Below are 56,068 nucleotides of genomic sequence, written 5' to 3'. Positions count from 1 at the left end.
GCGCCCGTTTCCGGTCCCTTCCAGAAGCCCATGACCAGCACGACAAACACGGCCGGAAAGGCGAAATCGAGACCGATGACCGCGGGATCGCCCAGAAAGGCGCCGAGCAACGCGCCTGCCAGCGAAGAGCCGACCCAGGTGACGTAGAAGGGCGTGACGATACCGGCATACCAGGCGGGCGTCAGCCGTGTGCTGCCAGCGCGGAACTCCGCCATGGCCCAGAGTTCGTCGGCAAGGAACAACATGGCGGCATAGCGCCTGATGGTGGAGAAGGATTGCATCTTCATGCCGATGGAGGCGCTCATCAGCACATGGCGGATGTTGACCAGCAGGGTGGCAAAGCCGACGCCGACCCAGCTTGCCGGATGCGCCCATATATCCATTGCCACGAACTGCGAGCCACCGGCAAAGACCAGCGCGCTCATCAGCGTTGTTTCCAAGACCGAAAGACCCTTGGTGGCCGAAACCGCGCCGAAAACCAGACCGATCGGAGCAACGGCGACGACAAGCGGAAAGATGGCGCGCATTCCGGCAAGAAATTCGCCGGTAAGAAATTCGCTGGATGGCCGGCTTTGCTGCAACATGGCAACCTCCTGATTGAGATCGCGGAGCAGTAGCCCAGCCCGACACAGCCGTATTGAACGAAAGTGATCAGCCAGTACGGAATTGACCGGGTGTTACGCCCGTGCGCGCCTTGAAGTGCCGGGAGAAATGCGCCTGATCTGCAAAACCGCATTCGAGCGCGATATCGGCGGGCATGCGCCCCTGCCGCAGCAGCCTGCGAGCCACCTGCACGCGCCGGTCCGTCAGGAAGGCATGTGGCGTGATGTGGTATTCCTTGCGGAAGGCGCGGATGAGGTGAGCGCGGCTCAACCCTGCCACCCCGGCCAGTTCCTCGAGGCCGACGTCGCTGTCGAAATTCTCGATGAGGTATTCGCGGGCGCGGGCGACGGCGCTTCGCTCCTGCGTATCGACAGGCACGACGATTGTGCTGCCGTGGCGCGCAAAGATCGCCGCCAGCACAGAGAACATGCTTTCATCGGACTCCAATGCACCTGCGCCCCTTTCGAGCGTGCGGTGGGCGGCGTGAAAAGCATTGGCGAGTTGCGGATCGCGTGGAAGCCCGCCGGAAAAAGACGGCGTCGCGTGAAAGGCCTTGCCCGTCACATCCTCCAGAATATCGATGAATAATTTCATGTCCGGATAGATCATGCGATAACGGTAGCCCTCGCCGCCGGGAGCACCGTCATGAATGACGCCCGGATCGATAAGATAAAGGTCGCCCGGGCCGGTTTCCTCCCGCCTGCCGCTCAGCGTGGCGATCTGGCTGCCGCTTTCAATCGCGCCGATACTGAATGTATCGTGCGCATGCGGCGCATATTCATGAGTGAGGAAGGTGGCGCTCAGACACTCCATGTCGCAGAAGCGGCTGTCCCGCCAAAAGCGGGCCGATTCCACGTCGGCGAGCGGCATAGCCTCCGCCGCCTCTTTCTGGGATACGTTCTGCATGCGGGTAGATTAGCGCCGAAGCCGCCATGCGTCTTGAACAAAAGTGATCGTACAGGCGGCAAAGGATGGTATGTGACCGACCGCGCTTTCCCTTGGCCACAATGCTCACTAGACTGGGTGAGGTGATTTTTCCTTCATTTCTTCACGGCGATTCATGACAGATTTTCCCATTCCCTTCGACGACGACGATCTTTTCGCTTCCGCAGGCCTGCGGTTGACCGTCGACTTGACCGCGCTTACGGAGAACTGGCGCGATATGGCGCGCCGCTCCGGTGCAGCGCGCGCCTCGGCCGTCGTCAAGGCGGATGCCTATGGCATGGGCATCGAGGATGCCGGCGAAGCGCTCTATATGGCAGGCGCCCGCGACTTCTTCGTCGCGACCGTCGACGAGGGCGTCACCCTTCGCCTCTATGCGCCGGAGGCGCGCATCTTCGTGCTCTCCGGCATCTGGCCGGGCACCGAGCGGCGCTTCTTCGACAATGATCTGGTGCCGGTGATTTCTTCCGACGAGCAACTCGCCTTCTGGATGGCCGTGCTGGCCGATTACGGCGACTACCCCTGCGCGCTGCATGTCGATACCGGTTTCAATCGGCTCGGACTACATATCGACGATGCGATCGCGCTCGTCGACGATGTTTCGCGGCCGGCGAGTTTCGCGCCGGTGCTTGTCATGAGCCATCTCGCCTGCGGCGACGATCCCAGCCATGCGATGAACCGGCGGCAGCTCGAATCATTCCACAGGGTTAGCGCCGCCTATGAAGGCATCGATTCAAGTCTTGCGGCCTCGGCCGGCATCTTTCTCGGCGAGGATTATCACTTCGACCTGACCCGCCCCGGCATTGCGCTTTATGGCGGCGAAGCGGTCTGCGGCATGACGAACCCGATGCGGCCGGTGGCAACCGCGGAAGCGCGCATCATCCAGGTGCGAAATGTCGAGGCCGGCGAGACCGTCAGCTATGGGCGGGCGCTGCAGCTCAACCGCAAAAGCCGGCTGGCGATCGCCTCGGCCGGTTATGCCGACGGCTATATGCGCAGCCAGTCGAGCGGCGGCGTGCCGCTGCGCCAAGCGGTGCCGCAAGGCGGGCAAGGCTTTATCGCCGGACGCAAGGTGCCGGTTGCCGGCCGGATCACCATGGACCTGACGATCTTCGATATCACCGACCTGCCTGACAATGCCGTGCGCGCCGGGGATTATGTCGAGCTGTTCGGCAAGAATATGCCAGTCGACGACGTGGCGCGGGCAGCAGGCACGATCGGATACGAGATCCTGACCAGCATGGGGCTCCGCCATGAGCGGCGCTATGTCGCCGAGGAGTAGAGTTCGCCCGTCAACGGCTGCTGAGCGCAAGGCGGACGCCGAGCGCCACGAAAAGCGCGCCGAGGCTGCGATCGAGCCATAGCCCGACTTTCTGATTATGCCTGAGCGCATCGGCAAGGCGCCCGCCGAGAAGGACGAGCGGCGGCTCGATGAAGGCAGCGACGACAATGATGAGCCCGCCATGCAGCAGGAGTTGGGCCCATGCCGGTCCTGCCCCTTCGACGACGAATTGCGGCAGGAAGGCCAGGAAGAAGATCGCCACCTTCGGATTGAGCAGCGACACCAGGATTCCCTGCCGGTAGATCCTTGCGACCGGCATTTCTTCACCGGCAGCCTTTATCAGTCCATTGCCGCCGCCGGCGCGCAACGCCTGGATGCCCAGCCAGACGAGATAGGCGGCGCCGATCCATTTGACCGTCGAGAAGGCGGCGGCGGAAGCGGCAAGCACGGCGGAAAGACCGAGTGCCGCCATCAGCACGTGCAGGCAGGCGCCAGACCAGACGCCGAACAACGCGGAAAAACCGGCACGTTTTCCGCCTCTCATCGTGTGACCGAGGATGAAGGCGATGTCGGGGCCGGGCGAGAGGTTGAGCAAAACCGCAGCCGACAGAAATGCAAGCCAGTGCGCGAGCGAATAATCGAACATCTTCCACCGTTCCGGATAAGCAGAGAACAAAGGATAGGCACGGCGCGCGCTGATGGGGAAATCATTAGTTTTGATCCGTCGCGATAGCCATTATCTCAAGCACGACAATGATTCGATGAAGCGGCGCGTCTGCTTGCCTCGGGAATCCGGACTGAAAGAGTAATTGATGGCGAAGGCCAGGACACAATTCATCTGCCAGAATTGCGGCACGGTTCATAACCGCTGGGCCGGCAAATGCGAAAACTGCGGCGAGTGGAACACCATCGTCGAAGAGGACCCGATGGGCGGGATCGGCTCCGGTCCGGGCAAGACGCCGAAAAAGGGCCGCCCGGTGGCGCTGACGGCGCTATCCGGCGAGATCGAGGAGGCGCCGCGCATCCACACCGCCATGTCGGAGCTCGACCGGGCGCTTGGAGGCGGCTTCGTGCGCGGCTCGGCGGTGCTGATCGGCGGCGATCCCGGCATCGGCAAATCGACGCTGCTGATGCAGGCGGCCGCCGCCCTTGCACGGCGCGGCCACAAGATCATCTACGTCTCCGGCGAAGAAGCCGTGGCGCAGGTCCGGCTGCGGGCGCAACGCCTCGCGGCGGCCGATACCGACGTGATGCTGGCGGCCGAAACCAATGTCGAGGATATTCTCGCGACCCTCGCCGAGGGCAAGCGGCCGGACCTCGTCATCATCGATTCCATCCAGACGCTGTGGAGCGAACTGGCCGAATCCGCGCCGGGAACGGTGACGCAGGTGCGCACCGGCGTGCAGGCGATGATCCGTTTCGCCAAGCAGACGGGGGCCGCCATGGTGCTCGTCGGGCATGTGACCAAGGACGGGCAGATCGCCGGCCCGCGCGTCGTCGAGCACATGGTCGATGCCGTGCTCTATTTCGAAGGCGATCGCGGCCATCACTACCGCATCCTGCGCACGGTCAAGAACCGCTTCGGCCCGACCGACGAGATCGGCGTCTTCGAAATGTCCGACAAGGGCTTGCGCGAAGTCGCCAATCCCTCGGAGCTCTTCCTCGGCGAGCGCAACGAAAAATCGCCAGGTGCTGCCGTCTTTGCCGGCATGGAAGGCACACGTCCGGTGCTCGTCGAGGTGCAGGCGCTGGTGGCGCCGACCTCGCTCGGCACGCCGCGGCGCGCCGTGGTCGGCTGGGATTCGGCCCGGCTATCGATGATCCTGGCCGTGCTCGAAGCCCATTGCGGCGTCCGGCTCGGCCAGCACGACGTCTACCTCAACGTTGCCGGCGGTTACCGCATCACCGAACCGGCGGCCGATCTGGCCGTCGCTTCGGCGCTCGTTTCCTCGCTTGCCGGTATTGCCCTTCCTGCCGATTGCGTCTATTTCGGCGAAGTCAGCCTGTCGGGCGCCATCCGGCCGGTTGCGCACACCGCCCAGCGCCTCAAGGAAGCCGAGAAGCTGGGTTTTTCCGCAGCATTGCTTCCATCCGCCTCCGCCGAATTGCCGAAGGGTTCCGGCGGGCGCTGGAGCGAGGTCGAAAGCCTGCCGGATCTGGTCGCGCGCATCGCCGGGTCGAAGGGGGCGTTGCGTGTGGAAGACGAGGTTTGATCCTTTCATTGCCAAGATTGGTGATGATATAGGAGGCACACGATAAGGCACGACACGGCCGCCAAGCGGCAGTCCTGGAGTTGAATTTACATGCCCATTACGATTTTCGACGGTATTGTCATCGGCGTCGTGCTCTTCTCCGCCGTGCTGGCGATGGTCCGCGGCTTTTCGCGCGAGATCCTCTCGATCGCGAGTTGGGGCGGTTCGGCGGCGGCGGCCTATTACCTCTATCCCTACCTGCTGCCCTATGCGAAGAAATACACCGATGACGACCGCATCGCGATCATCGGTTCGGCAGCGGTCGTCTTCCTGATCGCGCTCATCGTCATCTCCTTCATCACGATGAAGATCGCCGATTTCATCATCGACAGCCGCGTCGGCGCGCTTGATCGCACGCTCGGTTTCCTGTTCGGGGCAGCCCGCGGCGTGCTGCTCCTGGTCGTTGCCGTCGCCTTCTGGAACTGGCTGGTCGATGTCGATCACCGCCCGGCCTGGGTCAACGAAGCCAAATCGAAACCCTTCCTGGATTCGATGGTCGTGAAGCTGAAATCGGCTCTGCCGGAGCAATTTGCCCAGATGATACCGGCGAGCATCCGTGATAAGCTTCAGCCGCAGGCACAGGGCACTGAGGGTACCACGCCGCCGACGGGCGACCAGGCTCCAGCGGAAGACGCACCGAATGCGCCTGCAGACGGCGCACAGCAGCCGGCGAATTGACACAGTGTTCAAGAGCTTGACCCGCCTTAAGGCAATTGCCATTTGAGCGGAATGTGAATGAGGGTCCGGTCGGGCATTCCAGCTCCGCCGGGCTTCCGTTATTTCTGGAAATGCCGATCCATTCTTGTGAGAGCAGAGGCCCGCAGAAATGAACCAGTCCCATGCCATCCCGACCGACGATCCGCTCGACGGAGATACGCTGCATGAAGAATGCGGGGTATTCGGAATTTTGGGACATCCCGATGCCGCAGCGCTCACGGCGCTTGGCCTGCATGCGCTTCAGCATCGCGGACAGGAAGCGGCCGGCATCGTCTCCTTCGACGGCAAGCGCTTTTATCAAGAGCGCCATATGGGCCTCGTCGGCGACCACTATACCAATCCGATGACGCTCGCCCGCCTGCCGGGCAGCATGTCGATCGGCCATACGCGCTACTCGACGACAGGCGAAGTGGCCATGCGCAACGTGCAGCCGCTCTTTGCCGAACTGGAAGAAGGCGGCATCGCCATTGCCCATAACGGCAATTTCACCAATGGCCTGACGCTGCGCCGCCAGATCATCGCCACCGGCGCCATCTGTCAGTCGACCTCCGACACGGAAGTCGTCCTCCACCTCATTGCCCGCTCGCGCCATGCGTCCACATCCGACCGCTTCATCGATGCGATCCGCCAGATGGAAGGCGGCTATTCGATGCTCGCCATGACGCGCACGAAGCTGATTGCCGCCCGTGACCCCACAGGCATCCGCCCGCTCGTGCTGGGCGAACTCGACGGCAAGCCGATCTTCTGCTCGGAAACCTGCGCGCTCGATATCATCGGCGCCAAGTTCATCCGCGACGTGGAAAACGGCGAAGTCGTCATCTGCGAAATCCAGCCCGACGGCTCGATCAGCATCGATGCGCGCAAGCCCAGCAAGCCGCAGCCGGAGCGCCTCTGCCTGTTCGAATATGTCTATTTCGCCCGGCCGGATTCGGTCGTCGGCGGCCGCAACGTCTATACGACGCGCAAGAACATGGGCATGAACCTCGCCAAGGAATCGCCCGTCGATGCCGACGTGATCGTGCCGGTGCCGGATGGCGGCACGCCAGCAGCGCTCGGCTATGCCCAGCAGAGCGGCATTCCCTTCGAATACGGTATCATCCGCAACCATTATGTCGGCCGTACCTTCATCGAGCCGACGCAGCAGATCCGCGCCTTCGGCGTGAAGCTGAAGCATTCGGCCAACCGGGCGATGATCGAAGGCAAGCGAGTGGTGCTGGTGGACGATTCCATCGTGCGCGGCACGACCTCTCTCAAGATCGTCCAGATGATCCGCGAAGCCGGCGCGCGCGAAGTCCATGTCCGCGTCGCAAGCCCGATGATCTTCTTCCCGGATTTCTACGGCATCGACACGCCCGATGCCGAAAAGCTGCTGGCAAACCAGTATGCCGATGTCGAAGCCATGGCCAAATATATCGGTGCGGATTCGCTGGCTTTCCTGTCGATCAACGGGCTTTACCGCGCCGTCGGCGGCGAGGATCGCAATCCGGCCCGGCCGCAATTCACCGATCACTATTTCACCGGTGACTACCCGACCCGCCTACTCGACAAGAACGGCGAGTCGATGGGCAACAAGCTTTCGATGCTTGCCAGCAACGGCTGACAAGCAACGGCTGACCGGGGCCGGCTTTCCTATCATCCATCCCGGAGGGGTTCACCGCACCCCTCTCCCTTCGTCGGGGAATACGACATCATGAACATCAATCTTGAGGGCAAGATCGCACTCGTCACCGGCGCGTCGCGCGGCATCGGCTATTTTACGGCGCTGGAACTGGCCAAAGCCGGCGCCCATGTGATTGCCTGCGCCCGCACGGTCGGCGGGCTCGAGGATCTCGACGATGCGATCAAGGCCGTCGGCGGCACGGCGACGCTCGTGCCCTTCGACCTTGCCGACATGAATGCGATCGATGCGCTCGGCGGCTCGATCTTCGAGCGCTGGGGCAAGCTCGACATCCTCGTCGCCAATGCCGGCGTGCTCGGCGTCATTTCGCCGATCGGCCATATCGAAGCGAAAGTGTTCGAGAAGGTGATGAGCATCAACGTCACCGCGACATGGCGGCTGATCCGCTCGGTCGATCCGCTGCTCGCCCGTTCCGATGCCGGCCGAGCGGTCATCCTGTCTTCAGGCGCTGCCCATAAATGCCGCCCCTTCTGGGGCGCCTATTCTGCCTCCAAGGCCGCCGTCGAGGCGCTGGCGCGCACATGGGCGGGCGAAAGTCAAAGCACACCGCTGCGGATCACCAGCGTCGATCCCGGCGCGACACGCACCGCGATGCGGGCGCAGGCGGTCCCCGGCGAAGATCCGCAGACATTGCCGCATCCATCCGAAGTGGCGAAGGCGATCCTGCCGTTGCTCGGTCCCGGAGTAACGGAGACGGGCAAACTGTTTATGGTGCGGGAAAACAAGCTCGTCGATTACCGGCTGCCGGAATAGAAAGACGCGCGGCGCTATAGACGTCTCACTTCGCAGCAACGGCCGGGAACAGATGCGCCAGGCCCGTTTCCGACGGGCATAGGACGTTGAGATCCACCGGTCCCTGAATGCCGTCCAATGTGCCGTTATCGGCAAATTGCCAGATCGACCAACGGCTGCATTCTTCCTGCCTCGGCTCCCTGAACACGCTTCGCAGCCACAGGTAATGATCGGGGAAGCGGGATTCATTGCCTTTCAGATATTGATCGAAGAATTCCTGCGTGACGTAAAAGATAGGCTTTTCGGGAAAGGTGACTTTCAGTTCGGCGAAGAAGGCGCTCACCTCGGCCGCCATTTCCTCGAGCGTCGGGACTCTGTTGCAATTGCCGACAAACTCCAGATCGACGGCGATGGGCAGGGTTCCCTGCTCCTTCGGCACGGTCGCCAGGACATTCTGCGCCTGATCCCTGCCCGGGCGGCAGAAGGTGAAGAAATGATAAGCGCCCCTGACCACGCCGGCATCTCTGGCGCGCTGCCAGTTGTCGGCGAATTTGGAATCCCGATGATCTCCCCCTTCGGTCGCCTTCATGAAGGCGAAGCGGACATTCGCCTGCGTAGCGACCGCCTTCCAATCGATATCACCCTGGTGATGGCTGACATCGATGCCTTGGATCGGATAGCTGTCGAGAGAGGGATTGTTGAAGCGAAGCATCCCGAAATCGTATGCCAGATATGCCGCGAATGCGACCACCAGAATTGCAGTTGCTCCGATCGTCGATCGAGCCAGTTTCCGCATCCCTTCCCCCCAATTTTCGACAGCTTCTCATCTGGCTATGCGAGATTTGCGCCGCGAAAATGGCAGAATCGGATGGATGGATCCTGTTGCCGCCGATCGCTCTTCGTCCCCCTTGACCGGAAGCGCGAACCGGGCCATAAAACCCGCCATGAAAACGGTTATCTGCATTATCTGCCGGAAGATTATTCGCTAGCGCGAGCGCTGGCCCGGCCGTTTTCGTCTCCCAAATAGTCAAGATGCGAAACGCCCCGGTCCGCCGGTCGCATTATTTTTCTGATCGTGCCTTTGGGAGAGTGGAATGGACGCGACGCCGGAACTGAAGCTGTACAACACGCTGACACGGGAAAAATCGGTGTTTTCGCCGATCGATCCCGACGCTGTCCGCATGTATGTCTGCGGGCCGACCGTCTATGACTTCGCTCATATCGGCAATGCCCGGCCGGTCATCGTCTTCGATGTGCTGTTCCGGCTGCTGCGTCATGTCTACGGCAAAGACCACGTCATTTACGCCCGCAACATCACCGACGTCGATGACAAGATCAATGCGCGCGCACTTCGGGACCACCCGGGCCTGCCACTCAATGAGGCGATCCGCGCGGTCACCGAAAAAACCGAAACGCAATTTCACGCCGATGTCGCCGAACTCGGCTGCCTGGAGCCGGATTTCGAACCGCGCGCCACCGACAACATCGCCGAGATGATCGAGATCATCGAGAAGCTGATCGGTAACGGCCATGCCTATGTCGCATCGGGCGAAGTGCTGTTCGACACCAAATCCATGGCGGATTACGGTCAGCTTTCGAAGCGTCCGCTCGACGAGCAGCAGGCAGGTGCGCGCATCGCCGTCGACGCGCATAAGAAGAACCCGGGCGATTTCGTGCTCTGGAAACTGTCGAGCCACAACGAGCCCGGCTGGGAGAGCCCGTGGGGCCGCGGCCGGCCTGGATGGCACATCGAATGCTCTGCGATGAGCAAGCGTTATCTCGGCGATGTCTTCGACATTCACGGCGGCGGGCTGGACCTGATCTTCCCGCACCATGAAAACGAGATCGCCCAGTCGCGCTGCGCCCATGGTACCCAAGTGATGGCGAATGTCTGGATGCATAACGGGTTCCTGCAGGTCGAAGGCCGCAAGATGTCGAAATCCGAAGGCAATTTCGTCACCATCCACGAATTGCTGCACACGGATACTTTCGGCGGCCGCCAATGGCCGGGCCAGGTGCTGCGCCTTGCCATGCTGATGACGCATTACCGCGAGCCGATCGATTTCTCGATCAAGCGACTGGAAGAGGCCGAACGTCTGCTCGCCAAATGGCCGGCCACAGAAGCCGGCGACGCGGCGCCCGATGAAAGCGTGCTGAATGCGCTGGCGGACGATCTCAACACGGTGGCGGCGGTGCAGGCATTGCATGCACTGGCGCAGGCCGCCCATACGGATCCCGCCGTGGGCGCCACCTTTGCGGCAACGGCCGACCTTCTGGGCCTGCTGCCGAAAAAGATGGAGATCGACGAAGCCGTCGCATCGGCGATCGATGCGCTGGTCGCCATGCGTCTCGAAATGCTGAAGGCGAAGAACTTCACCGAGGCCGACAAGATCCGCGACGAACTGACGGCAAAGGGTATCCAGCTGAAAGACGGCAAGGATCCGGTGACAGGCGAGCGCGTGACGACGTGGGAGGTCAAGAGATGACCACCTACACCGGCGGCTGCCAATGCGGGACGATCCGTTTCCGGGTCAGCGGGGACATCAAGGATTCGTCGATCTGTCATTGCCGCATGTGCCAGAAGGCGTTCGGGGCTTATTATGCGCCGCTGGTCTCGGTGCGCGGTGCCGATTTCGAATGGACCCGCGGAGAGCGGAAAAGATTTCGCTCTTCCAATTTCGTCGAGCGCGGCTTCTGCGGCGATTGCGGCACGCCGCTCACCTACGAAGCGCCGGATGGAATGGCGATTGCCGCGGGCGCCTTCGACGATCCTTCGGCGTTTCCGCCGCTGGTCCAATTCGGCGTCGAGGGCAAGATCGGTTTCGTCGATCATCTGCACGAATTGCCGGGGCACAGGACGGAGGAGGATGTGCAAGCCGCTCCCTTCCTGCTCGAGCTTGTCTCCTACCAGCATCCAGATCATGAGACGCAGGCATGCCCCCCCAAGGAGCTCGAATGACGACGGAAACGGACAAAAGCGGCGGGTGCCAATGCGGGGCGGTGCGTTACCGCGCCAAAGGCGAACTCGGCTATCCCCATCTTTGCCATTGCCGCATGTGTCAGAAGGCGGCCGGCAATTATTTCATGCCGCTGGCCGGCGTGAAGCGCAGCGATTTCACCATGACGCGCGGCGCGCCAAAATGGTTCCAGTCCTCGGATCTGGTGCGGCGCGGTTTCTGCGGCGATTGCGGCACGCCGCTGTTCTACGACATTCCGGGCGAAGACTTCATCAACCTCACGCTCGGCTCGCTCGACGAGCCCGACGCGGTCAGGCCGGTGGCGCAATCGAATACCGGCCAGAAGATGTCCTGGTTTCATGCGCTGGACGGCCTGCCGCTCGAACCGGAGCCTGAGACGCCCGACCGCGAGAATGCGATCGCGGCGAGCAATCATCAGCACCCCGACCACGACACGAAAAGCTGGCCTTTCGGAGAGACCTCATGACGGACACGATCAAGACAGGCGGATGCCAGTGCGGCGCCGTGCGCTTCCGCATCTCAGGCAAGTTGGGGCGTCCCTCGATCTGCCATTGCCGCATGTGCCAGAAGCAGTTCGGCGGCTTTTTCTCGGCGCTCGTCACCGCGCCTGAGGAAGGCATGGAGTGGACGCGCGGCGAGCCGAGCTACTTCCAGTCCTCGGTCAATATCGATCGCGGCTTCTGCAGCAATTGCGGCACCCCGATGACCTATCGTCATCCGGGCGGACTGGAGCTTGCGATCGGCACCTTCGACGACCGCAGCGACCTCGCACCGCTGATCCAGGTCAACTACGAGGCCCGCCTGCCCTGGGTCGAGGAAATCTTCAAGGCGCCGGTGCTGAAGGATCAGGATTTCTACGCCCGGCAGGAGGCGATCATCTCCTTCCAGCATCCCGATCACGACACAGAAGTCTGGCCCGCGAAAGGCGTGAAGATATGACCGAGATCCTGCGCACGCTCTATCCGGAAATCGAACCCTATGCGTCCGGCCATCTCGATGTCGGCGATGGCCATGTGATCTATTGGGAGCGCTCCGGTACGCCTGGCGCCAAGCCCGCCGTCTTCCTCCATGGCGGTCCGGGCGGCGGTTTTTCGCCCGCACACCGCCGGCTTTTCGATCCCGCGCTTTACGACGTCATGCTGTTCGACCAGCGCGGTTGCGGCAGGTCGACGCCGCATGCGGATCTCAATGCCAACACGACCTGGCACCTCGTCGCCGATATCGAGCGGCTGCGCGAAATGGCCGGCGTCGACAGCTGGCAGGTGTTCGGCGGCTCCTGGGGTTCTACGCTGGCGCTCGCCTATGCCGAGACGCATCCGCAGCACGTGTCCGAGCTCATCCTGCGCGGTATCTACACGCTGACCAAGGCCGAGCTCGACTGGTACTATCAATTCGGCGTCTCGGAAATGTTCCCGGATAAGTGGGAGCGCTTCATCGCTCCCATTCCGCCGGAAGAGCGGCATGAGATGATGCATGCCTATCATCGCCGCCTGACGCACGAGGATAGGAAGGTGCGCCTCGAGGCCGCGCAGGCCTGGAGTATCTGGGAAGGCGAAACGATCACGCTGCTGCCCGAACCTTCGACGAGCGGCAAGTTCGAGGAGCCGGAATTCGCCTATGCCTTTGCGCGCATCGAGAACCATTTCTTCGTCAATGCCGGCTGGATGGACGAGGGACAGCTGATCCGCGATGCCGGCAGGCTCAAGGATATTCCCGGCGTCATCGTGCATGGCCGCTACGACATGCCCTGCCCGGCTAGATATGCCTGGCAGTTGCACAAGGCCTGGCCGAAGGCGGAGTTCCATCTGATCGAGGGTGCGGGCCATGCCTATTCGGAGCCCGGGATTCTCGATCGGCTGATCCGGGCGACGGATCAGTTTGCCGGGAAGGCATAAGCCACACCGTGAAGCCCCCCTCACCCTAACCCTCTCCCCGAGGGTAGAGGGGACAAGGCGAACGACGTGGCTACCCTTCTCCCCTCGGAGAGAAGGTGCCCGTAGCGCGGATGAGGGGGCATCCGCACGACAGAAACAACACCCGCTTGGCGGGAGGAAACGACATGAAAGAACGCATCTATCTCTTTGACACGACGCTCCGGGACGGGCAGCAGACGCCCGGCATCGATTTCTCCGTCGAGGATAAGATTGCGATCGCCGCCATGCTGGACGAGTTCGGCCTTGATTATGTCGAGGGCGGATATCCCGGCGCCAATCCGACGGATACTGCCTTCTTCGGCGAGAAGCGCACCAGCCGGGCCAGTTTCGTCGCCTTCGGCATGACGAAACGGGCAGGCATTTCGGTGTCCAACGATCCCGGCATTGCGGGGCTCTTGCAGGCCAAGAGCGACGCCATCTGTTTCGTCGCCAAGAGCTGGGACTATCACGTCGCGGTGGCGCTCGGCTGCACCAATGAGGAAAACCTCGAATGCATCGGCGAAAGCGTCAAAGCGGCGGTCGGCGCCGGCAAGGAGGCGATCGTCGATTGCGAGCATTTCTTCGACGGCTTCAAGGCCAATCCGGCCTATGCGCTCGCCTGCGCCAAGACGGCCTATGAGAGCGGCGCACGCTGGGTCGTGCTCTGCGATACCAATGGCGGCACGCAGCCCCCGGAGGTGCGGGCGATCGTCGAGGCGGTGATCGCCTCGGGTGTTCCCGGCCACTGTCTTGGCATCCATGCACATAACGACACCGGCCAGGCGGTCGCCAATTCGCTTGCCGCAGTCGAAGCCGGCGTCCGGCAGATCCAGGGCACGCTGAACGGCATCGGCGAGCGCTGCGGCAATGCCAATCTGGTGACACTGATCCCGACCTTGGCGCTGAAGAGCGCCTACAATACACGTTTCGAAACGGCGATTGACGAGGAGCGGCTGCTCAACCTCACCCGGCTCTCGCATGCCTTCGACGAGTTGCTCAACCGCTCGCCCGATCACCAGATGCCCTATGTCGGCGCTTCCGCCTTCGCCACCAAGGCCGGCATCCACGCCTCGGCGCTGCTCAAGGATCCGCGCACCTATGAACATGTGCCGCCGGAAAGCGTCGGCAATTTCCGCAAGGTCATGGTGTCGGACCAGGGCGGCAAGGCAAACTTCATCAATGCGTTGAAACGGCGCGGCATCGAGGTCGCCAAGGACGATCCGAAGCTCGACCTGCTGATCTCGATCGTCAAGGAACGCGAGGCGACGGGCTATGCCTATGAGGGCGCGGATGCGAGCTTCGAGCTGCTGGCGCGCCGCACGCTCGGCACGATCCCCGAATTCTTCACCATCGACGGCTTCCGCGTCATGATCGAGCGCCGCTTCGACAGTCTTGGCCGTGTGAAGATCGTCTCGGAAGCGGTGGTCAAGATTACCATCGACGGCCAAACGCTGATGTCGGTTGCCGATGCCGAAGGTCCCGTCAACGCGCTCGACCTCGCGCTGCGCAAGGATTTCGGCAAGTACCAGCACGAGATCGACGATCTGGTGCTCGCCGATTTCAAGGTGCGTATCCTCAATGGCGGCACGGAGGCGATCACCCGCGTGCTGATCGAATCCACCGACAGCGACGGCGTGCGCTGGTGGACGGTCGGCGTCTCGGAGAACATCATCGACGCTTCGTTCCAGGCGCTGATGGATTCAGTCATCTATAAGCTGATGAAGAACCGGCAGCTGGCGGGCAAGATCGCGGCGGAATAAGTCTATTCCGCCGGTTCGGCGACAAGACCCATCCAAATACCGTTCGTCCCCTTCGGGCGTCGCCGCGGCCAATGCCGGCCGGCGTCTTGCGCTTCAGATCTTCTCACCCTTCATTCAACGAAATGAATTGGCCTATTCACGGCGCTTAAGCTAGGCCGGATCAGAAGAAGAACAAAGATGGAAACACCGATGTCGACCGATGCATCCCTTCCGTTGGCCAAGAACGAAGACAGTCCGCGCGGGTTCGCCTTCGCGCTGACGGCCTATCTGCTCTGGGGCTTCCTGCCGATCTACATGAAGGCGGTGGCGCATATTTCGCCGGCCGAGGTGATCGCCCATCGCATCGTCTGGTCGCTGCCGCTGGCAGGCCTAGTGCTGGTCGTGCTCGGACGCACCGGGGATATCCGTGCCGCGCTCCGCTCGCCGCGCATGCTGGCGATGGGGGCGCTGACGGCGTCGCTGATCACCGTCAACTGGGGCACCTATGTCTGGGCGATCGGCGCCGGCCATTCGCTCGATGCGGCGCTTGGCTATTTCATCAATCCGCTGTTCAGCATCTGTCTCGGCGCGGTGATCCTCAAGGAAAAGCTGCAGCCGCTGCAGATGGCGGCGATCGGACTGGCAGCCCTCGCCGTCGCCGTTCTCGCGCTGGATAGCGGCGGCATCCCGTGGGTGGCGCTGACGCTGGCAATCAGCTGGGGTTTTTATGCCCTGCTGCGCAAGACGCTGCCGCTCGGGCCGAACCAGGGCTTCTTCCTCGAAGTGCTGATCCTGAGCGGCCCGGCCCTGCTCTATATCCTCTATCTCGAATTCGGCAGCGGCCAGGGTCATCTCTACCGCACCGGCCTCGCCGACACGACCCTGCTGCTCGGCTGCGGCGTCATCACCGCCGTGCCGCTGATGATCTATGCGAACGGCGCCAAGCTCCTGAAGCTCTCGACGATCGGCATCATGCAGTATATCGCGCCGACAATGATCTTCCTGATCGCGGTTTTCGTCTTCCACGAGCCACTCGGCACGGCGCGCATGATCGCCTTCCCGCTGATCTGGGCGGGGCTGTTCCTCTATAGCTGGTCGATGCTGAAGGGGAGCCGCGGACGCTGAAGCGCCAAATGGCGTCGCGTCAAACCGGAGTCACGCGACGCGCTTCAGGTCTTTGTTCTATGCATGCCGTTGTCCCAAAACCGCTGGGGCGACCTGCATTGAAACCCTACATCTTCGAAATCACGTCCTCCTCGCCGTCACGATCGGCGGCGAGCTGGGCTGCCTGGGCCATGATCGCCGGGATGATGCCGGAGATCTCGTCGACGACGAGCGGCTGAACCCGGTGGGCGGTGTGCAGGAAGCCCTCTTCGGTCATATGGCGCATCAGTTCCATCATCGGATCCCAGAAACCGTTGATGTTGGCGAAGACCATCGGCTTCTCGTGGCGGCCGAGCTGCGCCCAGGTCATGATCTCGACGATCTCCTCCAGCGTACCGATGCCGCCGGGCAGTGCGACGAAAGCATCGGAGCGCTCGAACATGGTGTGTTTGCGCGCGTGCATGTCAGGGGTTACAATGAGTTCGTTGAGCTGACCGAGCGAGTGGCGAGTCGCTTCCATATCGATCAGGAATTCGGGAATGATGCCCGTCACCTGACCGCCGCCTGAAAGAACGCCGCTCGCAACCGCGCCCATGATGCCTTTGGTACCCCCGCCATAGACGAGGCGCAGGCCGTATTCGGCGATCTCTCTTCCGAGAGCACGCCCGGCCGCCATGTGGGAAGGATCGCGTCCCGGCCTTGAGCCGCAGTAAACGCAGATGGATCGAATCGATACAGATTGTTCGGTCATAGAGGCAAACAACTATTCCATTTCAATGCAGTCAAGAAAATTGACTGAAAAGCAGCATGCCTAGCTTGCCTAATTGCTTTGAATGCTTGTGAAAAGCAACGGGAATCGCTAGCAATTTTGGTTACTACGGCAAATTGCCGCCTTGGGAGACATAATGATGAAGAACCGTGCCGGCTTGCTGGCTCTTGCAGTCCTCGTAATCGCAATCCTATTGATGGTGTTTTTCGTCATGCCGCGCATCGGCGGCGATGCAACCAAGGTCGGCGACGCCATCAACCAGGCAAGCACGGAGCTCAAGAACACGGTCAACGAGGCGGCAAAGACATCACGCTCCACCATCGCCGACACGGCTGCGGTCGCCGATAAGGTGGGTCGTCTTTCGGCCGATGCCGGCGTGTCGCTCAGCGAGCTCAAGGCGCTGTTCGCCGATGGCAAAGGCCCCGCCATCGATGCCTTCACCGCCGCCAAGACCAAGGCCGTCAACGCATTGACGGCACTTGCCGATTTTGCCATCCCCGAGGGTCTCGATCCCGCGACCCAGACCCTTGCCGCCAAGGCCAAGGACGGCGGCGCAAAGGCGCTCGCCATCGTTCAGTCGCTGCCCGAGAACATCGCCGATGCGTCTGCCGCGGTCGCCAGGGCCGAGGCCGCGCTGACCGGTGCGCCCGAGCCCGCCCCAACTGCGAATAATGCGGCGGCGAATACCGGACCGAAGCTTCCGGCTTTCGACGTCTTGCGCGTCGAACCCGACGGCTCGACGGTGATTGCCGGCTCCGCCGAACCGAACGGCAAACTCGAGGTGCTCGACGGCGAAAAGGTGGTGACGACGGCTAATGTCGATGCGAGCGGCGATTTTGCCGCCGTCCTCGACGATCCGCTTCCAGCCGGCGACCACCAGCTCGTGCTCAAATTCACGGACAAGGACGGCAAGAGCACGCTTTCCGAAGAGGTCGCGACCATATCAGTGCCGAAGGACGGCAATGGCGCCAACCTGCTCGCCATGGTCTCCAAACCCGGCGCGGCGAGCCGGATCATCACCGCGCCGAAGGCCGGAACCGAAGTCGCCGATGCCTCCAATCCGGCGGCGCCGCCTGCGGACAAGCCGGCGGGCGAAACCGCGGCTGCGCCGACCGGCGACCTGGCGCTGCAGACGCCTGGTGTCACCGATACCTCCGGCGGCACGGATACGGCACCGGCCACTCCCGCCACGGCCGCACCTGACAAGACGACTGCGCCCGATGTGATGGTCAATGCCGTCGAGATCGAGGGCAACAAGATCTTCATTGCCGGCACGACGCGCTCCAATGCCAAGGTCATCGGCTATGCAGACGACAACCTCATCGGCCAGGACACGGCCGGCACCGACGGTCATTTCGTCATCGACGGCGTGGTGGCGCTTTCGGTCGGCGACCACAAAATCCGCGTCGATGTCGTCGACCCCACAGGCAAAGTGATCGTGCGCGCGGCGGTGAATTTCAATCGCCCGGCCGGCGATCAGGTGAGGGTCGCGGCGCAATCGGTCCCGGCCGATGCGAGTGGCGCCTCCTCGATGGTGCCGCTCGACGAAGGCGAGCTCGGCAAGCTCAAGGCCGAGGCCGGCAAGGCGTTCGGGCTGCTGAAGGGGCTGTTTGCCGACGGCAAGCTGCCTGGCGCCGAACAGCTTGCGGCGGCGCGCTCGGCAACGGAATTCGCGTTGCGCTCCGTCGCCGACTTCCGCCCGGCGGCCGATGCCCCGGACGCCTTCAAACAAGCCTCCGGCTCTTCGTCGCAGGTCGCCGGCAATGCGCTGAAGCTGCTGCAAAGCCTGCCCGGGGATGCGAAGTCTGTCGGCGCCGCACTCGACAGGCTGGGCGGCATGATTGCCGAACTCACCGCTGCACCCGCTCCGGCGGCACCCACTGCAAACGACATCGGCAGCAATGAGCCGAAGACGATCGAACAGGCGCCGCTGACGGCAAACAACGCGGCGGTCATCATTCGCCGCGGCGACACGCTGTGGCAGATCTCACGCCGCACCTATGGCCTCGGCGTGCGCTACACGACGATCTACATCGCCAACGAAGACAAGATCATCAATCCCGATCGCATCCGCCCCGGCCAGATCTTCGGCCTGCCGAAGGATGTGTTGCCGAATGCCGAAGAGCTGCACCGCAAGCGTCTTTCCGGTCAGCGGCTCTAAGCTCCAACAACAACATGACGAGGCCGGGCGGGATAACCCGCCCGGCTTCTCTTTTCCTGAAGCCCGCACGTGTTGTATTCGTCCGCGCGGCACCCTATCTGGCGGCTGCGGGTTGTGGGAAACGCCTTCAGGCACATTCCGATTCCGCGCTTTGCCGGCATCGAAGCGCCGCTACGACGGTACATTTCGTCCGGGCTGGAGATAAGCATGGCAAACGGCAAGACAGTCTCGGAATCCAATCTGCTGCGCACACTTCTCAACCTCTGGCCCTATATGTGGCCGGCCGGCCGAAGCGACCTCAAGATGCGCGTCGTCTGGGCCTCGGTCTACCTGCTGATCTCCAAATTCGTATTGCTGCTGGTTCCCTATTTCTTCAAGTGGTCGACCGATGCGCTGAACGGCAGGATGGATCTTGCCGGCTCCGTGCCGCCGCTCTTTGCCGGCGCCATCGCCCTTGTCATCGCCTACAACATCACCCGGCTGATCCAGCTCGGCCTCAACCAACTGCGCGACGCGCTCTTTGCCAGCGTCGGGCAACATGCGGTGCGCCAACTCGCCTACAGGACCTTCGTGCACATGCACGAACTGTCGCTGCGCTTCCATCTCGAGCGCAAGACCGGCGGGCTTTCGCGCATCATCGAGCGCGGCACCAAGGGCATCGAGACGATCGTACGCTTCACGATCCTCAATTCGGTCCCGACCGTCATCGAATTCCTGCTGACGGCGGTGATCTTCTGGTGGGGTTACGGTTTCTCCTATCTCGCCGTCACCGCCTTCACCGTCTGGGCCTATATCTGGTTCACGATCCGCGCATCCGACTGGCGCATCGCCATCCGCCGGTCGATGAACGACAGCGATACCGACGCCAACACCAAGGCGATCGACTCCCTCCTCAATTTCGAGACCGTCAAATATTTCGGCAATGAGGAAATGGAGGCAAAGCGCTTCGACAAATCGATGGAACGCTACGAAAAGGCGGCGACCGATGTCTGGACCTCGCTCGGCTGGCTGAACTTCGGCCAGGGCGTCATCTTCGGCATCGGCACGACTATCATGCTGGTGCTGTCGGCACTGGCGGTGCAGCGCGGCGAGCAGACGGTCGGCGATTTCGTCTTCGTCAATTCGATGCTGCTGCAGCTTTCCGTGCCGCTCAACTTCATCGGCTTCGTCTACCGCGAAATTCGCCAGGGGCTGACCGACATCGAGCAGATGTTCGACCTGCTCGAGGTGAAGTCCGAGGTCAAAGACGCACCCGATGCGAGCGAGCTCAGGATCGGCCAGGGCGCAATCTCTTTCAAGGACGTGCACTTCGCCTACGATCCGGCCCGTCCGATCCTGAAGGGCATTTCCTTCGAGGTGCCGGCCGGCAAGACGGTCGCCGTCGTCGGTCCGTCGGGTGCCGGCAAATCGACGCTGTCACGGCTGCTCTATCGTTTCTACGATATTCAGAGCGGCGCGATCACCGTCGACGGCCAGGATATCCGCACGGTGACGCAGAAGAGCCTGCGCTCTCATATCGGCATGGTGCCGCAGGATACGGTGCTCTTCAACGACACGGTCGCCTACAACATCCGCTACGGCCGCACATCGGCCAGCGACGGCGAGGTCTTTGCGGCGGCCGAGGTGGCGCAGATCGCGCATTTCATCGAAACGCTGCCCGAGGGGTTCGAAACCAAGGTCGGCGAGCGTGGGCTCAAACTTTCCGGCGGCGAGAAGCAGCGGGTGGCAATCGCCCGCACCATCCTCAAGGCGCCGCCGATCCTGATCCTCGACGAGGCGACGTCGGCGCTCGACACGACGACGGAGCGTGAGATCCAGACGGCGCTCGACGTGGTCTCGAAGAACCGCACGACGCTTGTTATCGCCCACCGTCTTTCGACGGTCATCAGCGCCGATGAAATCATCGTGCTCAAAAGCGGCGAGATCGCCGAGCGCGGCACACATGCCGCCCTCCTCGAAAGGAACGGCCTCTATGCCTCGATGTGGAGCCGCCAGCGCGAGGCGACACAGGCGGAGGAACATCTGAAGCAAGTGCGCGAAAGCGACGACATGGGCGTGATCACGCGGCTTGCTCCGGCAAGCTGAACCTGGAAACCGGCGCCGGCCGGCTTTTGTTGTTCAGAACCCCGGCATGGGAACCGGGGCCAGGGCCACAGCATTGCCCCGGAGACGGTTTTTCGCTAACCAGCAAAAAACGACAACGCAAGGAGACCGGCAGCATGAGCCTGTTCAACACGGTTCGCAACACGATCGTCCCCGTGCACAAGGAGGGTTATCCCTTCGTTGCCGCCTTCTTCGTCGCATCGCTGGTCTTGGGCTGGATCTTCAAGCCGCTCTTCTGGATCGGCATGATCTTCACGCTGTGGTGCGCCTATTTCTTCCGCGATCCGGAGCGCGTGACCCCGCAGGACGACGATCTGGTGATCTCTCCTGCCGACGGCAAGGTCTCGGCGATCCAGATGGTGACGCCGCCGGCCGAGCTCGACCTCGGCAATGAGCCGATGCTGCGCATCTCGGTCTTCATGAACGTCTTCAATTGCCATGTGAACCGGGCGCCAATGCGGGGGCGGATCGTCAGCATCAACTACCGCCCCGGCAGCTTCGTCAACGCCGAACTCGACAAGGCGAGCGAGGACAACGAGCGCAACGGACTGGTGATCGAAACCCGCCACGGCCAGATCGGCGTCGTGCAGATTGCCGGCCTGGTGGCGCGGCGCATCCTCTGCTGGGCGAACCCGAACGAGCCGGTGGATGCCGGCGAGCGCTTCGGGCTGATCCGTTTCGGCTCGCGACTCGACGTGTTCCTGCCCGCCGGTGCGGCACCACGCGTCTCGCTCGGCCAGACGGCAGTTGCCGGCGAAACCGTGATTGCCGAATTCGCCTCCGCCAGGGGTCCTGTCATCAGCCGCCGCAGCTAAAGCGGTTCAGCTTTTCACGGAAGCGACCGCTGGGCAGCCTTGCTGGAATTGCTTTAGGAACGATTGGAACGCGATATGGAAACGCCTTTTCCGCCTTTCGAGCCCAATGGGCCGGATGATTCCGCCCGCGGCCCGCGTCTGCGCGAAATCCCGCTCCGGCTCGTCTTTCCGAACCTCATCACCATTCTGGCGATCTGCGCCGGGTTGACCGGCATCCGGCTGGCTTTCGAGAATCGTTACGAGCTCGCCGTCGCCATGGTGCTGCTCGCCGCCTTCCTCGATGGCATCGACGGGCGCGTGGCGCGGCTGATGAAGGCGACCTCGAAGTTCGGCGCGCAGATGGATTCGCTTGCCGACATCGTCAATTTCGGCGTCGCGCCCGCCCTCGTCGTCTATGTCTTCGCCCTCGACCAGGCGCGTTCGCTCGGCTGGATCGCCGCCCTGATCTATGCGATCGCCGCCGGGCTTCGCCTTGCCCGCTTCAACGTCATGTCAGAACGCGAGAACAAGGCGAGCTGGCAATCGGAATATTTCGTCGGCGTGCCGGCGCCGGCCGGCGCCATGCTGGTGCTGCTGCCGGTCTATCTCGGCTTCCTCGGACTGGCAACGGACCGCACCTTCGCCTATCTCTCGTCGATCTACACGGTGCTGATCGCCTTCCTGCTGATCAGCCGGCTGCCGGTCTGGTCGGGCAAATCGGAAGGCAACCGTCTGCGGCGCGATCTCGTGCTGCCGATGATGCTCGGCGTCGTGCTCTATGTGGCGCTGCTGATGAGCTACACCTGGGAGGTAATGGTCTTTACCGTTGCCGCCTACCTCGTATCGCTTCCCTTCGGCGCACGGAAATGGCAGCGGAAATACGGAACCCTGACGATCGAGGAACCCGGCGTCGGCGACGACGATATCGGCCGGCACATCTGATCTTCGAGCATTTCCGGATTTCTCCAAATGACGGAAATGCTTCTTTTCCTTCATTCTCAGCTATCCCCGGGAAAGCAGGCGCTTTATCCCGGTGAAAACCGTTGCGCGCTTTTCCCCAGAAAACCGCTTTCGCGCTTTTATTGGAACCGCTCCCTTCAGTAAGTATTAACCAACGTAGGCTTCAGTTAAGCCTCGCGAATTATGGTCGGCGTTTACAAATCCTGATAAGCTACGCCCCCGTTTTGTCGCTATTCGTGACCAAACATCAAACCATAAAATACCCAGGGAAGAACCACGTAAGGAGAGTATCGTGACTTCGAAGAAGAGCAGTACCGGCGAACAGCAGGCGGCCAAGCCAGACCTCGCCGCCAACTATCGCCCCGTCGGCCTGAAGGCTGTTGCCGCAGCATCGCTGATGGCAAAGCATAAGCCGACCAGCGTCAAGAAATCCGCTTGAGGCGGAAGACTTCAAATTGGGATCATGCGTGCTTTCGGGTTACATGCGTTAGGCACCGCTGACGAAGTGAGTGACGAGGCGATCGCCGGAAATCTCCTAACAACGCTCTGGCGACATAAGCACAACCCGAAAAACCTGATGGCCGACGCGACGCCGCCGCTGATGTGAGACGTCGGCACCGACAGGCCGCCGGCGGCCCTGAACATCTTAGGATATCGTTCAGAAGAAGCTGAGTTGGCCGTCGTCCGGCTTTTGCTTCTCGGGCGCCCTCAGCGGCTTTTCGATGACAACCGGATCCTGCAGGTCCGGCCCCATATTGGCAACCTTGTTGACCTTGTCGGAGACCGGGACGGCCTCAAAAAAATCATCCTGAACGGGCTGCATCAGGTCGGCCACGTCGCGTGGTTCCTGCGTCTTGCAATCGAGCCAGCGCGAGAAATCCTCAGGTCTGATGACGACAGGCATGCGATCGTGGATCGCCGATATGCCTGAATTGGCCGATGTCGTCAGGATCGCGCCGGTATCGACCTCGGAGCCGTCGGCCGAGGACCATGTCTCCATCAGCCCGGCAAAGGCGATGACCCCGCCCTGGCGCGGCCTGATCCAGTAGGCCTGCGGCCGCTCGCCGCTTTCCTTGGACGGGCGATGCCATTCATAGAAGCCGGAGGCCGGAATGAGCACGCGGCGATGGCGCATGGCGGCGCGGAAGGAGGCTTTGCCGATCGCGGTTTCGGAGCGCGCATTGATCAGCAGCGGGAAATCCTTCGGGTCCTTGACCCAGCCCGGCGTGAGACCCCAGCGCACGAGCACGGCGCGCCGGTCGGGCAGATTGCTGCCCTGCTCCCTGCCCTCGCCCGCGATGACGACGAGGATCGGCTGCGTCGGCGCAATATTGTAGCGCGCCGGAAAATCGTCGAGATCGAGACCGGAGAAGAAATCGCGCAGGTCGCCGCGGGAGCTTGTCAGGGAGAAACGTCCACACATCGGCGTGTTTTTGCACCCAGCTCGTGTCCGGTCAAGGCGCCTCAACCTCTCGGCGCGAAGAGGATGAGGCTGGCGCCGGCAAGGCAGATCAGCGCGCCGCCGATGTCGTAACGGTCCGGCACGCGGCTCTCAACCAGCCACAGCCAGAGCAGCGAGGCGAGGATGTAGATGCCGCCATAGGCTGCGAAGGTACGGCCGGCGGCCTCGCTCGGAACCAGCGTCAGAAGCCAGGCGAAAAGCGCCAGGGAGACCATGCCCGGCGCCAGCCACCAGGCGGGCTTTTCGAGCTTCAGCCATGCCCAGAAGGCAAAGCAGCCAGCGATCTCGAAGAGAGCGGCAAACGCAAAGATGATGTAGGTCACGGAAGCACCTTTCGAATCCCCGTCGCACTCTTCATCCGATAAGATGGGCGATCACAGCAAGAGCAGGCCCGATGACATCCACCGCCAAACCCGGCTCCGCCGCCATTCTCGAACGTGACGGACGATTCCTTCTGGTGTTGCGACGCAACCCGCCTTCAGCCGACATGTATGCCTTTCCCGGCGGACGTGCCGAACCCGGCGAAACGCCGGAGGAAACGGCATTGCGGGAATTCCGCGAGGAAACCGGCATTTCCGCTCGCAATCCGCGGCTGTTTTCGACCTATGACCTGAAGACGCATGCGGCCGACGGCAGCATCAACAGCCATTTCCTGCTGTCGGTCTTTCGCGTCGACGCGGATCGGGACGCGGTGGCGGAAGCCGCCGACGATGCGGCCGCCCTCGGTTGGTACACGGTGGAGGAAATCCGGCGGCTGCCGGTTCCGCAGAGCGTGCTCGAATGCGCGGAGCGGCTTTCGGGCGGCGAATAGAAGTGGAAACTTTCAGGCACGCCTTGTTGCCGTCATGCTCAGCGTATCAACTACGAGCATGATTCCCGTTCGACGCGTTTTCCTGGCCCTGCTCGTGCTCGCCGGCCCCACGATGGCGCAGGGCAAGAATACGCCGCCTCCACAGGAGGAGGAAATTGCGCCGCCGCCTGCTGTAGCCGTGCCCTATGATGACAAGCTGGCGCGGCTCGCCGAAGTGCTGGGATCGGTGCATTATCTCAGAACGCTCTGCAAGGCAGCGGGCGGCGACGAGTGGCGAGACGGCATGCAGCAACTGCTCGATTCGGAGACCGGCAACGAACCGCAGCGTCGGGAAAAGCTCACAGCGGCCTTCAATCGCGGCTATCGCACCTTCGCCTCGGTCTATACGGATTGCACCCCGGCGGCCATCGTGGCAGAAGAGCGCTACCGTAACGAAGGTGCAACACTCGCCACAGAAATTACCTCGCGCTTTGGAAATTAACCTTAAATTAACCTGTTTTCGCATGCGGACGTGTCGTTTTGGGAAAAGGCTGTTAGTGTTGTTAACGGTGCAGTAAGACATGAGAAGTTCTGAGGAAAAAACAATGGAAGCAAGCCTCAACGACATCGACGACATGATCGTCCACGAAAAGATGCAGGCGGCTCTGGAGTACCAGAACGAGGCTTGGGCCGACGGCATGGCCGACGGAATCGAGCCTGAAATCATCGCTGATGCCGCCATTGCGCATGCGCTGCGCGAGACGATCAGATTGCATGGGGAAAACAGTGCCGAAGCCCTGCTGGATTCGCTGCGTGAGCGCATGCTTGCCGGCGAATTCTCCGCGAACCGCACCCTGCAATAACGACCAATCAGAGAGATTGATGCGCCCCGGTAAAGAGAAAATTTCGCGAACTCCCCTCGCGCCGGTGCTGCTTGCGTTCAGCCTCGCCGCCGGCAATGTTTTCCTCGCGCCGGCAGCCTATGCGCTTTCCGAACTGCACAAGATCCCGGGCCAGGCTGCCAACGACACTCCGCCCGCGCAGGGAAACGCTCAGGGACAGAGCCAGCCGCAAGGCGGGACCACTCCCGGTGTTCCGATGGCTGATCCGCTGGTCAACAGCCAGAACAATCAGGGTGTCGACAAGACGCCCGGCGCCCAGGATGCTTCCAAGCCCGTCGAGGTGATCTACGATATCGGCAAGGTGCCGGAGCCGGTTCGCAAAATGCGTGAGCAGATCGTCGAGGCGGCCGCCTCCGGCGATCTCGAACGGCTGCGGCCGCTGATGGGCACCGGCGCCGAACAGACGCAGGTGACGGTGGGCGAGCCGACCGACGATCCGATCGGCACGCTGAAGGATCTTTCAGGCGATCCTGACGGAGACGAGATTCTTGCCATCATGCTCGACATCGTCTCGACCGGTTTCGTGCATGTCGGCCAGGGCACAGCAGACGACATGTATGTCTGGCCCTATTTTGCCGAGAAGGATCTGAAGTCGCTCACGCCGCCGGAGCGCGTCGAGTTGCTGCGCATCGTCACCGCCGGCGATCTCTCCGACATGCAGGAGTTCGGCGGATATAATTTCTACCGCCTCGGCATCACACCTGCGGGCAAATGGAAATTCTTCACGGCGGGCGACTGACACCCCCGTCTCACTTGCGCCTTTCACATCTCGCATGGCGCTTGCGATCCACCTCATGAAGACATACCTCTGAGCGATGACCAACGCGACAGGTTCCGCCATGCCAGCCGTATTCCTGAAAGACCGCTCATTGCTTCTCGTCAGCGGTGCGGAAGCCCAATCCTTCCTGCAGAACCTGATCACCACCGATATCACCTCGCTCGGCGCCGACGAGGCGCGGCCCGGGGCACTGCTGACACCGCAGGGCAAGATCCTGTTCGACTTCATGATCTGGCAGGACGGCGACGGCTACAGGATCGAAACCGATGCCGGCCAGCGCGACGCCCTGCTGAAGAGGCTGACCATGTACAAGCTGCGCGCCGCCGTCACACTTGCGCCGAGTGCCGAAGAGGGCGTCACCGTTTCCTGGGATGAGGACGCCGACGGCAGCCAAGGCGTCCGAGACAGCCAAGGCGTCCGGGATAGCCGCTTTGCCAAGGCCGGCGTCACGCTGATCCGACGTCCCGGCAAACATGGCGACGGCCAGGAAGCGCTCTACGACGCGCTGCGCATCAGCCACGGCATCGTTACATCGGGATCGGACTTCGCCTTGCAGGACGCCTTCCCGCATGACGTGCTGATGGATTTCAACGGCGGCCTCTCCTTCCGGAAAGGCTGCTATGTCGGCCAGGAGGTCGTCTCGCGGATGCAGCACCGCGGCACCGCGCGCCGGCGCGTCGTCACGGTGTCCGCCGCAACAGCCTTGCCGGAGACCGGGACGGAGATCACCGCCGCCGGCAAGCCCGTGGGAACGCTCGGCTCCGTCGAAGGCGGCCATGGGCTTGCGATCGTGCGCATCGACCGCGCCGGCGCCGCGATGGCGGCAGGCACGCCGCTGCTCGCCGGCGAAACGCCTGTTTCCCTCGTCCTGCCGGCATGGTCCGGCCTTGTCTTTCCCGCCAGCGCCGACGAGGCCAGCGCGTGACAACGGCGAAAACTCCGCGCGCCTGGCAACGCATGCTGTCCGGGCGCAGGCTCGACCTGCTCGACCCCTCGCCGCTCGACGTCGAACTCGCCGACATCGCCCATGGGCTTGCGCGCGTTGCCCGCTGGAACGGCCAGACCTCGGGCGATCATGCTTTTTCGGTGGCCCAGCACAGTCTCGTCGTCGAGGATATTTTCCGCCGCTTCAACGACGCGCGGCCGCAGGAGTGCCTGATGGCGCTGTTGCATGATGCACCCGAATATGTGATCGGCGATATGATATCGCCGTTCAAATCGGTGGTCGGCGGCGGCTACAAGACGGTGGAAAAGCGATTGGAGGCCGCCGTGCACCTGCGCTTCGGCCTGCCACCGCACCCCTCGCGCGACCTCAAGGACCGGATCAAGAAGGCCGACGCGATCGCCGCCTATTTCGAAGCGACGGTGCTTGCCGGCTTCACGCCCGCCGAGGCGCAGAAATTCTTCGGCCAGCCACGCGGCATCAGCAAGGACATGCTGATGATCGAGCCCTTGCCGGCGATCGAAGCGCAGCGGTTGTTCTGCGAGCGTTTCGCGGCGATCGACGCCGAGCGGGAGACGGTATCGTGAGCTTCATCGTCGTCTCGCCGCTGGCCCGCATCGCGGAAATGGCGGTGCGCCACAAGGCGCGCGACATGATCAGCCTGATTGCCAAGGAGCAGGCCTTTCACCGGCCGGGCGTGATCGCGGCCGATCGCCATCTGACGCTCGGTATGAACGACATCGCCTTCAAGGGCACCGGCAATCTCGTAGCGCCTGACGAGACGCATGTGCGCGGGATTATCGACTTTGCCGCCTCGTGGCGGCAGGAGACGCCGCTGCTCATCCATTGCTGGATGGGCGTGTCGCGATCGCCGGCCGCAGCCCTGATCGCCGCCCTGTCGCTGGCACCGGATCAGAGCGAGGGAACGCTTGCCCGCCGGCTGCGGGCCGCCTCGCCTTTCGCAACACCGAATACCCGGCTGGTCGAGATCGGTGACGCGCTGCTTGACCGCGGCGGCCGGTTGGTCGCGGCGGTGCGGGCGATCGGCCGCGGTGCCGATGCCGACGGCAATGCGCCCTTCGTGCTTGATATCCGGGACACCGCCTGCGGTTGACGCTGCCGCCAGCCGCTCCATCTAGCCCCCGACCAAGCACAACGACAGGGCCAGATCATGGAACAACAGGCAGCCGATGTCCTCCTCGCCACGCAAACCGCACTCAGCCAGGCAAGCGCGCTGGCGGTGCAGTATTCCTTCTCCGTCCTCGGCGCGGTGATCCTGCTTGTTCTTGGCTGGGCGCTTGCCGGCTTTACCAGCCGCTGGGCTTATGAAGGCCTGTCGCGTGTCCGTGGCATCGACGAGACGTTGGCGCGATTCTTCACCAACGTGCTGCGCTATGCGCTGCTCATCCTGGTGTTCATCACCGTCCTCGGCCAGTTCGGCGTCCAGACCGCCTCGATCATCGCGGCACTCGGCGCAGCCGGTCTCGCGATCGGACTGGCGCTGCAAGGGACGCTGCAGAATATCGCTGCCGGCATCATGCTGTTGATCCTCAGGCCGTTTCGCGTCGGGGAATATATCGAAACCAGCAGCGTGGCCGGCACGGTGCGCGAAATCGGATTGTTTGCGACCGAACTCAGGACCGGCGACGGGCTCTACCGATTGGCGCCGAATTCGACGCTCTGGAACACGCCGATTACCAATTTCAGCCGCGAGCCCACGCGGCAGAACGATGTGAAGATCAAGGTCGCCTATGAGGATGATATCGATCTGGCGATGGGGACGCTGATGGGCCTCGCCAAAGCCGATTCGCGGGTGCTGCCATCACCGGCTCCCAGCGTCTTTATCGACAGCATCGCTGACGGCGCGATCTTCGTAACGCTGCGCTACTGGGCAAAGACCGGCGACTGGTGGTCGCTCAGCCGTGACATGGTGAAGCGCGTGAAACTCGCCTTCGACGAGAAGGGTCGTCCGGCCACGCTGTCGGATACCTCAGACGCAACACCGACAAAGAAGTCCAACGGCAGGACGGCGGCCGAAAAGCAGGCGGCGACACGGCAATGAAAGGTTACAGCGCGCCTTGTCGTTCAAGACGTGCAAATAACGATGTAACACCTTGAATTTGTGCATAATTTTGCCCTTGAATCGATCCGATCAAGGAGTTGCCCCGTGGATTATTGGATGACGCCGCAGGACAGTCTTTCCCCGGCATCCCCCGAGGGCTGGCTGCGATAATCATCGGAATTGGCATGCACCATCAAGGCGCGGCCGCGAATGCCGTCGGTCTTGTCGTCGAGCGTGACCATGCTGTCGAAGATCTGCGCCCGGAGCACCCCGTCCTGCCCGACATATTGATTGGGCATATCACCGGCGTGCGGCCCCTTGGCGGCAAGGATGCCGTGCTCGGCCTTGCCAGGGTTGAAGTGGCCGCCTGCCGACTCGTGATGGGTCGCGGCGTCGCATCGGCCGGTCTCATGAACATGGAAGGCCACCCATTTGTTCGCCGGCAGCCCCGATATCTCGACTTCGATCAGCACACCGCCAGTGGCGGCGGCCGTCAGCTGGGCGCGGCCGTCTTCCTTGCCGTCCTTGCCGACGAAATTGGCGACCGCCGTCTGCTTGTCCTGAGCCGCCGCCGGCAATGCGACCGCAAGCAGGCTCAGAGCGGCGATGGTGCGCATGGCTTTCATGGAGATCTCCTTCCATTCGGTTGTCCTCCTGAACGTGTCAAACCGGAAGGTGTTCCTGACCGAGGAAGATCGAACGAAGAAGACGGGACGAGAAAAGCCGGCCAAACGGCCGGCTTGCAGATCACCTGGATCGGGATGCCGTTCAGGCGACGGCGTCGAAATCGAACTGGCCGTAGGTCTTGCGGTAGAGATCCTCGGGCTGATCGCCCGTTGTCGGCGCGGTCTGCTGCAACGGATAGGAAACGGCGATGCTGCTTGCCGTGCCACTGTCACGCGTGTCCATCATCAGCGCAATCAGGCTGCCGGAAAACTTCGGCTGCGTCTCGCTGGCCTTGTCCTCTTCGAGGAGCTCCTTGATGATGCCGGGCTTCTTGTCGGCGGCACGTTCGCCGCGGCTGAGTACGCCATCGCCATTGGCATCGAGCCGCGAAAGCGTCGCCAGATATGCATATGAGGTGTCTGAAACGGATGTGGTGCTGGTCATACAAACCTCCATTCACCGCCTTTTGCCGGTGGTGTTTGTACGCAATACGAAGGTGGAAAATCACTGTTGACTCGGTGGTTAAACTGATTTGCGCAGTGCGTCAATAAGTTGTTAACTTCTCATTAACGATGATTGACAAACGTTAACGGAACGCCTCGGTACAGGCTTCCGCCAGCGTCAACGGGCCGATTTTCTCCGTATTTCAGCGATTTTTCACATAAAAAACAAACGTCTATCGCGTCAACGCCGCTGCTGCACTGCAACCGAATATTAATCCGGCCCGTACAAAATGGGCGTCACAAGGCACCACCCAGGCGTTCAGCTTATAAAAAATCAATTTTAGAGGTTTCCCAACGCAATGAGGTACGTTCATCAATGAAGACGACCATGCCGTCGCAGCCGTCTCGCAAGATGTATCGGCATGAAAGCTGAAGCGCTCTTCTGGCAGCAATGTAGCCAGGCCGTCGCCGCCGATGGATCGATCGATGCGCAGCGACTGATGGAACTTGTGATCGCGACCTATCGCGTCCATGAAAGCGATTATGACGAAATCGAAAGAAGCGCGGAGACGCTGCTCAGGGAAAACCATGCGCTGCGAGGCAATATTTCCGCCCTCAGCCAGGCATTCGACGGACAGACAAAGCTCTTCGAAATCATTCTCAACAATCTGCCGCTCGGTCTCAGCGTCTTCGACGCCGACCAGCGGCTGACGCTTTCCAACATCCGCTTCCGTCAACTCTTCGGCCTGACGCAGGAAGATGTCACTGCCGGCGCGGCAATCGCCGATCTCACGGCCAAAATGCGCGGTACAGAGAGCGCCGGGGCCAAGCCCGGCCGGCGGAGCGGGCGACATTCCTCCGCAACCGCAAGAACCGGCAGCATCCGCCGGCGCGAATGGGTGATGGACGATGGCCGCATCATTCAGAGCATGGTGACCATTCTTGCCGACGGCAGCAACATCGCCATACATGCCGATATTACCGAGGATCGAAGGGCGGCCGAGCGCATCACCTATCTCGCCCACCACGACCCGCTGACCGGCCTTCCGAACCGCATCCATTTCCGCGAGCAGGTCGATGCGACGCTCACCGAGCGCAAGCCGGATGAGCAGATAGCCCTCGTCCACCTCAATCTCGACGGGTTCAAATCGATCAACAACACGATGGGCGTTTCGGCCGGCGACACGATCCTGCAGCAGGTCGCCGCGCGTATCCGAATCTCGGCCGGTTCGGAGAACACCCTGGCGCGCCTCGGTTCGGACGAATTTGCCATCCTGCAGACGGGCAAGCAGCAGCCGTGGAACGTGACGGCGCTTGCAGAGCAGATCCGCCAAGAGCTTTCCGCACCGTTCTTCCACGGCGAAAAACAGGTGGAACTCAGCGTCTCCATGGGCATCGCAGTCGCCCCTGATGATGGGGAGGAAACCGACATCCTGTTGAGGAACGCCGGCGTGGCGCTGTCACATGCCAAGGCAGATGGGCGCAAGCGCGAGCGCTTCTTTACCGGCGAGATGGAAGCGCAGATGCAGCTGCGCCACGCGCTTGAGGCAGACCTCAAAGCCGCCGTTGAGAACGAGGAATTCGAGCTGCACTACCAGCCGCTCTATGATCTCTCGCAGCGGCGCGTCTGCGGCTTCGAAGCTCTGATCCGCTGGAACCACCCCGTCCGAGGCCGCGTTCCGCCGATGGATTTCATTCCGCTTGCCGAAGAGGTCGGCCTCGTCGTCGATATCGGCCGATGGGTTTTGCGCCAGGCCTGCAGCGATGCGGCGCAATGGCCGGAGGGCATCAAGGTCGCCGTCAATGTCTCGGCGATCCAGTTCAGCAGCAGCGACCTGACGCAGGATGTCAGCGAGGCGCTTGGCGCTGCATCGCTGTCGCCGTCGCGGCTAGAGCTCGAAATCACCGAGAGCGTGCTGATGGAAAATCTGGGCGAGGTGCTGCCGATCCTGCATGCGCTGAAGGAGCGCGGCATCCGCATCTCGATGGACGATTTCGGCACCGGCTATTCCTCACTGAGTTACCTCTCGAGCTTCCCCTTCGATAAGATCAAGATCGACAAATCCTTCGTCAACGACATCGTCGACAACAAGGAAGCGCATGCGATCATGCACGCGATCATCCTGCTCGGCGATGCGCTCGGCATGCGCGTCACGGTCGAAGGTGTCGAGACCGCAGCGCAGTTGGCGCTGCTCGAACGCGAGGAATGCGACGAGATCCAGGGCTATCATATCAGCCCGCCAAGACCTGCAGGTGACGTGGCCCATCTTCTCTCCCTGCCGCCAAATAACGGCGCCGTGGCGCATCGTCCTCAAGCCAAGCACTGAGATCCCAATTCAGGGCGTTGCGGCGCTCTCGTCTTCTCAGACGGGCAGTGCCGTCGATTGCGACTCGCACGGCAAGCCGCTACACAATCGGCTACGATTCCCGGTGTCTTCGTTGTCGCATACTTTACCCGCCGGCATCACTTCCGCCCCGATGCCCTGTTGGCGGAAACGATTTTCCTTATGACAGGTGGCGCAATGTTCGAGGCCGAAGCCTTCTCCCCACACGAAACGCTCGCGGCGGCGCTGATTGCCCATGCGACCGACGGCGACGACGGCTCGCACGACCTTGCGCATATCCTGCGCGTCTTCAGGAATGCCATGCGCATCCATGCGGGCGAAGGCGGCGACGGGCGGGTTCTTGCCGCTTCCGTGCTGCTGCACGACTGTGTCGCCGTCGAGAAGAATTCGCCGTTGCGGGCAAAAGCATCGGCTTTGGCGGCGGAGAAGGCATCGGCAATCCTGGCGGAACTCGGCTGGAGCGAAGCGGATATTGACGCCGCGGCCCATGCAATCACCGCGCACAGCTTCTCGGCCGGGGTGGCGCCGCAGACGCTGGAGGCGAAGATCCTGCAAGATGCCGACCGGCTGGACGCGATCGGCATGATCGGCGCCGCACGCTGCTTCTATATCGCCGGGCGACTAGGATCCGGGCTCTACGATCCGTTCGATCCGCCGGCAGCGGACCGTCCGCTCGATGACAAGCGTTATGCCATTGACCATTTCCAGACGAAGCTGTTCAAACTGGCGGAAGGGTTCCAGACCGAGACCGGCCGCAGGCTGGCGGCCGCGCGCGACAAGAGCTTGCGCGACTTCCTCTCGGCCTTCATGGATGAAATCTAGAGTCTTTCCGGGTTAGATTGCAGCATTCTGTTGGCTCAAACGGAGTCGGATGGTCGACCGGCCGGCGCGCGTCGTAGCCCAGTTCTACGGCCAAGCCGGCCGGTCGATCAGACGGCCCGTTTCAGCCAACCCTCCCGCAGATTTGCCTGGCAAATCTGCAAGACTTTAGAATCGCCGGACGCACCTGTTGCTTCGCATGGCGAAGCAGTGCGGCCGGTGGGCCGGGCATCTTTCCGCCAGAGCAAAGGCGATCGGCTCGGACGTACCTTAGGGTATGCCCGTCGCCAATCGCCTTTGCCCTGACGAAAACCTGCTCCGGCAGAATGCTGCAATCTAACCCGGAAAGACTCTAGGAGCACAACATGCGTGTCAGCGACCTCTTCATCTACCCGCTCAAGAGCGCCCGCGGCATTGCGCTGCCGGCCGCCGACATCGACGCCTACGGGCTTCCCGGCGACCGACGGGCGATGATCACCGATGCGCTGGGGCACTTCATCACCCAGCGCGAGCTGCCAGACCTCGCACGTATCGAGGTGCGACCGGAAGCGAACGCCTTTCGGCTGCTGATGCAGGGAAAGCCTGACATATCGGTTCAGCCGCCTCAGCCTGAAAATCGCATGGATGTGACCGTGTGGAAATCTGCCGTCAGTGCCGCCGTCGCCGATCCGGAGAGCAACCGGCAGCTTTCCGAGTGGCTCGGCCGCGAGGTGCGGCTGGTCTTCTTCGATGGCCAGGCGCGGCGAACGGCGAATGCCGAATGGGCCGGCGAAGGCACGCCCGTCACCTTCACCGACGGCTATCAGATCCTTGTGACGACAACCGGCTCGCTGAAGGCATTGAATGCCGATCTCGCCGCCCATGGCGAAGGCAGTGTCGGCATGGAACGCTTCCGTCCGAACATCGTCATCGATACGGACGAGGCCTGGCCGGAGGACCGCTGGGCGGCAATCGAGATCGCCGGCATCCGCTTCGATCTCGTCAAACCCTGCTCCCGCTGCATCATGACGACCCAAGACCAGCTGACCGGTTCACGCGAGGGGCCAAACCCGATGCCGGCCATGGGCCGCATCCGCATGTCGGCCGACCGGCGCGTGCCCGGCCCACTGTTCGGCTGGAACGTCACGCCGCGCGGCAGCGGCAGGATTACGGTCGGCGACGCCGTCAGCATCGTTGAAGAGAGACCGGAAGGCTGGGCGCTCAAACGTCGCGCCGCAGCCTAGAGCCTTTCCGGGTTAGATTGAAACATTCTGTTGGCTCAAACGGAGTCGGATGGTCGACCGGCCGGCGCGCGTCGTAGCCCAGCTCTACGGCCAAGCCGGCCGGTCGATCAGACGGCCCGTTTCAGCCAACCCGAAGGGCCGGGCATCTTTCCGCCAGGATCAAAGGCGATCGGCTCGAACGTACCAGGAGGTACGCCCTTCGCCAATCGCCTCTGCCCTGACGAAAACCTGCTCCGGCAGAATGCTGCAATCTAACCCGGAAAGGCTCTAGCCTTTTCAGACGCGATCAAGCGCGGCATCGATTCCCGCCATGACATCGGCCGGCAGCGGTCCCTTTTCCAGTGCGCCGGCATTTTCCTCCACCTGGGCGACGGTGCGGAAACCCGGAATGGGGAGCGTGCGCGGCGAGCGTGCCCAGAGCCAGGCAAGCGCGCCCTGCGTCAGCGTGCGGCCACCTGAGGTCAGGAGATCACGGACGGCATCGAGCCTTGCGGCGAATTCGGGGGCGATGCGCCCGTCCTTGAAATAGACCATCCAGTCGAGGGCGGCACCGCGGACATCCTTCGCGCCCACCGCCTTGTCGGCGGTGAACTTGCCAGTGAGCAGACCCATGGCCAGCGGGCCGCGATTGATGGAGATCAACCCCTTCCCCTCGATCACCGCAATCATCTCCGGCACCGGCTCGAAGACGTTCATCGTATGCTGGATCGAGACATAGCCCCGGCGGCCGGCATGACGGGCGGCGCGATCGGGAGAATCGGTGCTCCAGCCGAACGCATCGATCTTGCCTTCGGCCCGCAGCGCCTCCAGCGTATCGAAGACGGCATCCGACTGTTCCAGCGGAAAATCATTGATGTGGAACTGCAGCAGATCGAGGCGGTCGCGCTTCAGGCGGCGCAACGAGGTCTCGACCGAACGGCGAATGAAGGCCTGATCGGCAAAGGCACCGGTTGCCTGCTTGGTTTCCGGATCGGTGGCAAAGCCGAATTTGGTGGCGATGACGATATCGTCGCGATTGCCGATCGCCCGGCCGAGCACGTCCTCCGAGTGGCCGGCGCCGTAATTCGACGCCGTGTCGAAGAAGCGGATGCCGAGTTCGATGGCGCGATGGATCGCTTCGACGGATTCATCGTCGTCGACATCGCCCCAGCCGAGTGGCGTGTCGCCGGCGAAGAAGGGACCGCCGATCGCCCAGCATCCCATGCCGAGGCGCGGAATTTCGCGGCCGTTCCAAAGCGTGATCGTCGTCGGTGATGCGGTCTTGGTCAGCATGAGGTCCTCCTTGATTGGCAATCCTGTGAAGACATAGGAAGCGCTCTTCGGCAGGTAAACCGCCAAATCCGGAGGATGTTTTGCACCCGTAAAAAACGAGGTCAGGCGGAAATACCATTCGGAGGGGAAAGCGTCCGCAAGGCTGGATTGAGCGCCTTGAGCGCGGCCTGAACGAAACCGTCGCGGGCCGCCGCCGCCTCGATACCACGCGGCTCATAGACGTGGCGATGCAGAAAGAACCCCGTCAGCCGGAATGCTGCTGCGAGACTATCAAAGTCGGCCGCATGATTGCCTTCGGCACTGAGGAACGGCGGCAGGAGCAGCATCTTGTCCGCCCAGGGGGCACCGGCCGTGCGGCTGACGGCACGCCCGGATTTCGGCGAGACATAGACGAGATCGGAACGGGCGCCGGTTGCGGCGCATTCGGCAAGATCGAGTCCAAAGCCGAGATCATTCAGCACCGCAAGCTCGAAACGCACGAAGAGTTCGCCGGCATCGGCCGGGTTGTGCAGGTGATCGAGGATTACTTCAAGCGCATCGAAGAGATGCGGATGCGGGTCACGCTCCGGCAGCAGCCGCAGCAGCGCGCCCATGGCCTGGACGCCGTAGACGGCGGTCGCCGTTTCCATCAGGCGGGCGGCGCGCAGCGTCACCGGCTCGACGCGGAAATCTCCGAGATGCTCGTCAAGCCGAGCGCGCCAGGTGACTTCGACGGCATTGCCCGCCTGCAGCACAGGCTGCATGGCGCGCGAGCGGCCGGAACGCACCAGGCCGAGATGGCGGCCGCGATCACGCGTCATCACCTCGGCGATGACGCTCGTCTCACCGTGGCGCTTGACGCCCAGAATGATCGCATGGTCTTGCCACTGCATCGAAAGAAGTCCTTGCGGATGACGAATCCATCCTAATCCAAGGACCGGTTTCTGTCATGGACCGCGTCAGGCGACAGCCGGGAAAAGCCTCAGCAGGAAGTCACGCATCGCCGTTTCGTCGAAAGGCTTGACCAAAAGCGGGATGTGCTGCAGGTCGGGTGGGAAATCGCCCGTATCGGAATAGCCACTGACGAAGCCGAAGGGGATGCCGATATCGAAAAGATGGCGGGCAAATCCGAAGCTCATGCCGTCACCGAGATTGACGTCGAGAAGGGCGAAATCATATGTCTCCGCCGCGATGGCAGCCCTCGCCTGCTCGACGCTGCCGACGATATCGATGCTCTCGACGCCGGCCAGGCGCAGAATATCCTCCGCCTCCATCGCGATTATCAGACTGTCCTCAAGAACCAGAACACGGATTGCGCTCATGATTCGATGCCCCTCGTCGAGCGCCTGTCGCAGCGCCCCGGCCGTTTCGCCAACATCATTGCCCTCCGGTGCCCCGCATGGCACGCTATCGGTGAATTCCGCCACCTTGTCTGAATAAACCATTTTTCTGCCCGGTCGATAAGAATCAAAATCGGAGGAAAGATGATGCCCGACCTTATTTTCCCTGATGCTAATCTGCATTTAAAAAAGACATAACCAAGCTGGTTGGCCAGGGGTCTGTCGACAAATAATCGTGTCCTCAGACGGATGACTGTGATTTGCGCGAAGCCAAGACGGCTACCGGCAGTTTTGTCGTCGCAGGCGGACCGATCTCACAGAAATGCGAGAGTTTGCCCATCAAATGTGGATGGTAGCAAGCGATCGAAATCGAGCGCAATAACGCCAAAACAAAGCGATAGAGCATGCCCGGGACGCGGAGAATGGAATTTAGATGAACGGGCGTTTGCCCTCTCCGAGCCCTTCCCAACCGGCGATCGCCATCAACTCTTCGCCGTTCAGCACCTCGCAGCCGCGCTCCTGCCAGCGAATCAACCCACGTTCGGCGAGCTTTTTCAGAGTCTTGTTGGTGTGGACGATGGAAAGACCAAGCGTGTCGGCAATGTGCTGCTGGGTGATGGGGATGAATTTGCGGCCGTTGAAGATATTGAGCTTCCGGCCGCGCTCGAACAGGAAAGCGATCAGGTAGGCGGCTCTTTCCAGCGCCGTGCGGCGGCCGATGCTCAGGAGATGCTCATCCAGGATGCGTTCCTCGCGCGCGGCGATCCAGGTGATGTCGAAGGCGAGCGAGGCATGTTTGTTGTAGAGCGTCATCAACCGGTCACGCTCGAAGACACACAGGGAAACGGGCGAAAGCGCTTCGACGGAGTGCTGCATCTCGCCGGCGATCGTTCCCTGCAGGCCGATCAGGTCGCCCGGCATGATATAATTCAGAATCTGGCGGCGCCCGTCCTCCAGCATCTTGTAGCGGAAGCCCCAGCCGGAAAGCACCGTGAAGAGATGAGCGCTGTGTGCGCCCTCAACGAGGATGGTGGAGCCGGCATCGACGGCAAGCTCGCCCCTCTTGAAACGCGAGACGAATTCCAACTCGTCGCGGCTGAACTCCCTGAAATGCGGCAAGGGGCGCAAAGGACATTGCTCGCAAGGGGTCTTGAAAGAATGGATGGGTCTCGACGTCGCCATATTTGCCCTTGCCGCCGCAAAACCGGCGCGCCAACGTTGGCGCGCCGCTCATCAAAGAATGCGCAGGCCACGGATTTGTTCCATGAGCGAGGCAGATTTTTTATGCGAAAACAAAGGGCTGGCGCGTGCCCGATGAAATCTTTGCCATGCTTTATTTCGGGAAATCGAGGCCCATTTCGCGGAACCGCTCGGGATCATCGCCCCAATTCTCACGAACCTTGACGAACAGGAAGAGATGGACCGGCTGTTCGAGGATTTCCGACAGTTCCTTGCGGGAGGCAGTCGAGATCGCCTTGATGGTTTCACCACCCTTGCCGAGGGCGATCTTCTTCTGGCTGTCGCGCTCGAGATAGATCACCTGCTCGATCCGCACCGAGCCGTCCTTGCGCTCTTCCCACTTCTCCGTTTCGACGTGCGAGGCATAGGGAAGCTCCTGATGGAGGCGCAGAAACAGTTTTTCGCGGGTGATCTCGGCGGCGAGCTGACGCATCGGCAAATCGGAGATCTGGTCTTCCGGATAGTACCACGGCCCCTCCGGGAGGGTCTTCGCCAGATAGTCCATGACGTCGTCGCAACCGGAGCCGTTTTCGGCCGATATCATGAAGGTGCGCTCGAAGGCGATCTTCTCGTTGGCGGCAGCGGCCAGCGCCAGGAGATCCTCGCGATTGACGCGGTCGATCTTGTTGAGCAACAGTATCTTCGGCTGCCGGACCTCCTTGAGGCCTTCGAGGATGGCTTCGGCATCGCCGCGCAGACCGCGCTCGCTGTCGATCAAGAGCACGATCAGATCGGCATCCTTGGCACCGCCCCAGGCCGAGGTCACCATGGCGCGGTCAAGCCGGCGACGCGGCTTGAAGATACCAGGCGTGTCCATGAAGACGATCTGGGCATTGTCGTGGATGGCGATGCCGCGCACGATCGCCCGCGTCGTCTGCACCTTATGGCTGACGATCGAGACCTTGGCGCCGACGAGGCGGTTTACCAACGTCGACTTGCCGGCATTGGTCGGCCCGATCAGCGCGACGAAGCCCGAATGCGTCGGACCACTGGTTTCTGCGGCAGCTTCGGCCGCGATATCTTCTTCTTGTGTCATTGTCCCGTCAGTTTCCGGCAGGCGATTGCTGCCAAATGCCTTCGCGCTCAAGCATCTTCGTCGCCGCAACCTGTTCGGCGGCACGCTTCGACCGCTCTACGCCGGTTTCGGGCTTAATGCCAGCAACTTCCACCGTCACCTTGAAACGCGGATCATGATCCGGTCCGCTGCGTTCATCAACCCGGTAGATCGGAGTGACGCCGAATTTCGCGTGCGACCATTCCTGCAGCTCGGTCTTGGCGTCGCGCTTGGCGCCATCGGCCCGCGCCGCCCTGCCCTGCCAATAGCGCAGTATGAACCGACGGGCGACCTCAAGGCCGCCGTCGAGATAGATCGCGGCGATCAGGCTTTCAACGACATCGGCGCGCACGTTCATCATGCGCTTGCCGGTCAATTTCTTCACATCGGCGCCGGTGCGGATATAGAGGTGAAGATTGAGTTCGTCGGCGACCGCTGCGCAGGTTTCGGCGCTGACGAGCTGGTTGAGGCGAACCGAGAGCTCGCCTTCGCCTGCCGTGCCGAAGGTGCGGAACAGAAGCTCGGCGATGCAGAGCCCGAGGACCCTGTCGCCGAGGAATTCCAGCCGTTCGTAATTGCCGCCCTTTTCCGTGCGGGCGCTGGCATGGGTCAGCGCCCGATCGAGGCGTTCCTTTTCGGCGAAGTCGTGACCGATCAGGCCTTCAAGCTTTGCGCGGTCCGCCGCAGAAAGCGTCTGCGCCTTGCTCATTCAACAACCTTGAAGAGGCGGTCCCAACGCATGTTCGTCGGCCACTTCCAGATTTCTCGGAAGGAGGTGTCGTTGCCGAGCGAGAAGAAGATGACGCTGGCTCGGCCGACAAGATTTTCGGCAGGCACGAAGCCGACGTCGAACCGGCTGTCGAGCGAGTTGTCGCGGTTGTCGCCCATCATGAAATAATGGCCTTCCGGCACGATGAATTCACGGGTGTTGTCACCCCGCGACACCGGAGACTGATCGAGCGTGTCGTAGGTCTTGCCGCTGTCGAGCGTTTCGCGGAACACCGGCACATCGGCGCCCGGATCGAGCTTGTAATCCGACGTGAAGGTCCCGTCCGCCACCTTCGGAACCGGCTTACCGTTGACGTAGAGCACGCCGTCGGTCACCTGGATGTGATCGCCCGGCAGGCCGATGCAGCGCTTGATGTAATCAACCTCGGGGTTTGGCGGGAAGCGGAAGACGACGATGTCGCCACGCTTCGGATCGGCGCCGAACAGGCGGCCGCTGAAGATGTCGGGGGAGAAGGGCAGCGAATATTTCGAATAGCCGTAGGCGAACTTGTTGACGAAGATATAATCGCCGACGAGCAGCGTCGGCATCATCGAACCGGACGGAATGGTAAAGGGCTGGAACAGCACCGTTCGGATCACCATCGCCAAAATCAGCGCCTGGATGATGACTTTGATATTTTCCCAGAGGGCGTTCGGCTTGGCTTCGACTTTTTCGGACACGCAGTCTTATTCCTTCAAGACGCCGCGGAGGCGCAATTCTTTCTGTCGTTCTCTCTAGCGGCTTCGGCCGATTGCGGCAATGGCGACAACGTCAAAAGCGACGAGAGGTCGCGACTACAGGCTTACGGGGGTCGCGATAACACTCCGGATCAAAGGTTCTCCGGCAACGCCTCGATAATGACGAAGGCCTGCGCCAAGGGATAATCATCGGTTATTGTCAAATGAATGGCGGGCTTGTGGCCTGCGGGCAGCAGCGATTCGAGGATCAGGGCGGCGGCGCCTGACAAAACCATGGTCGGTTTGCCGCTCGGCAGGTTGACGACGCCCATGTCCTTCCAGAAAACGCCCTGGGCGATACCGGTGCCGAGTGCTTTGGAACAGGCCTCCTTGGCGGCGAAACGCTTGGCATAGGATTCGGCGCGATTTGCCCGACGGTCGGAACGCGCGCGTTCGACCTCGGTGAAGCAGCGTTGGGTGAAGCGCTCGCCGAAGCGCTCGATGGATTTCTCGATGCGGCGAATGTCGATCAGATCGCTGCCAATGCCGATGATCATGCCGGAACCTTCCGTCGCTTGAGAATTCTCGATCGGGTTCAAACGCTCGGCATGTCGCCGGCCGGGCTGGCAAGGCGCAGGCGCGCCCGCTCGATCAGCCGTATGTGGCGGCGCGTCTGAAAACCCTTCACGGTGTAGAACGTCAGCGCATAGAGCGCAACGGAGGTGACGATCGCCGGCGGAATGGCGCCTACCAGCATCGGTTCCAGCACCGGCTTCCACAGCTCGGTGAAATTCAGCTTATGGAAAAGCGCGGCCAGATCCACCGTCTGACCGGCCAGATGATCCTCGCGGCTGAGCAGCAGATGTCCGATCTCCCAGGTGATGCCCCAGATGAAGGGATAGGTCAGCGGATTGCCGAAGGCCGCGCAGCCGAGGGCGGCGGCCACCATGCTGCCGGAGAGGAAATAGGTGATGACGAAGGCCATGACGAAATGCACGCCGATGAACGGCGTCCACGAGACGAAGACACCCGCGGCGACGCCAGCCGCAACCGCGTGCGGCGAGGCGCTCAGGCGCAGGATGCGCATTGTCAGGTAACGGATCGGGCGAAGGAAACCTTTGCGGGGCCATAAAAGCTCTCGCATCTTTTCCTTGAATCCCGCAGGCTTGCGACGGCGAAACAACATGGCCGGTATTTAGTGCAGCGCACATGACCATGACAAGAGCGGCAAATGATACCGCCCGAAAAACAGCTCAGCTCTCTCAGCGGAGAGGAACTTCTTCAGCCGAGGGGCGTCCGTTATGCAAAACGTCCCTCACTCGCCTCAAGTATAAAGCTCAGTATTAGCGATTGCGGAATAGACCGCGGTCGACCTGGCGCTGACGAAACTCGAGATCGATACGATCGAGCGAGCCATTGAGATATGCCATTTCACGTTCCTGCGTGGTCTGAGCGCGGAAGGCACGAGCGATTTTCCTGATAGGGTCAAACATTATCTTGTCTCATCTTCTGTTTGCGTTTCGATGATCAGAAGATAGGCCCGGCGCAGGTTAATTACTACAGCCGCAACATGGAGACAGCCATGCGCCTAATGCATTGCTTGCCTTTTTGGTGCTCCACATTGCGCACAAAACGATCATAAAATATGCAATCTCTCGCCCAGCCCACTGACAGGCTTAACAAAAGCTTACTCGTAAAGCCGCCGAACGGTGGCGATGCAATCCAGTTCCTTCATCTGGGCGAGCAGCTGATTGAGCTGGCGCAAGTCCCAGACCTCGACCTCGAGCATCATTTCGGTGAAATCGGCCGCCACCCGCACCGTGTTCAGAAGGCGAATATTGACGTCGAGGCCTGCGACCGTCTGGGCGACCTTGGCGAGCGTGCCGGGCTCATTCAACCCATTGACCATGATGCGCGCCATGAAACGCGACTTGTTGGCTTCGTCGAGATCCCAGCGGACGTCGATCCAGCGGTCGGGCTGATCGTCGAAGCGCTGCAGGCTCGGCGACTGGATCGGATAGATGGTGATGCCGTTGCCCTGGTCCATGATGCCGACGATGCGATCGCCAGGCACGGCACCAGTCGGCGCGAACTTGACGTCGACATTGCCGGACAGACCGCGGATCGGACCGATATCGGCATGCGTGTCGACTTCCGAATGGCCGCCGTCGGGCCCGGCCTTGGTCTTGCCGGGGATCTTGAAGATCATGCCGGCCGCACTGCGCACGTTGAACCAGCCGTCGTCGCCTGATGGTTTCACGGTGACGCGCTCGTCCTGATGATCGGGATAGACGGCGCGCAGCACATCGAGCGAGGACATCTCGCCACGGCCGACGGCGGCAATCGCATCCTCGACATCCTTTTGGCCGAGACGGTGTAGCGCCGGCTTCATCGCCTCGCGCGAGAAGATCTTGCCGGCCCTGTCGAAGGTACGCTCGAGAATGCGGTGACCGAGGCCGGCATATTGCTTGCGGATCGCCATGCGGGTGGCGCGGCGGATGGCGGCGCGCGCCTTGCCGGTCACGACGATCTCTTCCCAGGCGGCGGGCGGAACCTGCACGCCGGAGCGGATGATCTCGACCTCGTCGCCATTGGCAAGCCGCGTCACCAGCGGCATGATACGGCCGTTGATCTTGGCGCCCACCGTGGTGTCGCCGATATTGGTGTGCACCGCATAGGCGAAATCGATCGGGGTGGCGCCACGCGGCAGGGCAATCAGCTTGCCCTTCGGCGTGAAGCAGAAGACCTGATCCTGGAAGAGCTCAAGCTTGGTGTGTTCGAGGAATTCTTCCGGGCTGTCGCCCTCGGCGAGCGCCTCGATCGTATGGCGCAGCCAGGAATAGGCGTTGGATTCGCGCGAAAGGATGTCGCCGTCGGCATTGGTGGCGCCGTCCTTGTAAAGCGCGTGGGCGGCGATGCCGAATTCGGCGATTTCGTGCATGCGCTTGGTGCGGATCTGCAGTTCGATGCGCTGGCTGGACGGACCGACGATGGTGGTGTGCAGCGACCGGTAATCATTCTGCTTTGGCGTCGAAATATAGTCCTTGAAGCGGCCGGGCACGACGCGCCAGCGCGTGTGGACGATGCCGAGCGCCCGATAGCAGGACGGGATGTCCTCGACGATCAGGCGGAAGCCGTAGACATCGGAAAGCTGCTCGAAGGAAAGAGACTTCGACTGCATCTTGCGAAAGACCGAATAGGGCTTCTTCTGTCGGCCCTTGACATAGGCGCTCGTCAACCCGCTTGCGACCAGCAGGTCGCGCAGTTCGGCCTCGATCTTCTTGACGATGCCCTCGTTGCGCTTCGAAAGCTCTTCCAGCCTTTTGGTGACGGTCTCGTAGGCTTCCGGGTTCATATGCCGGAAGGAGAGTTCCTCGAGTTCCTCACGCATGTCCTGCATGCCCATGCGGCCGGCCAGCGGCGCATAGATTTCCATCGTCTCCTCGGAGATGCGGGCGCGCTTGTCGGCCGACATGTGATCGAGGGTGCGCATATTGTGCAGGCGATCGGCAAGCTTGACGAGCAGCACACGCACATCATCGGATATGGCGAGCAGCAGCTTGCGCAGGTTTTCCGCCTGCTTGGCCTTCTTGGTGACGAGATCGAGCTTCTTGATCTTCGTCAGCCCCTCGACCAGGCGGCCGATATCCTCGCCGAACAGTTCGTCGATCTCGGCGCGCGTCGCCGTCGTATCCTCGATCGTGTCGTGCAGAAGGGCAACCGCGATCGTCGATTCATCGAGGTGCATGTCGGTGAGGATGGCGGCGACTTCGAGCGGATGAGAAATATAGGGATCGCCGCTCGCGCGCTTTTGCTGGCCATGCTTCTGCATGGCGTAGACATAGGCTTTGTTCAGCAGTGCTTCATTGGCATCGGGCTTGTATTGCTGAACCCGCTCCACGAGCTCGTACTGCCGCATCATTCCAAAGCCACTCCGATAAAAATAAAAGCGCGCCAATCAACGATTGGCGCACACATGGGCAATAATATGCCTAAGCAATAAAGGCGCAAGATTGACGATTGGTAATCATCGCTCTTTTGCATCGCATGAAGCTGTTTCGGTATCACATCTGACCGATGTGACCGGGATCCGGCCTATGCGCTTAGTAGTCGTCGCTCTTTTCCGGCGGCACCAGGCCTTCGATGCCGGCTAGCAGCTCTTCTTCCGACATCTGGTCGAAAGTGATCGTCTCCGGCAGGTCGTCCTGCTCCTCGCTGTCGGCTGCGGCGACGCCGCCGGCGGCGATCATGCTTGCCGGATCGGGCTCGGGCTCGTCGACTTCGACATGCTTCTGCAGCGAATGGATCAGATCTTCCTTGAGGTCATCGGGTGAAAGCGTCTCGTCGGCGATTTCGCGCAGGGCCACGACAGGATTCTTGTCATTGTCGCGATCGATGGTGATCGAGGCACCCTGGGAAATCAGCCGGGCGCGGTGGCTGGCGAGCAGAACCAGCTCGAAGCGGTTCTCCACCTTGTCGATGCAATCTTCAACTGTGACACGGGCCATTGCCTGTCCTTTGCGGTCGTCATTTCGGGATTAGCACGCCCGATACAATTAAAACCGGGCAAATACAAGTTTTTCATTCCGGCGCCCCTCGTCTTTATCCGCGACTGAGCTAAATTTCCATGGAGAATGTCATAATTCCACCGAAGGTTGCTTGGAATATGCCGAATCGTGCCCTAAATCTTTCATATATGAATAATTCATAAAGTAAGGATCAAAGCGAAATAGAAACGCAAGGTATTGTTTTTATTGAAGTTTGTCACCTGCGGATTTCGATTGCTCTCATTGGATTGGTAAGCGATGTTTGACCCACGCGAAAAAATTGCACTCTTCATTGACGGCGCCAACCTCTACGCTGCATCCAAGAGCCTCGGCTTCGACATAGATTACCGCAAACTGTTGAAAGCATTCCAGAAACGCGGTTATCTGCTGCGCGCTTATTATTATACCGCTCTGATCGAGGATCAGGAATATTCATCGATCCGGCCGCTGATCGACTGGCTCGACTACAACGGCTACAAAGTCGTCACCAAGCCCGCCAAGGAATTCACAGATTCCATGGGTCGCCGAAAGATCAAGGGCAACATGGACATCGAGCTTGCGATCGACGCCATGGAACAGTCCGAAACGGTCGATCATCTTGTCATCTTCTCCGGCGACGGTGATTTCACCAATCTGGTCGAGGCGCTGCAGCGCAGAGGCCGCAAGGTCTCGGTGATCTCAACCATGGCGACGCAGCCGCCGATGATCGCCGACGACCTGCGTCGGCAGGCCGATCATTTCATCGATCTCTTGTCTTTGAAGGCTGAAATCGGTCGTGATCCTTCCGAGCGGGCGCCACGTCCGGTCGAAGTCGTCCCGGCCAGCGATTTCGAGGAGTGATCTCTCCACCATCTCGAAGCGGAGCTGCGAAGCTCAGCGGCACGGCAGCTGCCTTCGCGCATCGCCATGCTTTGGCATGCGTGCTGAACGACAGCGGCCGATCTTAGATCAGCCATTGTCCTTCAGCAGGCGGCTCTTCTGCCGGTTCCAATCGCGTTCTTTCTCCGACTCGCGCTTGTCATGCAATTTTTTACCCTTGGCGAGCGCCAGTTCCATCTTCGCCCGACCGCGATCGTTGAAATAGATCTTCAGCGGGATCAGCGTCATGCCTTCACGGTTGACGGCAGAACGCAGGCGATGAATCTCACGGCCCGACAGCAGCAGCTTGCGGCGTCGGCGCGGTTCGTGATTGAAGCGGTTGGCCTGCAGATATTCCGGCAGATAGGAATTGATCAGCCAGATCTCGCCCCCCTCATCCGAGGCATAGGATTCGGCGATATTGGCCTTGCCCTCGCGCAGCGATTTGACCTCCGTGCCCATCAGCACGAGGCCGGCCTCGTAGGTATCGATGATCTCGTAGTTGAAGCGGGCCTTGCGGTTTTCGGCCACGACCTTGTTCACCACGCGCTGGCTGCCTTTGGGGGCCATGACGACATTCCATTCATTTAGAGCGCGAAAAGCCGCGCCCTCATTCCCGACCTCTATCTGAGGGCTTGCCCTTTATGTAAGGGAGCGACCCGGCCTTGTGAAGATGGCCGGTCTTTTCAGTTCAGCAGGCCGGCATGGCGCAGCGCGGCGTCGATCGCCGTTTCCGTGGCCGGCTCCAGCGTCGAAAGCAGCGGCGAGCGGACGTTGCGGCTCATGCGGCCAAGCCTGGAGAGCCCGTATTTGGCGCCGCAAAGACCCGGCTCGAGGAAGATCGCCTTGTGCAGCGGCATCAGCCGATCCTGATATTCCAGGGCGCGGGCATAATCGCCTGCGAGCGTCGCCGCCTGGAACTCGGCGCAGAGCCGCGGGGCGACATTGGCCGTTACCGAAATACAGCCGACACCGCCATGGGCGTTGAAGCCGAGCGCCGTCGCATCCTCGCCGGACAGTTGCCGGAAATCCGTGCCGCAGGTGATGCGCTGTTCGGAGACGCGCTCGATCTTACCCGTTGCATCCTTGACGCCGACGATATTGCTGTGCGCCTTGGCGAGCGCCCCCATCGTTTCCGGCGTCATGTCGACCACCGAGCGGCCGGGGATGTTATAGATATAGATCGGCAGATCGACGGCCTCGGCGATCGCCGAAAAATGCGCGATCAAACCCTTCTGCGTCGGCTTGTTGTAATAGGGAGTGACGACCAGAACGGCGTTCGCACCGACCTTTTCGGCATGCTGGGCAAGCTCGATCGCCTCTCGCGTATTGTTCGAGCCGGCGCCGGCCATGACGGGGACGCGTTTTGCGGCAACCTCGATGCAAAGTTCCACGACCCGCTTGTGTTCGGCATGCGACAGCGTCGGGGATTCGCCCGTCGTGCCGACCGGAACGAGACCGGCGCTGCCTTCCTTGATCTGCCAGTCGACATGAGCGGCGAAACTATCTTCGTCGATCAGTCCGGCGTCGGTGAAGGGGGTGACGAGGGCGGGAATGGACCCATTGAACATGCAAAGCTCCTCACGACCAAATCCTTGCTTCGGCCGCATTCCATGAATAAGAGTTGCGCACCATAGAGCGCCGAAATCATCGCGACAAGCGCGGAGAGTTCGGTTTAGGGCAAATTCCGATAGCAGATGTGAATGAATTTTACCTGGTACGGTAAGGTTTCGTTAAGATGCCTCTAGCCTAATGGCAGGGCGTGTTTTCGGTGCGAGATCCCGGATGAAGAAAGCTGTCCTGATTCTGTCCGCCTTCGGCTTCATTGCCGCCGCGTGGGGCAGCGTTGCGTCGCCGCTTCCCGGCGAGAGCGCTGCCATGCCTGATGTCAAGCCGCTCGGCTTCATCCCCGAGACATCCATACCGGAGGCGATCACAACAGGCGCCATCCCGCGCAATCCGGCAGTGGCGCCTGTCAACAGCGACCTGAAAACCGGCCTCGACGCGCTTTCCGACAAGGACCCGCAGCTGGCGCTTTCGATCCGCGACAGCATGCGCGACGATACGCTTGACCGCCATATCCTCACCTGGGCGATCGCCGTTTCTGGATTGAAGGGCGTTCCCTCCTATGAAATCGCCAGCGCCGCGCAGGAGCTCAAGGGTTGGCCGGGTCTTTCGCGGCTGCGCGCCTATTCCGAGCGCGCGCTCTATGACGAAAATCCCGCCCCTTCCGCCGTGCTCGCCGCCTTCGGCGATACTGCGCCTGAGACGATGCAGGGCGCCGTCATCCTCGGCCGGGCGCTGGTTGCGACAGGCAAGCAGGCGCAGGCAGCAAAATATATCCGCAAGGTCTGGCGTGGAGAGGCTCTCGACAAGGCGACGGAGGACAAGATCCTCATCGAGTTTTCCGCGCTGCTGACGCCTGCCGACCATAAGGCGCGGATGGACTATCTGATGTATCGCGGCCGGGTGGCGCAGGCCAAGCGCTTCGGCGACATGGGCCAGGCGCAGTCGCTCTACAAGGCCTGGGCTGCCGTCGACGCCAAAGCAGCCAATGCCGGCGCCCTGCTTAACGCCGTCGATGCGAGATGGCGCGGCGATGCCGGCCTGCTGTTTGCCCGGATCGAATATCTGCGCAAGCAGGACAAATATGCCGAAGCGGCAGCGCTGCTGGAGCAGATGCCACCCGAGCGCAGCGAACTCGTCAATTCCGGCGAGTGGTGGAACGAGCAGCGGATCATCAGCCGCGGCCTGGTCGACCAGGGGCAATTCAAGCCCGCCTATCGCATCGTCGCAAACTACGCCGCAACAAGCCCGACGGATATCGTCGAGGCCGAGTTCCATGCCGGATGGTACGCGCTTCGCGGCCTGCAGGACCCGACAACGGCGGAAAGACACTTCCGCAAGATCCTCCAGACATCAAACGGGCCGATCTCGGTTTCACGCGCCTGGTATTGGCTGGGCCGGGCAGCGGAGGCCGGCGGCCCCGGCCAATCCAGTGAATTCTATACGAAAGCCGCGAATTTTCCCGGCACCTTCTACGGTCAACTCGCGGCCGAACGGCTGGGGCGAAAGACGCTGAACGTCGCCTATCCCTCTCCGAGCACGGCCGACCGGCAACGCTTCCAGGCGCGCGAAGCCGTGCAGGCGATCGCCCGGCTGGAAGCCGCAGGCCATGGATGGCGGGCCGATATTCTCTATCTCGCGCTCGCCGATCAGCTGCAGAGCCCCGGTGAGTTGGCCGTCCTTGCAGCAAAGGCCGAGCAATCCGGCGATCATCATCTCTCGCTGCAGATCGGCAAGATCGCTTACGGGCGCGGCATCGATGTCGCAGCGCTGGCCTTTCCGGTCGGCGTGATCCCAGCGAACGCCAATATATCAGGCTCCGGCAAGGCACTCGCCTATGCCATCGCCCGGCAGGAAAGCGCCTTCAACCCGGCCGCCGTTTCGGCGGCGAATGCGCGCGGCCTGCTGCAGCTTCTGCCGGGAACAGCCCAGGCGGTGGCCAAGCGCCACAATATTACCTATTCCAAAGACAAGCTGACGGCCGATGCCGGCTATAACGCGACGCTCGGCGCGCATTATCTCGGCGAGCAGATCGACGCCTTTGGCGGCTCCTATATCCTCACCTTCATTGCCTACAATGCCGGGCCGAAGCGGGTGCCGGAATGGATCGGCCGCTACGGCGATCCGCGCGGCAGGCCGATCGACGAGATCGTCGACTGGATCGAGCGCATCCCCTTCCCCGAAACGCGCAACTACGTGCAGCGGGTGATGGAGAATTACGAAGTCTACAAGGCCCGCCTTGGCCAGCCGACCGATATCGAACGCGACCTGATCGGCGGACGCAGCGCCTCCTGAAGCCGTTTGGTGCGGCTCGCAAAGCAGGCTACATCTTCGGGATCAACAGATCTCGAGGGGATGCGATGCCGGATACTTACGCAGGTGATTTCCAGGAACGGTTTTACACATCTTCCGACGGGCTGAGGCTTTATGCCCGCGACTACCGGCCCGACGAGGCCCTAACAGGCGGACGGCTGCCGGTGATCTGCCTGCCCGGCCTGACCCGCAATACGCGGGATTTTCATCGGCTGGCGCTGCTTCTCTCCCGGGACAGAACAGCGCCGCGCAGGGTCATCGCGCTCGATTCGCGCGGGCGGGGAAACTCGGCATGGGACGAGAATAAGGCGAACTACAATCTCGCCGTCGAAGCCGGCGACGTCATGGCCGCCTGCGCGGCGGTCGGCATCGAGCGGGCGATCTTCATCGGCACATCGCGCGGCGGGCTGATCCTGCATCTGATCGCAGCGACGCGTCCGGCTCTCCTCGAAGCCGTCATCCTCAACGATATCGGGCCTGTGATCGAAGCTGAAGGGCTGGCACGAATCCGAGATTACCTCAACAATGGCAGGCAGCCGGCGGAGTGGAGCGAGGCGGCCGATATATTGAAGGAAAATCATGGGGCGTCGTTTACCGCACTTGCGGGGGAAGACTGGCGCGAGATGGCGCTTGCGCTTTATCGCGACGTCGGGGGAAGGCCGGTCGCCGATTTCGATCCGGCGATCGCAGATGCACTCAAATCGGTCGATTTCAGCCAGCCGCTACCCGATCTGTGGGAGCAATTCGAAAGCCTGAGCCGGTTGCCGCTCATGTTGATCCGCGGCGAGAATACGTCGCTGCTCTCAAAGCAGACGGCCGACGAAATGGCACGCCGCCATTCCGGACTGGTTCTGCACACCGCGGCGAAGCAAGGGCATGCACCGCTCCTCCATCTCGGCAGCATCCCCGCAATGATTCAGGCTTTTCTCGCCAATTGCCGATAAGCGCTTTGATCTCCATCTATCGAGACAGTGACCAAAAGCAGAAAGCCCGGCTCAAGAGCCGGGCTTTCCGTATTGCCTAATCTGGTCAGATTAGAACGCACGCTGCAGGCGGAAGTAGCCCGTCGTGGAGTCGTCAGCATCTTCCGGATCGAGGTACTGAACCGAAGCCTTGGCGTAGAAGTTGTCGACGATCTGGTAATCAACCGTCAGACCGGCCTTCCAGGCATCGCCGTTGCCGAAGTCGTCGCCAGAAACGTAGTAGTCGCTGTAGTACTGGACGCCAGGGGTGATCTTGAGCTTGTCGGTTGCCTTGATTGCGTATTCGGCAGCAACAGCCCATTCAGCCTTGGTGTAGTAGGAGCTCGGGCCGGTAGCGTATACGGCAGCGAGGCCGAGCGTGCCGGGACCGATGTCAACCGTACCCATTGCACGGACAGCACCTTCTTCGTTGTCGACGTCGTAGCCGGCAGTGATCTGGTAGCTGAACGCGCCAGCCTTGCCGCCGAGACCGACTGCAACACCAACGTTGTTGGCTTCTTCGTCCGTCTTGTAGAAGCCGTCTTCGAGTTCATCGACGCTGATGCCAGCGTAGAAGTCGGAGGTTTCGTACTGATAACGGATGGAGTTATGCAGGGTGACCGGAGAGCCGATATCGTCGGTTTCGCCAGAGAGGCCATCGTCCCACCAGCTGTAGAACAGACCAGCGCGGAAGCCGGCGATGTCGAGGTAAGCGGAGTCGAGCTTGGCACCCTGAGAGGAGGCATTGTCAGCATTGAACTGCATGACGATGACGCCGGTCAGCGGACCGTATTCGGTGTCGCTCTTGGCCGTGAACTGAACCTGACCGCGGCTGAAGGCATCCCAGTCAGAGTCGCCGCCGATATCTTCGCCGACGTTAACCTGGAAACGGACGTAACCGTTGATCTTGAGGCAGGTTTCAGTGCCCGGGATGTAGAAATAGCCGGTGCCGTAAGCGTCGCAAACGCGGACGTATTCAACCGGTTCCGGCTCGGCAGCAACGATAGCGTCAGCAGCCTGAGCACCGGAAACTACTGCGAGAGCAGCAGCGGAGCCGAGAAGAAGGCTCTTGATGTTCATAAATGACCTCCAATTCAAAGTTTCGATCGGGTTTGGGATCTTTCGCTGAGCAGCGTTCCCTGCCCCATCCCCGTGTTTCAAGAAGTGGACGATCAGTCGCCCTTGCTTCCGACGCTGAAAATACAAGACGGAAGCCGTCACGCAATCACCAACTTACTCGGATGGGGGGTTTGCGGGAGCCTTCCCGACATTCTGTTGCTGAAAGGACACAAGTCGGGCAACCAGCCCCGATTTCCTTTATGCTTTGTTAAGAAAACCCTGATTTTGCGGCTGCTTAGCTCTGATCGACAAAGAATTGGACATGCGCTTTGCGACACATTCGCGACACTTTTTTGACAAAATCCGGTTCATTCGGGGATACCGTAGCGCTGGGAAGCGTAACCGGAGGTGCACCAATCCGCTTTCGTCACCTGCCGATGCAGGGCGCGGGAAGTGATTCCCGCAAAGCGATTCTCTCGCTCGAGGCGGAGAGACCTTCCCGTCGCGTGGCCGCAAAGCCCCGCTGCATCATTCAATAAAACCGGGAACCGATTTAAGGAATTACGCAGCGACTCAAAGTCGCTTCAGCATCCATTGTCCGCCTGAAAAGACGCGCGGCGCTGTAATCGACCAAGCGAATATGATTCCTGACCAGGAACTAAGGAGCGGCAGACTCTTGGAAAATCGGAATGGCGGAGAAGATGGGATTCGAACCCACGATACGCTTTTGACGTATACTCCCTTAGCAGGGGAGCGCCTTCGACCACTCGGCCACCTCTCCGGTGCGGCCTAACTATGGTGACCGGCCTGTGAATGCAAGAGTTTTTTGAATTTTCACCAGAAGAAATACAGCAGGCAGCCTTTCGGCTGGCTGCGCAAACAGAACGGCATTTCCTGCCGTGATCAGAAGAAATTAATCGCGCTTCGTTGTCTTGGCGAAAGACGCCGAGCCTTGCCGCCCGGCCTCCGGCAGGATCAGCGAATCCAGGACGGCGTTACCGCCGGCGCCAATCCCCTGCGACAACAGGTGCAGATTTAGCCGAGCAGGCTCTTGAGGTCGGCAGAGGGGTCGGCGAGAATCGATCTATCGGGATTGATCCCGGATTCCAGCAGTTTCTTTCCGGTCACATAGGCTTTCGCGTCGTTTATCGCATCGACGGCAATCAGCAGGCCATCCCTGAAGTACCAGACGGAGTGGGCGCCTTCGCGGGCGCCGGGGCGCAGCAGCGTCTCATCATAACCGAGATTGAAGCCGGCGATCTGCAGCTTGACGTCATACTGATCGGACCAGAACCATGGCTTCGGCTCATAGGGCTCGCTGCCACCGGCGATGACCGCTGCCGCCGCTTCGGCCTGGTCGACGGCGTTCTGCACCGATTCGAGCCTGATGCGGCCGCCCTGCCAGGGAAGGGCGGCGCAATCGCCGGCGGCAAAGATCGACGGATCGGAGGTGCGGGCGAATTCGTCGACGACAATGCCGTTGGCGACTTCGAGGCCGGCTTCCTTGGCGAGCTGGTCGTTCGGCGCGACGCCGATGCCGACGACGGCGAAGTCGATATCGATGACCGAACCGTCGGAAAGTGCGGCGCCGGTGACGCGGCCATCCGTGCCGATCAGATGCTTGAGCCCTGTCTTTTCCCGAATCACCACGTCATGGCTTTCATGGATCCCGCGCATGATGTCGGCGGTCTCCTTCGCCGCGACGCGCTGCAGGATACGGTCGGCCATCTCGATGACGGTCACCTCAAGGCCGCGATGGCGGGCGACGGCGGCCGCCTCGAGACCGATATAACCGCCACCGATGATGAGGACGCGGCGACCGGGACGCATCTCTTCGGCGAGCAGATCGGCATCGCGCTTGTCGCGGGCGACATAGACACCTTCGAGATCACCGCCGATTGCGGCCGGCAGCCGGCGCGGCGTCGAGCCGGTGGCCAGCGCCAGCGTGCCGTAATCGAGAACGGAGCCGTCCTGCAGGAGAACCTGCTTGGTGTCAGGCTTGATCTGCTCGGCCCAGGTCGAAAGGCGAAGGTCGACATCGTTGTCGGCATACCAGTGCTCGGCGCGGAACAGCAGACGGTCGAATGCCATTTCGCCGAGCAGGTATTTCTTCGAAAGCGGCGGGCGCTGATAGGGCGCCACGTCCTCCGCGCCGATAAGGGTGATCGGGCGCGTGTCCTTCAACGCACGCAGCTTGGCCGCCAATGCGAAACCGGCCTGTCCCGCGCCGATGATCACCAGTCTATCCGTCACGATCTCACTCCTGAAGCTGCGCCCGACACTCGCGCCGAGGCTATCCCCTCCAGCGCCGCGCGTCTTCAGACGCGCAAAGGACGCTGTAGCACTTTCAATTTGCCGCATACTCTTCAAATCGATTCCGATTTAAGAATTATGCAGCGGCCTCATACGCCGTCAACGGAAAGCGGCCTCTTACATTCAGCCGATCTCGATCCAACGGCGCTCGTGGAAGGACTGTGCCATGGCATGCACCGACTTCTCTATCCTGAGACCGTCTTCGAATGTCACGATCGACGACGGCTCGCCTGAAATTGCCCGGATCAGCTCGCGGCATTCGATGATCTTCAGATCGTTGAAGCCGAGGCCATGGCCGGGCGCCGGGATGAAGCGATCATAGGGCCGATGGGCGGGCGCCGCCAGTATCTTGCGGAAGCCCTGTTCCGAGCCGCGCCCCTCGGCCTGATAGAGTTCGAATTCGTTCATGCGCTCCTGGTCGTAGACGATCGAGCCTTTCGAGCCGAAAATCTGCAGGGCGATACGGCCCTTGCGGCCCCAGGCGGCGCGATTCGCCATCAACACGGCGGAGATGCCGCCGCCAAGCCGCATCAGCACGTTGGCGCCATCGTGGTTTTCGACGGCACGGCGACCACCTTCGCTCAGCGGGCGATCGGCATAGGGTTTCACCATATCCGTTATGACGGCCTCGACATGGCCGAAGAGATACCAAAGCAGCGATAGCGGATGCACGGCGAAATCGTCGAGGGCGCCGTAGCCGGCGGAAAGCTCGCTCTTCCAATAAAAGAAGACATCGGGATCGGCCATGAAGTCCTCGTCCATCTCGACGCGGATGTGGTTGACCGTGCCGATGGCGCCCTCCCCGATCAGCGTCCTGATATGCCGCATGACGGGATTCTGGATGTAATTGTAACCAAGGGCGGCGACCTTGCCGGACCGCTTTGCGGTTTCCAGCATGCGCTCGGCATCGGCATAGGCCGGCGCCATCGGCTTTTCGCACCAGACATGCTTGCCGGCTTC

57 protein-coding genes and 1 tRNA gene (2 of these 58 only partly in view) are annotated in these 56,068 nt (G+C 61.5%); 31 read left to right on the top strand and 27 right to left on the bottom strand.

Annotated elements, in window-relative coordinates; all coding sequences use genetic code 11:
• On the bottom strand, positions 1 to 584 hold the 5' portion of the coding sequence (locus FHT75_RS21750; protein WP_063474256.1) for an AzlC family ABC transporter permease. 136 nt of this gene lie to the left of the window's left edge; the window shows 584 of its 720 coding nt (coding positions 1-584); the start codon lies at positions 582 to 584; its stop codon lies off the left edge, out of view.
• 67 nt (positions 585 to 651) lie between these two features.
• A complete protein-coding gene (locus FHT75_RS21745; RefSeq protein WP_063474255.1) occupies positions 652 to 1,473 on the bottom strand; it encodes an AraC family transcriptional regulator in 822 nt (273 codons plus the stop codon).
• Positions 1,474 to 1,663: 190 nt separating this feature from the next.
• On the opposite strand from FHT75_RS21745, the gene alr reads away from it, so the two are divergent.
• A complete protein-coding gene (gene alr, locus FHT75_RS21740) occupies positions 1,664 to 2,827 on the top strand; it encodes an alanine racemase (protein ID WP_047616309.1) in 1,164 nt (387 codons plus the stop codon).
• A gap of 10 nt (positions 2,828 to 2,837) precedes the next feature.
• On the opposite strand, the gene FHT75_RS21735 is transcribed toward alr, so the two are convergent.
• Positions 2,838 to 3,473, bottom strand: coding sequence for a LysE family translocator (locus FHT75_RS21735; RefSeq protein WP_018447409.1), 636 nt, complete (start codon positions 3,471 to 3,473; stop codon positions 2,838 to 2,840).
• Between the two features lie 166 nt (positions 3,474 to 3,639).
• Between FHT75_RS21735 and radA the strand changes: the two genes are divergently transcribed.
• From radA to FHT75_RS21715, 4 genes are all read left to right on the top strand, one after another.
• Positions 3,640 to 5,040, top strand: coding sequence for a DNA repair protein RadA (gene radA, locus FHT75_RS21730; RefSeq protein WP_028756957.1), 1,401 nt, complete (start codon positions 3,640 to 3,642; stop codon positions 5,038 to 5,040).
• Between the two features lie 90 nt (positions 5,041 to 5,130).
• Positions 5,131 to 5,757, top strand: a complete 627-nt coding sequence (locus FHT75_RS21725) for a CvpA family protein (RefSeq protein ID WP_028756958.1) — start codon at positions 5,131 to 5,133, stop codon at positions 5,755 to 5,757.
• 148 nt (positions 5,758 to 5,905) lie between these two features.
• The gene (gene purF / locus FHT75_RS21720) at positions 5,906 to 7,396 is read left to right on the top strand and encodes an amidophosphoribosyltransferase (protein WP_028756959.1); all 1,491 of its coding nucleotides are present in this window, start codon (positions 5,906 to 5,908) and stop codon (positions 7,394 to 7,396) included.
• Between the two features lie 90 nt (positions 7,397 to 7,486).
• The gene (locus FHT75_RS21715; RefSeq protein ID WP_028756960.1) at positions 7,487 to 8,227 is read left to right on the top strand and encodes an SDR family NAD(P)-dependent oxidoreductase; all 741 of its coding nucleotides are present in this window, start codon (positions 7,487 to 7,489) and stop codon (positions 8,225 to 8,227) included.
• A 25-nt stretch (positions 8,228 to 8,252) separates the two neighbouring features.
• Here the strand turns inward: FHT75_RS21715 and FHT75_RS21710 are convergent, their stop codons facing one another.
• Positions 8,253 to 9,002 (bottom strand): GH25 family lysozyme, encoded by a 750-nt coding sequence (locus tag FHT75_RS21710; protein WP_028756961.1) that lies wholly within the window; start codon positions 9,000 to 9,002, stop codon positions 8,253 to 8,255.
• Between the two features lie 298 nt (positions 9,003 to 9,300).
• Here FHT75_RS21710 and cysS point away from each other — a divergent pair, with 298 nt between their 5' ends.
• From cysS to rarD, 7 genes are all read left to right on the top strand, one after another.
• Positions 9,301 to 10,692, top strand: a complete 1,392-nt coding sequence (gene cysS, locus FHT75_RS21705; RefSeq protein ID WP_063474254.1) for a cysteine--tRNA ligase — start codon at positions 9,301 to 9,303, stop codon at positions 10,690 to 10,692.
• Entirely contained in the window at positions 10,689 to 11,165 is a 477-nt protein-coding gene (locus FHT75_RS21700; protein ID WP_063474253.1) for a GFA family protein, read from the top strand. Before cysS ends, FHT75_RS21700 begins: the two co-directional genes overlap by 4 nt.
• Positions 11,162 to 11,650 carry a GFA family protein gene (locus FHT75_RS21695; RefSeq protein ID WP_063474252.1) on the top strand — a complete coding sequence of 163 codons (489 nt, stop codon included), beginning with the start codon at positions 11,162 to 11,164 and terminating at the stop codon, positions 11,648 to 11,650. The genes FHT75_RS21700 and FHT75_RS21695 overlap by 4 nt, the downstream gene beginning before the upstream one ends.
• A complete protein-coding gene (locus FHT75_RS21690) occupies positions 11,647 to 12,123 on the top strand; it encodes a GFA family protein (RefSeq protein WP_028756965.1) in 477 nt (158 codons plus the stop codon). The genes FHT75_RS21695 and FHT75_RS21690 overlap by 4 nt, the downstream gene beginning before the upstream one ends.
• Entirely contained in the window at positions 12,120 to 13,079 is a 960-nt protein-coding gene (pip, locus tag FHT75_RS21685) for a prolyl aminopeptidase (RefSeq protein ID WP_028756966.1), read from the top strand. The genes FHT75_RS21690 and pip overlap by 4 nt, the downstream gene beginning before the upstream one ends.
• A 164-nt stretch (positions 13,080 to 13,243) precedes the next feature.
• On the top strand, positions 13,244 to 14,857 hold the full coding sequence (gene cimA, locus FHT75_RS21680) for a citramalate synthase (RefSeq protein WP_047616297.1): 1,614 nt from the start codon (positions 13,244 to 13,246) through the stop codon (positions 14,855 to 14,857).
• A 189-nt stretch (positions 14,858 to 15,046) separates the two neighbouring features.
• Positions 15,047 to 15,961: an EamA family transporter RarD gene (rarD, locus tag FHT75_RS21675; RefSeq protein ID WP_063474251.1), complete on the top strand. Its 915-nt coding sequence runs from the start codon at positions 15,047 to 15,049 to the stop codon at positions 15,959 to 15,961.
• A gap of 106 nt (positions 15,962 to 16,067) precedes the next feature.
• Here the strand turns inward: rarD and FHT75_RS21670 are convergent, their stop codons facing one another.
• Positions 16,068 to 16,691: a TIGR00730 family Rossman fold protein gene (locus tag FHT75_RS21670; protein ID WP_080759971.1), complete on the bottom strand. Its 624-nt coding sequence runs from the start codon at positions 16,689 to 16,691 to the stop codon at positions 16,068 to 16,070.
• A gap of 154 nt (positions 16,692 to 16,845) precedes the next feature.
• On the opposite strand from FHT75_RS21670, the gene FHT75_RS21665 reads away from it, so the two are divergent.
• The 5 genes from FHT75_RS21665 (at position 16,846) to FHT75_RS21645 (ending at position 23,166) form a co-directional block, all read left to right on the top strand.
• Positions 16,846 to 18,870, top strand: a complete 2,025-nt coding sequence (locus FHT75_RS21665) for a LysM peptidoglycan-binding domain-containing protein (RefSeq protein WP_063474250.1) — start codon at positions 16,846 to 16,848, stop codon at positions 18,868 to 18,870.
• Positions 18,871 to 19,077: 207 nt separating this feature from the next.
• Positions 19,078 to 20,955 (top strand): ABCB family ABC transporter ATP-binding protein/permease, encoded by a 1,878-nt coding sequence (locus FHT75_RS21660; protein WP_063474249.1) that lies wholly within the window; start codon positions 19,078 to 19,080, stop codon positions 20,953 to 20,955.
• The gene (locus FHT75_RS21655) at positions 20,853 to 21,788 is read left to right on the top strand and encodes a phosphatidylserine decarboxylase (RefSeq protein ID WP_280949751.1); all 936 of its coding nucleotides are present in this window, start codon (positions 20,853 to 20,855) and stop codon (positions 21,786 to 21,788) included. Before FHT75_RS21660 ends, FHT75_RS21655 begins: the two co-directional genes overlap by 103 nt.
• 75 nt (positions 21,789 to 21,863) lie before the next feature.
• On the top strand, positions 21,864 to 22,709 hold the full coding sequence (gene pssA / locus FHT75_RS21650; protein WP_048338675.1) for a CDP-diacylglycerol--serine O-phosphatidyltransferase: 846 nt from the start codon (positions 21,864 to 21,866) through the stop codon (positions 22,707 to 22,709).
• A gap of 310 nt (positions 22,710 to 23,019) precedes the next feature.
• Complete coding sequence (locus tag FHT75_RS21645) at positions 23,020 to 23,166, top strand: hypothetical protein (protein ID WP_003558132.1); 147 nt, start codon at positions 23,020 to 23,022, stop codon at positions 23,164 to 23,166.
• Positions 23,167 to 23,385: 219 nt separating this feature from the next.
• On the opposite strand, the gene FHT75_RS21640 is transcribed toward FHT75_RS21645, so the two are convergent.
• Together FHT75_RS21640 and FHT75_RS21635 are read right to left on the bottom strand one after the other, a co-directional pair.
• Entirely contained in the window at positions 23,386 to 24,150 is a 765-nt protein-coding gene (locus tag FHT75_RS21640; protein WP_063474247.1) for an SOS response-associated peptidase, read from the bottom strand.
• 41 nt (positions 24,151 to 24,191) lie between these two features.
• Entirely contained in the window at positions 24,192 to 24,512 is a 321-nt protein-coding gene (locus FHT75_RS21635; protein WP_047616284.1) for a YnfA family protein, read from the bottom strand.
• 71 nt (positions 24,513 to 24,583) lie between these two features.
• Between FHT75_RS21635 and FHT75_RS21630 the strand changes: the two genes are divergently transcribed.
• The 8 genes from FHT75_RS21630 (at position 24,584) to FHT75_RS21595 (ending at position 29,664) form a co-directional block, all read left to right on the top strand.
• The gene (locus FHT75_RS21630; protein WP_047616281.1) at positions 24,584 to 25,000 is read left to right on the top strand and encodes an NUDIX hydrolase; all 417 of its coding nucleotides are present in this window, start codon (positions 24,584 to 24,586) and stop codon (positions 24,998 to 25,000) included.
• Between the two features lie 34 nt (positions 25,001 to 25,034).
• Positions 25,035 to 25,481: a TIGR02301 family protein gene (locus FHT75_RS21625; protein ID WP_063474246.1), complete on the top strand. Its 447-nt coding sequence runs from the start codon at positions 25,035 to 25,037 to the stop codon at positions 25,479 to 25,481.
• A 103-nt stretch (positions 25,482 to 25,584) separates the two neighbouring features.
• Positions 25,585 to 25,842, top strand: coding sequence for a hypothetical protein (locus tag FHT75_RS21620; RefSeq protein ID WP_047616277.1), 258 nt, complete (start codon positions 25,585 to 25,587; stop codon positions 25,840 to 25,842).
• A gap of 19 nt (positions 25,843 to 25,861) precedes the next feature.
• Entirely contained in the window at positions 25,862 to 26,620 is a 759-nt protein-coding gene (locus FHT75_RS21615) for a hypothetical protein (protein WP_063474245.1), read from the top strand.
• Between the two features lie 100 nt (positions 26,621 to 26,720).
• Positions 26,721 to 27,584 carry a YgfZ/GcvT domain-containing protein gene (locus FHT75_RS21610; RefSeq protein ID WP_063474331.1) on the top strand — a complete coding sequence of 288 codons (864 nt, stop codon included), beginning with the start codon at positions 26,721 to 26,723 and terminating at the stop codon, positions 27,582 to 27,584.
• Positions 27,581 to 28,189 (top strand): YfbR-like 5'-deoxynucleotidase, encoded by a 609-nt coding sequence (locus tag FHT75_RS21605; RefSeq protein WP_047616273.1) that lies wholly within the window; start codon positions 27,581 to 27,583, stop codon positions 28,187 to 28,189. Before FHT75_RS21610 ends, FHT75_RS21605 begins: the two co-directional genes overlap by 4 nt.
• The gene (locus FHT75_RS21600; RefSeq protein WP_063474244.1) at positions 28,186 to 28,716 is read left to right on the top strand and encodes a tyrosine phosphatase family protein; all 531 of its coding nucleotides are present in this window, start codon (positions 28,186 to 28,188) and stop codon (positions 28,714 to 28,716) included. Before FHT75_RS21605 ends, FHT75_RS21600 begins: the two co-directional genes overlap by 4 nt.
• 57 nt (positions 28,717 to 28,773) lie before the next feature.
• On the top strand, positions 28,774 to 29,664 hold the full coding sequence (locus tag FHT75_RS21595; RefSeq protein ID WP_063474243.1) for a mechanosensitive ion channel family protein: 891 nt from the start codon (positions 28,774 to 28,776) through the stop codon (positions 29,662 to 29,664).
• A 110-nt stretch (positions 29,665 to 29,774) separates the two neighbouring features.
• On the opposite strand, the gene FHT75_RS21590 is transcribed toward FHT75_RS21595, so the two are convergent.
• Both FHT75_RS21590 and FHT75_RS21585 read right to left on the bottom strand, forming a co-directional pair.
• Positions 29,775 to 30,290, bottom strand: coding sequence for a superoxide dismutase family protein (locus FHT75_RS21590; protein ID WP_063474242.1), 516 nt, complete (start codon positions 30,288 to 30,290; stop codon positions 29,775 to 29,777).
• A 142-nt stretch (positions 30,291 to 30,432) separates the two neighbouring features.
• Positions 30,433 to 30,786 (bottom strand): hypothetical protein, encoded by a 354-nt coding sequence (locus FHT75_RS21585; RefSeq protein ID WP_174824458.1) that lies wholly within the window; start codon positions 30,784 to 30,786, stop codon positions 30,433 to 30,435.
• A gap of 409 nt (positions 30,787 to 31,195) precedes the next feature.
• On the opposite strand from FHT75_RS21585, the gene FHT75_RS21580 reads away from it, so the two are divergent.
• The 3 genes from FHT75_RS21580 to FHT75_RS21570 all read left to right on the top strand — a co-directional run bounded on the left by FHT75_RS21580 (position 31,196) and on the right by FHT75_RS21570 (position 35,160).
• Positions 31,196 to 33,100: a putative bifunctional diguanylate cyclase/phosphodiesterase gene (locus FHT75_RS21580; RefSeq protein ID WP_063474241.1), complete on the top strand. Its 1,905-nt coding sequence runs from the start codon at positions 31,196 to 31,198 to the stop codon at positions 33,098 to 33,100.
• Between the two features lie 180 nt (positions 33,101 to 33,280).
• Entirely contained in the window at positions 33,281 to 33,940 is a 660-nt protein-coding gene (locus FHT75_RS21575) for an HD domain-containing protein (RefSeq protein ID WP_176707348.1), read from the top strand.
• A 362-nt stretch (positions 33,941 to 34,302) separates the two neighbouring features.
• Positions 34,303 to 35,160 carry an MOSC domain-containing protein gene (locus FHT75_RS21570; RefSeq protein WP_063474239.1) on the top strand — a complete coding sequence of 286 codons (858 nt, stop codon included), beginning with the start codon at positions 34,303 to 34,305 and terminating at the stop codon, positions 35,158 to 35,160.
• Positions 35,161 to 35,436: 276 nt separating this feature from the next.
• Here FHT75_RS21570 and FHT75_RS21565 read toward each other — a convergent pair whose 3' ends face one another.
• The 12 genes from FHT75_RS21565 to rpoZ all read right to left on the bottom strand — a co-directional run bounded on the left by FHT75_RS21565 (position 35,437) and on the right by rpoZ (position 45,998).
• Positions 35,437 to 36,432 carry an aldo/keto reductase gene (locus FHT75_RS21565; protein WP_063474330.1) on the bottom strand — a complete coding sequence of 332 codons (996 nt, stop codon included), beginning with the start codon at positions 36,430 to 36,432 and terminating at the stop codon, positions 35,437 to 35,439.
• 101 nt (positions 36,433 to 36,533) lie between these two features.
• Positions 36,534 to 37,304 carry a DNA repair protein RecO gene (gene recO / locus FHT75_RS21560; RefSeq protein ID WP_047616261.1) on the bottom strand — a complete coding sequence of 257 codons (771 nt, stop codon included), beginning with the start codon at positions 37,302 to 37,304 and terminating at the stop codon, positions 36,534 to 36,536.
• Between the two features lie 66 nt (positions 37,305 to 37,370).
• On the bottom strand, positions 37,371 to 37,856 hold the full coding sequence (locus tag FHT75_RS21555) for a response regulator (RefSeq protein ID WP_063474238.1): 486 nt from the start codon (positions 37,854 to 37,856) through the stop codon (positions 37,371 to 37,373).
• Between the two features lie 324 nt (positions 37,857 to 38,180).
• Entirely contained in the window at positions 38,181 to 38,933 is a 753-nt protein-coding gene (locus FHT75_RS21550) for a Crp/Fnr family transcriptional regulator (protein WP_047616257.1), read from the bottom strand.
• Between the two features lie 151 nt (positions 38,934 to 39,084).
• Entirely contained in the window at positions 39,085 to 40,026 is a 942-nt protein-coding gene (gene era / locus FHT75_RS21545) for a GTPase Era (RefSeq protein WP_047616255.1), read from the bottom strand.
• Positions 40,027 to 40,033: 7 nt separating this feature from the next.
• Positions 40,034 to 40,753 carry a ribonuclease III gene (gene rnc / locus FHT75_RS21540; protein WP_047616253.1) on the bottom strand — a complete coding sequence of 240 codons (720 nt, stop codon included), beginning with the start codon at positions 40,751 to 40,753 and terminating at the stop codon, positions 40,034 to 40,036.
• Positions 40,750 to 41,493 carry a signal peptidase I gene (lepB, locus tag FHT75_RS21535; RefSeq protein ID WP_028759159.1) on the bottom strand — a complete coding sequence of 248 codons (744 nt, stop codon included), beginning with the start codon at positions 41,491 to 41,493 and terminating at the stop codon, positions 40,750 to 40,752. The genes rnc and lepB overlap by 4 nt, the downstream gene beginning before the upstream one ends.
• A 149-nt stretch (positions 41,494 to 41,642) precedes the next feature.
• Entirely contained in the window at positions 41,643 to 42,047 is a 405-nt protein-coding gene (gene acpS, locus FHT75_RS21530) for a holo-ACP synthase (protein WP_063474237.1), read from the bottom strand.
• Positions 42,048 to 42,085: 38 nt separating this feature from the next.
• Positions 42,086 to 42,676: a DUF2062 domain-containing protein gene (locus FHT75_RS21525; RefSeq protein WP_028759157.1), complete on the bottom strand. Its 591-nt coding sequence runs from the start codon at positions 42,674 to 42,676 to the stop codon at positions 42,086 to 42,088.
• Between the two features lie 157 nt (positions 42,677 to 42,833).
• A complete protein-coding gene (locus FHT75_RS21520) occupies positions 42,834 to 42,983 on the bottom strand; it encodes a DUF3563 family protein (RefSeq protein WP_080759973.1) in 150 nt (49 codons plus the stop codon).
• A gap of 194 nt (positions 42,984 to 43,177) precedes the next feature.
• Positions 43,178 to 45,412 (bottom strand): RelA/SpoT family protein, encoded by a 2,235-nt coding sequence (locus FHT75_RS21515; RefSeq protein WP_047616251.1) that lies wholly within the window; start codon positions 45,410 to 45,412, stop codon positions 43,178 to 43,180.
• A 181-nt stretch (positions 45,413 to 45,593) separates the two neighbouring features.
• Positions 45,594 to 45,998, bottom strand: a complete 405-nt coding sequence (gene rpoZ / locus FHT75_RS21510) for a DNA-directed RNA polymerase subunit omega (protein ID WP_003574261.1) — start codon at positions 45,996 to 45,998, stop codon at positions 45,594 to 45,596.
• Positions 45,999 to 46,295: 297 nt separating this feature from the next.
• Between rpoZ and FHT75_RS21505 the strand changes: the two genes are divergently transcribed.
• Complete coding sequence (locus tag FHT75_RS21505; protein WP_028758247.1) at positions 46,296 to 46,877, top strand: NYN domain-containing protein; 582 nt, start codon at positions 46,296 to 46,298, stop codon at positions 46,875 to 46,877.
• A gap of 108 nt (positions 46,878 to 46,985) precedes the next feature.
• On the opposite strand, the gene smpB is transcribed toward FHT75_RS21505, so the two are convergent.
• Together smpB and dapA are read right to left on the bottom strand one after the other, a co-directional pair.
• A complete protein-coding gene (gene smpB, locus FHT75_RS21500; protein ID WP_012557117.1) occupies positions 46,986 to 47,465 on the bottom strand; it encodes an SsrA-binding protein SmpB in 480 nt (159 codons plus the stop codon).
• A gap of 116 nt (positions 47,466 to 47,581) precedes the next feature.
• Positions 47,582 to 48,466: a 4-hydroxy-tetrahydrodipicolinate synthase gene (gene dapA, locus FHT75_RS21495; RefSeq protein WP_028758248.1), complete on the bottom strand. Its 885-nt coding sequence runs from the start codon at positions 48,464 to 48,466 to the stop codon at positions 47,582 to 47,584.
• 214 nt (positions 48,467 to 48,680) lie between these two features.
• Here dapA and FHT75_RS21490 point away from each other — a divergent pair, with 214 nt between their 5' ends.
• Complete coding sequence (locus FHT75_RS21490; protein ID WP_028758249.1) at positions 48,681 to 50,756, top strand: lytic transglycosylase domain-containing protein; 2,076 nt, start codon at positions 48,681 to 48,683, stop codon at positions 50,754 to 50,756.
• 65 nt (positions 50,757 to 50,821) lie between these two features.
• Positions 50,822 to 51,718 carry an alpha/beta fold hydrolase gene (locus FHT75_RS21485; RefSeq protein ID WP_097542963.1) on the top strand — a complete coding sequence of 299 codons (897 nt, stop codon included), beginning with the start codon at positions 50,822 to 50,824 and terminating at the stop codon, positions 51,716 to 51,718.
• 90 nt (positions 51,719 to 51,808) lie between these two features.
• Here FHT75_RS21485 and FHT75_RS21480 read toward each other — a convergent pair whose 3' ends face one another.
• The 4 genes from FHT75_RS21480 to FHT75_RS21465 form a co-directional block, all read right to left on the bottom strand.
• Entirely contained in the window at positions 51,809 to 52,816 is a 1,008-nt protein-coding gene (locus tag FHT75_RS21480) for a porin (protein WP_183845217.1), read from the bottom strand.
• A 669-nt stretch (positions 52,817 to 53,485) separates the two neighbouring features.
• Positions 53,486 to 53,576, bottom strand: a tRNA-Ser gene (locus FHT75_RS21475).
• Positions 53,577 to 53,830: 254 nt separating this feature from the next.
• A complete protein-coding gene (locus tag FHT75_RS21470) occupies positions 53,831 to 55,048 on the bottom strand; it encodes an NAD(P)/FAD-dependent oxidoreductase (RefSeq protein ID WP_097595014.1) in 1,218 nt (405 codons plus the stop codon).
• Between the two features lie 183 nt (positions 55,049 to 55,231).
• Positions 55,232 to 56,068, bottom strand: the 3' portion of a protein-coding gene (locus FHT75_RS21465; RefSeq protein ID WP_028758254.1) for a Gfo/Idh/MocA family protein. The gene runs 279 nt beyond the window's last position; the window shows 837 of its 1,116 coding nt (coding positions 280-1,116); the start codon falls outside the window, past its right edge — the gene reads right to left on this strand; the stop codon is at positions 55,232 to 55,234.

The sequence above is a fragment of the Rhizobium sp. BK112 genome, assembly GCF_014193215.1.
Taxonomy (GTDB): Bacteria; Pseudomonadota; Alphaproteobacteria; order Rhizobiales; family Rhizobiaceae; genus Rhizobium; species Rhizobium anhuiense.
This window is presented reverse-complemented; position numbering and strand designations above follow the sequence as displayed.

Excerpts from the sequence above, each read along its gene's own strand:
- rpoZ (WP_003574261.1), bottom strand. The coding sequence starts at position 45,998 with ATGGCCCGTGTCACAGTTGAAGATTGCATCGACAAGGTGGAGAACCGC.
- alr (WP_047616309.1), top strand. The coding sequence starts at position 1,664 with ATGACAGATTTTCCCATTCCCTTCGACGACGACGATCTTTTCGCTTCC.
- FHT75_RS21550 (WP_047616257.1), bottom strand. The coding sequence starts at position 38,933 with ATGGCGACGTCGAGACCCATCCATTCTTTCAAGACCCCTTGCGAGCAA.
- FHT75_RS21625 (WP_063474246.1), top strand. The coding sequence starts at position 25,035 with ATGCTCAGCGTATCAACTACGAGCATGATTCCCGTTCGACGCGTTTTC.
- FHT75_RS21695 (WP_063474252.1), top strand. The coding sequence starts at position 11,162 with ATGACGACGGAAACGGACAAAAGCGGCGGGTGCCAATGCGGGGCGGTG.
- cimA (WP_047616297.1), top strand. The coding sequence starts at position 13,244 with ATGAAAGAACGCATCTATCTCTTTGACACGACGCTCCGGGACGGGCAG.
- FHT75_RS21660 (WP_063474249.1), top strand. The coding sequence starts at position 19,078 with ATGGCAAACGGCAAGACAGTCTCGGAATCCAATCTGCTGCGCACACTT.
- FHT75_RS21585 (WP_174824458.1), bottom strand. The coding sequence starts at position 30,786 with ATGGAGGTTTGTATGACCAGCACCACATCCGTTTCAGACACCTCATAT.
- FHT75_RS21515 (WP_047616251.1), bottom strand. The coding sequence starts at position 45,412 with ATGATGCGGCAGTACGAGCTCGTGGAGCGGGTTCAGCAATACAAGCCC.
- FHT75_RS21735 (WP_018447409.1), bottom strand. The coding sequence starts at position 3,473 with ATGTTCGATTATTCGCTCGCGCACTGGCTTGCATTTCTGTCGGCTGCG.
- FHT75_RS21710 (WP_028756961.1), bottom strand. The coding sequence starts at position 9,002 with ATGCGGAAACTGGCTCGATCGACGATCGGAGCAACTGCAATTCTGGTG.
- era (WP_047616255.1), bottom strand. The coding sequence starts at position 40,026 with ATGACACAAGAAGAAGATATCGCGGCCGAAGCTGCCGCAGAAACCAGT.
- acpS (WP_063474237.1), bottom strand. The coding sequence starts at position 42,047 with ATGATCATCGGCATTGGCAGCGATCTGATCGACATTCGCCGCATCGAG.
- FHT75_RS21580 (WP_063474241.1), top strand. The coding sequence starts at position 31,196 with ATGAAAGCTGAAGCGCTCTTCTGGCAGCAATGTAGCCAGGCCGTCGCC.
- pssA (WP_048338675.1), top strand. The coding sequence starts at position 21,864 with ATGGAAACGCCTTTTCCGCCTTTCGAGCCCAATGGGCCGGATGATTCC.
- rarD (WP_063474251.1), top strand. The coding sequence starts at position 15,047 with ATGTCGACCGATGCATCCCTTCCGTTGGCCAAGAACGAAGACAGTCCG.
- FHT75_RS21490 (WP_028758249.1), top strand. The coding sequence starts at position 48,681 with ATGAAGAAAGCTGTCCTGATTCTGTCCGCCTTCGGCTTCATTGCCGCC.
- FHT75_RS21725 (WP_028756958.1), top strand. The coding sequence starts at position 5,131 with ATGCCCATTACGATTTTCGACGGTATTGTCATCGGCGTCGTGCTCTTC.
- rnc (WP_047616253.1), bottom strand. The coding sequence starts at position 40,753 with ATGAGCAAGGCGCAGACGCTTTCTGCGGCGGACCGCGCAAAGCTTGAA.
- FHT75_RS21745 (WP_063474255.1), bottom strand. The coding sequence starts at position 1,473 with ATGCCGCTCGCCGACGTGGAATCGGCCCGCTTTTGGCGGGACAGCCGC.
- FHT75_RS21640 (WP_063474247.1), bottom strand. The coding sequence starts at position 24,150 with ATGTGTGGACGTTTCTCCCTGACAAGCTCCCGCGGCGACCTGCGCGAT.
- FHT75_RS21555 (WP_063474238.1), bottom strand. The coding sequence starts at position 37,856 with ATGGTTTATTCAGACAAGGTGGCGGAATTCACCGATAGCGTGCCATGC.
- dapA (WP_028758248.1), bottom strand. The coding sequence starts at position 48,466 with ATGTTCAATGGGTCCATTCCCGCCCTCGTCACCCCCTTCACCGACGCC.
- FHT75_RS21620 (WP_047616277.1), top strand. The coding sequence starts at position 25,585 with ATGGAAGCAAGCCTCAACGACATCGACGACATGATCGTCCACGAAAAG.
- FHT75_RS21700 (WP_063474253.1), top strand. The coding sequence starts at position 10,689 with ATGACCACCTACACCGGCGGCTGCCAATGCGGGACGATCCGTTTCCGG.
- FHT75_RS21615 (WP_063474245.1), top strand. The coding sequence starts at position 25,862 with ATGCGCCCCGGTAAAGAGAAAATTTCGCGAACTCCCCTCGCGCCGGTG.
- FHT75_RS21630 (WP_047616281.1), top strand. The coding sequence starts at position 24,584 with ATGACATCCACCGCCAAACCCGGCTCCGCCGCCATTCTCGAACGTGAC.
- FHT75_RS21485 (WP_097542963.1), top strand. The coding sequence starts at position 50,822 with ATGCCGGATACTTACGCAGGTGATTTCCAGGAACGGTTTTACACATCT.
- purF (WP_028756959.1), top strand. The coding sequence starts at position 5,906 with ATGAACCAGTCCCATGCCATCCCGACCGACGATCCGCTCGACGGAGAT.
- FHT75_RS21590 (WP_063474242.1), bottom strand. The coding sequence starts at position 30,290 with ATGAAAGCCATGCGCACCATCGCCGCTCTGAGCCTGCTTGCGGTCGCA.
- FHT75_RS21715 (WP_028756960.1), top strand. The coding sequence starts at position 7,487 with ATGAACATCAATCTTGAGGGCAAGATCGCACTCGTCACCGGCGCGTCG.
- FHT75_RS21595 (WP_063474243.1), top strand. The coding sequence starts at position 28,774 with ATGGAACAACAGGCAGCCGATGTCCTCCTCGCCACGCAAACCGCACTC.
- FHT75_RS21610 (WP_063474331.1), top strand. The coding sequence starts at position 26,721 with ATGCCAGCCGTATTCCTGAAAGACCGCTCATTGCTTCTCGTCAGCGGT.
- FHT75_RS21670 (WP_080759971.1), bottom strand. The coding sequence starts at position 16,691 with ATGACCGAACAATCTGTATCGATTCGATCCATCTGCGTTTACTGCGGC.
- FHT75_RS21505 (WP_028758247.1), top strand. The coding sequence starts at position 46,296 with ATGTTTGACCCACGCGAAAAAATTGCACTCTTCATTGACGGCGCCAAC.
- FHT75_RS21480 (WP_183845217.1), bottom strand. The coding sequence starts at position 52,816 with ATGAACATCAAGAGCCTTCTTCTCGGCTCCGCTGCTGCTCTCGCAGTA.
- smpB (WP_012557117.1), bottom strand. The coding sequence starts at position 47,465 with ATGGCCCCCAAAGGCAGCCAGCGCGTGGTGAACAAGGTCGTGGCCGAA.
- FHT75_RS21575 (WP_176707348.1), top strand. The coding sequence starts at position 33,281 with ATGACAGGTGGCGCAATGTTCGAGGCCGAAGCCTTCTCCCCACACGAA.
- FHT75_RS21570 (WP_063474239.1), top strand. The coding sequence starts at position 34,303 with ATGCGTGTCAGCGACCTCTTCATCTACCCGCTCAAGAGCGCCCGCGGC.
- FHT75_RS21565 (WP_063474330.1), bottom strand. The coding sequence starts at position 36,432 with ATGCTGACCAAGACCGCATCACCGACGACGATCACGCTTTGGAACGGC.
- cysS (WP_063474254.1), top strand. The coding sequence starts at position 9,301 with ATGGACGCGACGCCGGAACTGAAGCTGTACAACACGCTGACACGGGAA.
- FHT75_RS21690 (WP_028756965.1), top strand. The coding sequence starts at position 11,647 with ATGACGGACACGATCAAGACAGGCGGATGCCAGTGCGGCGCCGTGCGC.
- FHT75_RS21520 (WP_080759973.1), bottom strand. The coding sequence starts at position 42,983 with ATGTTTGACCCTATCAGGAAAATCGCTCGTGCCTTCCGCGCTCAGACC.
- FHT75_RS21525 (WP_028759157.1), bottom strand. The coding sequence starts at position 42,676 with ATGTTGTTTCGCCGTCGCAAGCCTGCGGGATTCAAGGAAAAGATGCGA.
- recO (WP_047616261.1), bottom strand. The coding sequence starts at position 37,304 with ATGCAGTGGCAAGACCATGCGATCATTCTGGGCGTCAAGCGCCACGGT.
- FHT75_RS21665 (WP_063474250.1), top strand. The coding sequence starts at position 16,846 with ATGATGAAGAACCGTGCCGGCTTGCTGGCTCTTGCAGTCCTCGTAATC.
- radA (WP_028756957.1), top strand. The coding sequence starts at position 3,640 with ATGGCGAAGGCCAGGACACAATTCATCTGCCAGAATTGCGGCACGGTT.
- pip (WP_028756966.1), top strand. The coding sequence starts at position 12,120 with ATGACCGAGATCCTGCGCACGCTCTATCCGGAAATCGAACCCTATGCG.